Annotated in this window: 40 protein-coding genes; 23 read left to right on the top strand and 17 right to left on the bottom strand. The window is 74.0% G+C overall.

Annotated elements, in window-relative coordinates; translation table 11 throughout:
• Positions 1-289 precede the first annotated feature (289 nt).
• Positions 290-2,551, top strand: coding sequence for an MMPL family transporter (locus ACFV6D_RS27975; RefSeq protein WP_380561524.1), 2,262 nt, complete (start codon positions 290-292; stop codon positions 2,549-2,551).
• Here the strand turns inward: ACFV6D_RS27975 and ACFV6D_RS27970 are convergent.
• Positions 2,531-2,956 carry a MarR family winged helix-turn-helix transcriptional regulator gene (locus tag ACFV6D_RS27970; protein ID WP_380372530.1) on the bottom strand — a complete coding sequence of 142 codons (426 nt, stop codon included), beginning with the start codon at positions 2,954-2,956 and terminating at the stop codon, positions 2,531-2,533. The genes ACFV6D_RS27975 and ACFV6D_RS27970 overlap by 21 nt on opposite strands.
• A gap of 62 nt (positions 2,957-3,018) precedes the next feature.
• Here ACFV6D_RS27970 and ACFV6D_RS27965 point away from each other — a divergent pair, with 62 nt between their 5' ends.
• Complete coding sequence (locus tag ACFV6D_RS27965) at positions 3,019-3,660, top strand: MBL fold metallo-hydrolase (RefSeq protein ID WP_380561522.1); 642 nt, start codon at positions 3,019-3,021, stop codon at positions 3,658-3,660.
• 70 nt (positions 3,661-3,730) lie between these two features.
• Positions 3,731-4,333: a dephospho-CoA kinase gene (gene coaE, locus ACFV6D_RS27960; RefSeq protein ID WP_380372524.1), complete on the top strand. Its 603-nt coding sequence runs from the start codon at positions 3,731-3,733 to the stop codon at positions 4,331-4,333.
• A 3-nt stretch (positions 4,334-4,336) separates the two neighbouring features.
• Here the strand turns inward: coaE and ACFV6D_RS27955 are convergent, their stop codons facing one another.
• Entirely contained in the window at positions 4,337-5,623 is a 1,287-nt protein-coding gene (locus tag ACFV6D_RS27955) for a sensor histidine kinase (RefSeq protein ID WP_380561520.1), read from the bottom strand.
• A 101-nt stretch (positions 5,624-5,724) separates the two neighbouring features.
• On the opposite strand from ACFV6D_RS27955, the gene ACFV6D_RS27950 reads away from it, so the two are divergent.
• On the top strand, positions 5,725-6,264 hold the full coding sequence (locus ACFV6D_RS27950; RefSeq protein ID WP_380486528.1) for a GNAT family N-acetyltransferase: 540 nt from the start codon (positions 5,725-5,727) through the stop codon (positions 6,262-6,264).
• Positions 6,265-6,323: 59 nt separating this feature from the next.
• Here the strand turns inward: ACFV6D_RS27950 and ACFV6D_RS27945 are convergent, their stop codons facing one another.
• A complete protein-coding gene (locus ACFV6D_RS27945) occupies positions 6,324-6,965 on the bottom strand; it encodes an HD domain-containing protein (protein ID WP_380561518.1) in 642 nt (213 codons plus the stop codon).
• Positions 6,962-7,762, bottom strand: a complete 801-nt coding sequence (locus tag ACFV6D_RS27940; RefSeq protein ID WP_380561516.1) for a hypothetical protein — start codon at positions 7,760-7,762, stop codon at positions 6,962-6,964. The genes ACFV6D_RS27945 and ACFV6D_RS27940 overlap by 4 nt, the downstream gene beginning before the upstream one ends.
• Positions 7,763-7,832: 70 nt before the next feature.
• Here ACFV6D_RS27940 and ACFV6D_RS27935 point away from each other — a divergent pair, with 70 nt between their 5' ends.
• Together ACFV6D_RS27935 and ACFV6D_RS27930 are read left to right on the top strand one after the other, a co-directional pair.
• On the top strand, positions 7,833-8,729 hold the full coding sequence (locus ACFV6D_RS27935; protein WP_380561514.1) for a LysR family transcriptional regulator: 897 nt from the start codon (positions 7,833-7,835) through the stop codon (positions 8,727-8,729).
• Positions 8,730-8,885: 156 nt separating this feature from the next.
• Positions 8,886-9,440, top strand: coding sequence for a hypothetical protein (locus ACFV6D_RS27930; protein WP_380561512.1), 555 nt, complete (start codon positions 8,886-8,888; stop codon positions 9,438-9,440).
• Between the two features lie 722 nt (positions 9,441-10,162).
• Here the strand turns inward: ACFV6D_RS27930 and ACFV6D_RS27925 are convergent.
• From ACFV6D_RS27925 to ACFV6D_RS27915, 3 genes are all read right to left on the bottom strand, one after another.
• Entirely contained in the window at positions 10,163-11,422 is a 1,260-nt protein-coding gene (locus tag ACFV6D_RS27925) for an alpha/beta hydrolase (protein WP_380561511.1), read from the bottom strand.
• A 170-nt stretch (positions 11,423-11,592) separates the two neighbouring features.
• Positions 11,593-11,814, bottom strand: a complete 222-nt coding sequence (locus tag ACFV6D_RS27920) for a DUF397 domain-containing protein (RefSeq protein WP_380372504.1) — start codon at positions 11,812-11,814, stop codon at positions 11,593-11,595.
• Complete coding sequence (locus ACFV6D_RS27915; RefSeq protein ID WP_363368636.1) at positions 11,811-12,656, bottom strand: helix-turn-helix transcriptional regulator; 846 nt, start codon at positions 12,654-12,656, stop codon at positions 11,811-11,813. Before ACFV6D_RS27915 ends, ACFV6D_RS27920 begins: the two co-directional genes overlap by 4 nt.
• 319 nt (positions 12,657-12,975) lie before the next feature.
• On the opposite strand from ACFV6D_RS27915, the gene ACFV6D_RS27910 reads away from it, so the two are divergent.
• The 3 genes from ACFV6D_RS27910 (at position 12,976) to ACFV6D_RS27900 (ending at position 14,263) form a co-directional block, all read left to right on the top strand.
• Positions 12,976-13,425 carry an ATP-binding protein gene (locus ACFV6D_RS27910; protein WP_380561509.1) on the top strand — a complete coding sequence of 150 codons (450 nt, stop codon included), beginning with the start codon at positions 12,976-12,978 and terminating at the stop codon, positions 13,423-13,425.
• The gene (locus ACFV6D_RS27905; RefSeq protein ID WP_380561507.1) at positions 13,422-13,709 is read left to right on the top strand and encodes a hypothetical protein; all 288 of its coding nucleotides are present in this window, start codon (positions 13,422-13,424) and stop codon (positions 13,707-13,709) included. Before ACFV6D_RS27910 ends, ACFV6D_RS27905 begins: the two co-directional genes overlap by 4 nt.
• 92 nt (positions 13,710-13,801) lie before the next feature.
• Complete coding sequence (locus ACFV6D_RS27900) at positions 13,802-14,263, top strand: hypothetical protein (RefSeq protein ID WP_380372494.1); 462 nt, start codon at positions 13,802-13,804, stop codon at positions 14,261-14,263.
• A gap of 22 nt (positions 14,264-14,285) precedes the next feature.
• Here the strand turns inward: ACFV6D_RS27900 and ACFV6D_RS27895 are convergent, their stop codons facing one another.
• Together ACFV6D_RS27895 and ACFV6D_RS27890 are read right to left on the bottom strand one after the other, a co-directional pair.
• Entirely contained in the window at positions 14,286-14,717 is a 432-nt protein-coding gene (locus tag ACFV6D_RS27895) for an SRPBCC family protein (RefSeq protein WP_380424906.1), read from the bottom strand.
• 95 nt (positions 14,718-14,812) lie between these two features.
• On the bottom strand, positions 14,813-15,457 hold the full coding sequence (locus ACFV6D_RS27890; protein WP_063347118.1) for a CatB-related O-acetyltransferase: 645 nt from the start codon (positions 15,455-15,457) through the stop codon (positions 14,813-14,815).
• A 76-nt stretch (positions 15,458-15,533) separates the two neighbouring features.
• On the opposite strand from ACFV6D_RS27890, the gene ACFV6D_RS27885 reads away from it, so the two are divergent.
• Together ACFV6D_RS27885 and ACFV6D_RS27880 are read left to right on the top strand one after the other, a co-directional pair.
• Positions 15,534-16,178, top strand: coding sequence for a formylglycine-generating enzyme family protein (locus ACFV6D_RS27885; RefSeq protein ID WP_380561505.1), 645 nt, complete (start codon positions 15,534-15,536; stop codon positions 16,176-16,178).
• Between the two features lie 51 nt (positions 16,179-16,229).
• On the top strand, positions 16,230-16,763 hold the full coding sequence (locus tag ACFV6D_RS27880) for a GNAT family N-acetyltransferase (RefSeq protein ID WP_380561503.1): 534 nt from the start codon (positions 16,230-16,232) through the stop codon (positions 16,761-16,763).
• A gap of 106 nt (positions 16,764-16,869) precedes the next feature.
• On the opposite strand, the gene soxR is transcribed toward ACFV6D_RS27880, so the two are convergent.
• The gene (soxR, locus tag ACFV6D_RS27875; RefSeq protein WP_363368653.1) at positions 16,870-17,409 is read right to left on the bottom strand and encodes a redox-sensitive transcriptional activator SoxR; all 540 of its coding nucleotides are present in this window, start codon (positions 17,407-17,409) and stop codon (positions 16,870-16,872) included.
• A 57-nt stretch (positions 17,410-17,466) separates the two neighbouring features.
• On the opposite strand from soxR, the gene ACFV6D_RS27870 reads away from it, so the two are divergent.
• The gene (locus ACFV6D_RS27870; protein ID WP_363368655.1) at positions 17,467-18,180 is read left to right on the top strand and encodes a transketolase; all 714 of its coding nucleotides are present in this window, start codon (positions 17,467-17,469) and stop codon (positions 18,178-18,180) included.
• Positions 18,181-18,302: 122 nt separating this feature from the next.
• Positions 18,303-19,196: a transketolase family protein gene (locus ACFV6D_RS27865; protein WP_380480576.1), complete on the top strand. Its 894-nt coding sequence runs from the start codon at positions 18,303-18,305 to the stop codon at positions 19,194-19,196.
• Between the two features lie 13 nt (positions 19,197-19,209).
• Here ACFV6D_RS27865 and treZ read toward each other — a convergent pair whose 3' ends face one another.
• The 3 genes from treZ to glgX form a co-directional block, all read right to left on the bottom strand.
• Entirely contained in the window at positions 19,210-20,949 is a 1,740-nt protein-coding gene (gene treZ, locus ACFV6D_RS27860) for a malto-oligosyltrehalose trehalohydrolase (RefSeq protein WP_380561534.1), read from the bottom strand.
• Positions 20,950-20,957: 8 nt separating this feature from the next.
• Positions 20,958-23,483 carry a malto-oligosyltrehalose synthase gene (treY, locus tag ACFV6D_RS27855; RefSeq protein ID WP_380561501.1) on the bottom strand — a complete coding sequence of 842 codons (2,526 nt, stop codon included), beginning with the start codon at positions 23,481-23,483 and terminating at the stop codon, positions 20,958-20,960.
• 70 nt (positions 23,484-23,553) lie between these two features.
• Entirely contained in the window at positions 23,554-25,791 is a 2,238-nt protein-coding gene (gene glgX / locus ACFV6D_RS27850) for a glycogen debranching protein GlgX (RefSeq protein ID WP_380489586.1), read from the bottom strand.
• A 445-nt stretch (positions 25,792-26,236) separates the two neighbouring features.
• On the opposite strand from glgX, the gene ACFV6D_RS27845 reads away from it, so the two are divergent.
• From ACFV6D_RS27845 to efeB, 6 genes are all read left to right on the top strand, one after another.
• A complete protein-coding gene (locus ACFV6D_RS27845; protein WP_380424896.1) occupies positions 26,237-27,511 on the top strand; it encodes an SAV2148 family HEPN domain-containing protein in 1,275 nt (424 codons plus the stop codon).
• A gap of 334 nt (positions 27,512-27,845) precedes the next feature.
• A complete protein-coding gene (locus tag ACFV6D_RS27840; RefSeq protein WP_380561499.1) occupies positions 27,846-29,405 on the top strand; it encodes a carboxylesterase/lipase family protein in 1,560 nt (519 codons plus the stop codon).
• Between the two features lie 121 nt (positions 29,406-29,526).
• Positions 29,527-29,982, top strand: coding sequence for a GNAT family N-acetyltransferase (locus tag ACFV6D_RS27835; protein ID WP_063347110.1), 456 nt, complete (start codon positions 29,527-29,529; stop codon positions 29,980-29,982).
• Positions 29,983-30,073: 91 nt separating this feature from the next.
• Complete coding sequence (locus ACFV6D_RS27830) at positions 30,074-30,814, top strand: ABC transporter ATP-binding protein (protein ID WP_371516515.1); 741 nt, start codon at positions 30,074-30,076, stop codon at positions 30,812-30,814.
• A gap of 73 nt (positions 30,815-30,887) precedes the next feature.
• The gene (locus tag ACFV6D_RS27825) at positions 30,888-32,831 is read left to right on the top strand and encodes an FtsX-like permease family protein (RefSeq protein WP_380561497.1); all 1,944 of its coding nucleotides are present in this window, start codon (positions 30,888-30,890) and stop codon (positions 32,829-32,831) included.
• Positions 32,832-33,004: 173 nt separating this feature from the next.
• Positions 33,005-34,258: an iron uptake transporter deferrochelatase/peroxidase subunit gene (efeB, locus tag ACFV6D_RS27820; RefSeq protein WP_380424889.1), complete on the top strand. Its 1,254-nt coding sequence runs from the start codon at positions 33,005-33,007 to the stop codon at positions 34,256-34,258.
• 57 nt (positions 34,259-34,315) lie between these two features.
• Here efeB and ACFV6D_RS27815 read toward each other — a convergent pair whose 3' ends face one another.
• Together ACFV6D_RS27815 and ACFV6D_RS27810 are read right to left on the bottom strand one after the other, a co-directional pair.
• Positions 34,316-34,738 carry a type II toxin-antitoxin system VapC family toxin gene (locus ACFV6D_RS27815; protein ID WP_380337866.1) on the bottom strand — a complete coding sequence of 141 codons (423 nt, stop codon included), beginning with the start codon at positions 34,736-34,738 and terminating at the stop codon, positions 34,316-34,318.
• On the bottom strand, positions 34,735-35,010 hold the full coding sequence (locus ACFV6D_RS27810; protein WP_380337863.1) for a hypothetical protein: 276 nt from the start codon (positions 35,008-35,010) through the stop codon (positions 34,735-34,737). Before ACFV6D_RS27810 ends, ACFV6D_RS27815 begins: the two co-directional genes overlap by 4 nt.
• 138 nt (positions 35,011-35,148) lie before the next feature.
• On the opposite strand from ACFV6D_RS27810, the gene ACFV6D_RS27805 reads away from it, so the two are divergent.
• Entirely contained in the window at positions 35,149-35,850 is a 702-nt protein-coding gene (locus tag ACFV6D_RS27805) for an exonuclease domain-containing protein (protein ID WP_063347107.1), read from the top strand.
• A 27-nt stretch (positions 35,851-35,877) separates the two neighbouring features.
• Here ACFV6D_RS27805 and ACFV6D_RS27800 read toward each other — a convergent pair whose 3' ends face one another.
• Positions 35,878-36,894 carry a polysaccharide deacetylase family protein gene (locus ACFV6D_RS27800; RefSeq protein WP_380561495.1) on the bottom strand — a complete coding sequence of 339 codons (1,017 nt, stop codon included), beginning with the start codon at positions 36,892-36,894 and terminating at the stop codon, positions 35,878-35,880.
• 251 nt (positions 36,895-37,145) lie between these two features.
• The gene (locus ACFV6D_RS27795; RefSeq protein ID WP_063347106.1) at positions 37,146-38,039 is read right to left on the bottom strand and encodes a phosphotransferase enzyme family protein; all 894 of its coding nucleotides are present in this window, start codon (positions 38,037-38,039) and stop codon (positions 37,146-37,148) included.
• A 403-nt stretch (positions 38,040-38,442) separates the two neighbouring features.
• Here ACFV6D_RS27795 and ACFV6D_RS27790 point away from each other — a divergent pair, with 403 nt between their 5' ends.
• From ACFV6D_RS27790 to ACFV6D_RS27780, 3 genes are all read left to right on the top strand, one after another.
• On the top strand, positions 38,443-40,653 hold the full coding sequence (locus ACFV6D_RS27790) for an MMPL family transporter (RefSeq protein WP_380561493.1): 2,211 nt from the start codon (positions 38,443-38,445) through the stop codon (positions 40,651-40,653).
• A 323-nt stretch (positions 40,654-40,976) separates the two neighbouring features.
• Entirely contained in the window at positions 40,977-41,180 is a 204-nt protein-coding gene (locus ACFV6D_RS27785; protein ID WP_063347104.1) for a cold-shock protein, read from the top strand.
• A 157-nt stretch (positions 41,181-41,337) separates the two neighbouring features.
• Positions 41,338-43,104: a DEAD/DEAH box helicase gene (locus ACFV6D_RS27780; protein ID WP_380337854.1), complete on the top strand. Its 1,767-nt coding sequence runs from the start codon at positions 41,338-41,340 to the stop codon at positions 43,102-43,104.
• The last annotated feature ends 37 nt before the right edge of the window (positions 43,105-43,141 follow it).

The raw sequence follows: 43,141 nt of genomic DNA, 5'->3' as shown, positions 1-43,141 counted from the left end.
GGGCGGCCCCTGCGCGAACGGTGGGGGGGCGCCCACCGATCACCGAGCCCCCGTGGCCCTTAAGTGGCCCAAACTCGAAGGTCGCCCCCCCCCCTGGACAAACGGGGGTGGGGCCCATTTCGTTTTCCGCCTTTGGCCGGGGCCTTTTGCTTCACGTTCTTTCGTTTTTCGCCTTCACTTATTTGTGGTTTATGTGAAGGAATTATGTGAGATGTGGCTCATTGTCCGTCTATAGGTCGAACACCGGGTTGCACCTACATTGAGGGGAGCTGCCCGAAAGGCCTCCTTCATGCGCAACGCTCCCACCGCTGCCGGCGACCCCGCGGTCCCCGGGCGGCTCGCCGCCCTCGGCCGGTTCTGCTTCCGCCACCGCCGCTGGGTGCTCGGCCTCTGGGCCGTCGTCCTGGTCGTGGGCGTGCTGATCGGCGGCCGGGTCTTCGAAGGAACGGTGGCCGGCGCCTCCTCCGCCACCGCCGAAGCCGACCGGGGCAGCGCGGTGGTCGCCGCGACCGACCCGGCCCGCGGCACCGTCACCGCCGTCGTGGACGGGAAACCGGTCGACGACCCGGCCGTACGGGCCGCCGTCACCAAGGCCACCGCCGACCTCGCCGCCCTCCCCGGCGTCTCCTCCGCGCTCGACGCCTACGGCGCCGGCCCGGCGCCCGCCGCACTGCGCTCCGCCGACGGCACCGCGAGCCTGGTCACCGTACGGATGGCCGACACCAGCACCTCCGCCCAGACCGACGCCGTCACCCAGCGCCTCGCCGCCCTGAACGGCGAGGCCGGCGCCCACGTCACCGTCGGCGGGGACCTGGTGCTCCAGGACGAGGTCAAGAAGCAGACCGAACAGGACACCCGCTTCGGCGAGATGGTGACGCTGCCGCTCACCCTGGTCGTCATGGTGCTGGTCTTCGGCGGCCTCGCCGCGGCCAGCCTGCCGGTGATCGGCGCGGTCGCCTCGGTGGGCGGCGCGCTGCTGGCCATGTTCGGTTTCAGCCGGATCATGGACATCGACACCAGCGTGCTGCCGATCGCCACCGTGCTCGGGCTCGGACTCTCGATCGACTACGCGCTGCTCATGGTGAACCGCTTCCGGGAGGAACGCGGGCACGGCGCGGGCATCGCCGCCGCCGTCGAACGCACCGCCGCGACCGCCGGGCGCACCGTCGCCTTCTCCGGCCTCACCGTCGCCGTCGCGCTCTCCGGCCTGTTCGTCTTCACCAGCCCGGTGCTCGGCGCGGTCGCCGCCGCCGGGGTGAGCGTGGTGGTGATCGCGGTCGCCGCCGCGCTGACCCTGATCCCCGCGCTGCTCGGCTTCGCCGGCTCCCGGATCAAGGCGCCCGCCGCGCCCGTCCCCGACGAGGGCTTCTTCAGCCGGACCGTCCGCCGGGTCGGCAAGCGGGCGGTGCCGGTCGCGCTCGCCTGCGTCGCCCTGCTGATGGCCGCCGGCGCGCCCTTCCTGCACGCCGACATGCGCAACTCCGGCGCCGCCGTGCTGCCCGCCTCCTCGGCCGGGCGGCAGGTCGCCGACGCCGTCGACCAGCGCTTCCCGCAGGCCGCGGCCGCGCCGATCACCGTCGTCGTCGAGGGCGGCGCGCCCGTCGCCCAGGCGTACGCGGACGACGTCGTCGCCAAGCTGCCCGGGGTCGCCGGGGTGCGGGCGGTGAACCCGGTGAGCGACTCGGTGTCCACCGTCGACGTGCTCGTCCACGGTGACCCGCAGGGCCACCAGGCCAAGCAGGTCGTCCAGGAACTGCGGGACGACCGCGGCGGGCTGAAGACCTACGTCACCGGCGGCGCGGCCTCGGTCGTCGACTTCAAGGACGAGCTGATGTCGCGGGGCCCCTGGGCGCTCGGACTGGTCGCGGTCGGCACACTGGTGCTGCTCTTCCTGATGACCGGCTCGGTGGTGATGCCGGTCAAGGCGCTGCTGATGAACCTGCTGTCGCTGGGCGCCTCGCTCGGCGCGCTCACCCTGGTGTTCCAGGACGGCTACTTCAGCGGGCTGCTCGGCTTCAGCCCCACCGGCGGGCTGGAGACCTTCATCCCGGTGCTGGTCTTCGCCTTCGCGTTCGGGCTGTCCATGGACTACGAGGTGTTCCTGCTCGCCCGGATCAAGGAACTGCGGGACAAGGGGCACAGCTGCACCCGGGCGGTGGAGCTCGGGGTCCAGCGAAGTGGCCGGATCATCACCTCGGCGGCGCTGCTGATGGTGATCGTGTTCGCCGGGTTCGCCCTCGGGGACATGCTCATGGTCAAGCAGATGGGCATCGCGCTGGCCGTCGCCGTCGCCGTGGACGCCACCCTGGTGCGCTGCCTGCTGGTGCCCGCCGCGATGAGCCTGTTCGGCGAGTTCAACTGGTGGGCGCCCGCCCCGCTGCGGCGCCTGCACCGGCGCTTCGGGCTGAGCGAGCACGTCGAACTGCCGACCGTCGGCGAGGCGGCCGTGGGCGAGGCGGCTGTCGGCGAGGTGGCTGTCGGCGAGGTGGCCGTCCCGGTCCCGCGGCCGGAGGCCAGGGACCTGGTGGGTTCAGCGCAGTCGGCGCAGTAGGTCGACGCCCGCCCTCAGGGCCAGCCGCTCCTCGGGGGTGAGGCGGGCCTCGATGGCGGTGGCGATCCGCTCCTCCCGGCGGGCGCGCTGCTCCAGCAGGGCGGCGCGGCCCGCTCCGGTCGCGGTGACCAGCAGTTTCCGGCCGTCGGTGGGGTGGGGCTGCTGGGCGACGAGCCCGGCCTCGGTCAGCAGGGCGACGGTGCGGGCCATCGACTGGTGGCGGACGCGCTGGTGCTCGGCGAGTTCGGCGACGGTGCAGGCGCGTTCGTCGCGGACGAGGACGCCGAGGACGCCGGCCTGGTTCTGCGGCAGCTCGTCGCCCGGGCGCAGGGAGCGGACCAGGTCGCCGATGGCGGCGCGCAGCTCGGCGGCGAGTTCGAGGGTTTCGGGAGCCGGACTGTTCATGGGAGAAGCCTACCGGGAATCTCCATAGCAAAACTGTGCAGTCCTGCTGTATTGTCGGCCGCATGAGGATCACCAAGTTCGGACACGCCTGCGTACGCCTGGAGCACGACGGGACGACCGTCGTCGTCGACCCCGGGGCGTTCACCGACCCCGCCGCGCTGACCGGGGCCGACGCCGTCCTGGTCACCCACGAGCACATGGACCACTTCGAGGAGGCCCGGCTGCGCGCCGCCCTGGAGGCCGACCCGGCCCTGCGGGTGTGGACCAACAGCGCGGTGGCCGCCCAACTGGACGGCGTGGCGCAGCGCGTCGCCGTGGTCGGCGAGGGCGACGCCTTCGAGGTCGGCGGGGTCGGGGTGAGCGTGCACGGCGAGTGGCACGCGGTCATCCACCGGGACATCCCGCAGGTGAAGAACATCGGCTTCCTCTTCGACGGCCGGCTGTTCCACCCCGGCGACGCCTTCACCGTGCCGCCGCACGCGGTGGACACCCTGCTGCTGCCGCTCGCGGCGCCGTGGAGCAAGGCCGGTGAGGTCGTCGACTACGTCCGGGAGGCGGCCCCGCGCGTGGCGGTGCCGGTGCACGAGGCGACGCTCAGCCCGATCGGGCACATGATCGCCACCCGGCTGCTCGGGCCCGACGGGCCGGGCACCGGCGCGGAGCTGACCGTGCTGGGGGAGGGCGAGAGCCTGGAGCTCGGTTGACGGTGCCGGGGGGCGGGGTCGGGTGGCCGGTCCATGGCGTCGGCGGTCCGGGCGCCGGTAGCCTGACGCCATGCTGAAGATCGGACTGACGGGTGGCATCGGCGCCGGCAAGAGCGAGGTGTCCCGGCTCCTCGCCGCCCACGGCGCGGTGATCGTGGACTCCGACGTGATCGCCCGCGAGGTGGTCGCGCCCGGGACGGACGGTCTGGCGGCCGTGGCCGCCGAGTTCGGGCCGCAGGTGCTGCGCGAGGACGGCGCGCTCGACCGCCCGGCCCTCGGCGCGATCGTGTTCGCCGACCCGGCGCGGCTCCAGGCGCTGAACGCGATCGTCCACCCGCTGGTGCGCGCCCGGTCCGCCGAACTGGAGGCCGCGGCCGCGCCCGACGCGGTGGTGGTGCACGACGTGCCGCTGCTCGCGGAGAACGGCCTCGCCCCGCTGTACGACCTGGTCGTGGTGGTCGACGCGGCCGACGACGTGCGGGTGGAGCGGCTGGTGCGGCTGCGCGGGATGGCCGAGGAGGAGGCCCGGGCCCGGATGGCCGCGCAGGCCTCGCGGGCGGACCGGCTGGCGATCGCCGACGTGGTGATCGACAACGGTGGGCCGCTGGAGGCGCTCGCGCCCCGGGTCGACGAGGTGTGGGCGGAACTGGTGAAGCGCGCCGCCGCTGCCTGAGGTTCAGGCGGCGGTCAGCGGTAGGCGGGCCCGGACGGCGAACCCGCCCTCGGTGGTGGGGCCGGCGTGCAGCGTGCCGCCGAGGTCGTCGGCGCGGGTGCGCATGCCGTCCAGGCCGTGGCCGCCGGAGGGCAGTTGAGGCCCGTCCGGGTCGGCCGCCGTGGCGGGGGAGTTGACGATGTCCAGGCGCAGCCCGTCCGGGTGGACCTCGACGGTGACGGCGACCTCGGCGGCCGGGGCGTGCTTGTGGGCGTTGGTCAGGGCTTCCTGGACGATCCGGTAGGTGGCGTACTGCACGGCCGGTCCGGGGGCGGGCAGTCCTTCGGCGGGGCCGGTGAGGGTGAGGTCGACGGCGAGTCCGGCCTGGCGGGACTCCTCGACCAGGGCGGGCAGTCCGTGCAGTGAGGGGCCTTGGTCGGAGGCCGGGGTGAGGACGCCGAGCAGGCCGCGCAGCTCGGTGAGGGCCTGGAGGCCGAGGGCGCGGATCAGTCCGAGGGTCTCCCGGACGGCCGTCGGGTCGTCGGCGGCCGCGACCTGGCAGGCGCCGGCGTGCAGGGTGATGAGGGAGACGCGGTTGGAGACGACGTCGTGCATCTCCCGGGCGAGCCGGGCGCGTTCGGCGGCGGCGGCGCGCTCCTCGGCGTACCGGCGGGCTGCCTCCAGCAGCCGGTTGCGTTCGGCGAGCGCGGCGACGGCGCGGGCGCGCTGGTGGGCGGTGAGGCCGAGCGCGAGCGGGACGGCGCCGAAGACCAGCGGGTCCTCGGCCAGGTTGGCGAGGGCGGAGAGGCTGCTGACGTCCCCGAGGTCCATGGGGACGAGCAGGCGCACCCCGGCCAGCGCGGCCAGGACGGCCAGCACCCGGGTGGCGCCGCGCCGTGTGGCCAGCCCGTAGAGGGCGACGGCGAGTGGGAGTTGGCCGCCCAGCAGGGTGACGGCGGCGACGGCCGCCGGGTACCGACGGCGGACGGCGAGGGCGAGCGCGCCGGCCGCCACCAGGCCCGCGTTGACCGGTGCCGAGGTGGTCGGCCCGATGTCGGGGTCGCCCGCGGCGAGCGGGACGAGCACCAGCAGCACCAGGGCGGTCGGCCCGAGTGCGACGACCGGGCCGGGCAGGCGCAGCGGCGGGCCCGGCAGCGGTACCGCGGCGAGGGCGGAGTCCAACTGGTCGCCGGCGTCGGTGTGGTGGGCGGCGTGGGGCTGGTCGGTGGACGGGTGGTGCTGGTGGCGGGCGGGGTCCAACCGGCCGGTGGGGCGCCGGAGTCGGGGCCGCTGCTGGGTGGGCTGGCGCATGGGGGCATGCTCGCACACCCCGTCCGGCCCGGGGTGGCGAGCGGGCCGCAGTGGCCGGGAACAGCCTGGAATTCGCCTTCCCCGGAAGGGATCATGGTCGGATGGATGATCGTTTCTCTCCCGAGCCGCCGACCGTCGTCCGGCTGCCGCAGTACACCCGCGCCGACCAGGACGAGATCCTCGGCCCCGGCGACGACCCGTACGGCGTCGCCTACACCGGACTGGCCTGGCTGCCCAAGGACATCCACTTCGGCGTCCGGGCCGCCGACGGCCGGCTCGTCGCGCACACCGGGCTGCTGCCGCTCCCGCTCACCGTCGGCGGCACCGACCTGACGGCGGTCGGCGTCGGCGGCGTCGCCGTCGCCCCCGACCGGCGCGGCGCCGGCCTCGCGCAGGCCCTGGTCCGGGCCGCCCTCGGCCACGCCCGCACCCTCGGCCACCGGCACGCGCTGCTGTTCTGCCGCCCGCCGCTGGCCACGTTCTACCGGGGGCTCGGATTCCGCGAGGTCGCGGAGGAGGTGACGGTGGAGCAGCCCGAGGGGCGGCTGGCGGTGATGCCGCTGCGCACCATGTGGGCGCCGCTGGCGGAGGGCGCCGGATGGCCGGAGGGGCCGGTGCGGTTGCGCTCGCTGCCGATGTGACGTGCCCTGTGGGGGTGGGAGTGGGGGCGGGGGTTGGGCGGGCGCGGGGCCGGGCGGGGTCACTCCGGCCAGGCGGAGTTCTCGATCACGGCGACGAAGTCGGTCCGCTCGAAGTCCGGGTCGAAGTGGGCGAGGACGTCCGCCTTGACGTTGCCGAAGGCGGTCTCCGGCTTGGGCGCGACGCCGTCGTGGAAGGCGCGCAGGATGCCGCGCTTGAAGTCCGGGCGCGGATGGGCGGCGACCACTGCGTCCCGGTCGGCGGCGGCGAGGTCCGCGTACCCGATGCCGAGCACGTCCAGCTCCACCCCGGCGGTGGTCAGCGCGATCTCCGGCTCCAGGAACTCCGGGATGCCGGGCGTGGTGTGCAGGGCGATCGCCTCCCACACCAGGCGCACCCGCCGCTCGTCCACCCCGTGCCCGCGCAGGAACGCGGCGGCGGCCTCGGCGCCGTCCACCTCGAAGCGCCGACCGGAGGCGTGGTGCTCGGGGCCCAGGCCGAGATCGTGGAACATCGCGGCCAGGTACAGCAGTTCGAGATCGAAGTCGAGCCCCCGGCGGCGGCCCTGGAGGGCGCCGAACAGGTAGACCCGGCGGGAGTGGTGGTACAGCAGCTCGGTGGTGGCGTCCCGGACCAGCTCGGTGGCCTCGGTGGCGAGGTGGCTGTCGGGGATCCGGACTCCGGCGATCTCGGTGGCGGTCATGCGGTGGCCTCCAGAGTGGTGGTGCTCGGGTCGGTGCCCGGGTCGGTGGCGGTCGGGACGGTGGCGGTTCGGTCGGCAGCGGCCGGTGAGCCCGCCGCGTGGGCGACTGCGGCGCCGGCCAGCGCGCGGATCATGGCGTGCGCCCGGGTGCCGTCGCCGGACAGCTCCGGCTGGAACAGCGAGGCGAGGAAGAACGGGTGGTCCGGCAGTTCCAGGACGCGCACCTCGCCCGCGCCGTCCGCGCCGCTGAACCGCAGCCCGTGCGCGCGCAGCCGGTCCAGGTAGTCGGCGTTGAGGCCGTACGCGCAGTGGTAACGCTCCAGGGTGCGGGTGGTGCCGAGGACGCGCTCGGCGAGCGTGCCGGGGGTGATCGCGACCTCCCCCTCGTGGCCGACCAGGGAGCAGGCCAGCGGCACGATCACCTGCTCGTCCCGCTCCGGGTGCTCCTCGCCGTGGACGGCCCCGCCGAGGCCGCAGACGTTGCGGGCGTACTCCAGCACCGCGTGCTGGAACCCGGCGCAGGTGCCGAGGAAGGGGATGCCGCGCTCGCGGGCGGTCCGGACGGCGGCCAGCGCGCCCGCCTCGCTGCGGTAGGGGCTGCCGGGGAGCAGCCAGACGGCGTCGAAGCCGTCCAGGGCGCCGGGCGCCCCGGCGTCCTCGGTGGGGATCCAGTAGGCGTCCAGGACGAGCTGCTCGCGCTCGGCGAGGGCGTCGAGCAGGCCGGGGATGCGGGCGTGCGAGCGGACGGCGGGGGAGCGGTCGCCGACCAGGGCGATCCGCGGGGTGAGGTAGGTCATGGGACTATCCTGACCCCGCACCCGAGATCAGCGCCAACGATGATTTCTTACCCCTCGATCAGAAGAGTTGATGACTGCCGTGGATCCGCAGCAGCTGCGCACCTTCGTCACCGTCACCCGCCTCGGCTCCTTCTCCGAGGCCGCGCGGGAACTCGGCTACACCCAGTCCGCGGTCTCCCAGCAGATCGCCGCCCTGGAGGCCGACCTCGGGACCGGCCTGCTCAGCCGCCGCCCGGTCGGCCCGACCGAGGCCGGCCTGCGGCTGCTGGAGCACGCGGCGCCCCTGCTGGTCCGGCTGGAGGCGGCGCGCGCCGACGTCGCACGCCTGGCTGGCGCCCCGAGCGCCCGGCTGGTGCTCGGTGCCACCCCGCTGGCAGTCGGAGCGACCCTGGGGCGCGCACTCGGCGAGGTGCGCCGGGCCCACCCGGCGGCCGACCTCGTCGTCCGGGTCCTCGCCCAGGACGCGCTGCCCGCCCAGGTCGCCACCGGCGAGGTCGACCTCGCCCTGATCGACGGCCTCGCCGCCCCCAGCGACCCGCTGCCGCTGCCCGACGTCGGCCCGCTCACCACCGTCGCCGTCGACGAGCAGCCAGTCGCCGTCGCCCTCCCGGCCGGCCACCCCCTCGCGGGCCGCACCGGCGTCGCGCTCGCAGACCTCTCCGCCGCCCGCTGGCTCGACGCCCCCGACCTCACCCCGACCGCCGCCCGGCTGCGCGCCGCCGCCGGCGTCGACGGCTTCCGCCCCGCCACCCGCTACCGGGGCACCGACGTGCACGGGCTGCTCGCCCTGGTCGCCACCGGACACGGGCTCAGCCTCCTCCCGGCGTCCGTCCTCGCCGGGGCGCCCGGCGTCGCGTCCGTGTCGATCGCCGCCCCGCGGCTGGTGCACCGCACCGAACTGGTGCACGGCAGCCTGCCGGAGGGGCCGGCCGCGCTGCTGGCGCGGCTGCTGTCGGGCGCGCCCTGAGCCCGCTCCCCGGATCGCGCCGGGCGCCCGCGGTGTTTGTGGAGGCGCGATCACCGGCCGTTCACGTCCTGGGACTGACGGTGGTCGCATGGGTGGTGCTGTCATGGGCACAGTCGTCCGGCGAGAGGCCGGGCAAGGCCTAGGAGATCTCCCCACATGATGCTCCGTCAGCGTCTCACCGTCGTCGCCGCGGCGGCCGTCCTCGCCGCCGCCGGGCTCGCGGCCGGCACCGCGCAGGCCGCCCCCGCGAAGGGCTCACCCGTCAAGATCCGTCCGCTCGCGGCGAGTTGTTCGCAGGCCTACCTGCCGCTGCCCGACCCGTTCTGCACGCCGGGCGCCTACAACCCGGACGTCACCCAGGCCACCATCGGCCAGACCATCTGCGTCTCCGGCTGGACCTCCACCGTCCGCCCGCCGACCAGCTACACCAACGCGCTGAAGGCGCAGCAGATCGCGCAGTACGGCTACGCGGACACCAACCTGTCCGACTACGAGGAGGACCACTTCGTCCCGCTGGAGCTCGGCGGCGCCCCGCGCGACCCGCGCAACCTCTGGCCCGAGCCCCGCTACGGCAGCCAGACCGCGACCGGCAAGGACGGCGTCGAGACCAAGCTGAAGAACGCGGTCTGCAAGGGCACGGTCGGCCTCGACGACGCCCGCCGCGCCATCGTGACCGACTGGACCACCGCGCTCAGCAGCCTCGGCCTCTGACCCTTTGGTTTTTGTGCTGGTGCGGCGGTCGGCCCGTCCGGTCCCCTGTGCCGGACGGGCCGACCTGCCGTCCGCCCCGTGCGCCGCCTCGGCGGTGCGCGGGGCCGTCTGTGGTGGTTCTGTGGTGGTGGTCGGGGCGTGGCGCCGGGTCAGCGGCCCGAGCGGGCCGAGTGGCCCGGGGCCGGGCCCGCGGTGGTCCCGGGCCGTGTGTGCGCGGCGCCGTCCGCCCGTTCCCGTTGCCCGGTCGCCTCGCGGATGCGGGCACTCGGCATGGCTGTTCCCTTCCCCCGTACGTTCTGCCGCCCGGCCGCCGGCCCGCTGCGCTCCTCTGTTCCGAGGGGCGGTCGGGGTCGGCTGCGTCGACGGCGGTCGAAACTTATGCCACCGGGCCGCCGGGAGCAAAGCGGGATACCGGCGGGTAGGCCGCCTTCCCCGGCCGCTGCGGGGGCGTTGGTGGTGAACGTGTGTGCGGGCGTGTCGGAAGGTATGGCGGGCCCTCGGCGCCCGACCGGTCGGCGGGACGGCGCGCGGTCGCGGATTCCCCCTGTCGGGCGGGGGTTTGCGGGTCGGCCGCAGCCCCGGCCGACCCGCCCGTGCGGGCCCGCGGCCGGTCGCGGCGGACGGCCGATGCCAAGGCTTTCCCCCGACCGGATCCGCCGCCCTCCCGCCGGGCGGCCCGCCTGGCCCGGCCCGGCACGGCACGCCCCCGGACCGGTGGCGGATCAGGCGTGGGTGCCGGGGACGCCGAGCTGCTGGGCGAGCCAGGGGAGGGCCTGGGCGAAGGTGGCGGCGCCGGTCTGCCAGGTGTGCTTGCCGGAGCCGACGGCGGTGGTGGTGCGGATGCCGTCCTTCCGGGCGGCGTCGTTCAGGGCCCTGGCGGACTCGATCTGGCCGTGCTCCTCGTCGCCCTGCCCGAAGTAGCCGGAGACGCCCTGGTACTTGGGGTGGTGGGCGAGGACGGTCAGCGGGTCGTGGGCGGCCCAGGCGGCCGCGTCGCCGCCGTACAGCTCCTGGACGGTGTGGTCCTTGTCGCCGGTGGAGGGGCCCTTGTCGCCGGAGAAGTCGCCGAAGTGGGTGAAGACGTTGGGGTGTTCGACGGTGAGGTCGACGGCGCAGGTGCCGCCCATGGACCAGCCGGCCACGCCCCACTTGTGCGGGTCGGTGGCGGCGTTGAAGGTCTTCTGGACGAACGGCGGGACGTCCTTGAGCAGGTGGCTCTCGGAGTTGCCGTGCGGGCCGTCGACGCACTCGGTGTCGACCCGGAAGCCGCCGGTCGCGTCGACGAAGACGAGGATCGGCGCGAAGCCGTTGTGCTTCGCGGCGAAGTCGTCCGCGGTCCTCACGGCGTTGCCGGAGCGGATCCAGTTGTCGGGCGCGGCGAACTCGCCGCCGATCAGCTCCAGCGCCGGCAGCTTCGGCCGGTTCTGGCTGCGGAACCACGCGGGCGGCAGGTAGACGAGCTCCTGGCGGTGGGTGAAGCCGCTGGCCGTGCTCGGGATGTCCACCTGGACGATGCGGCCGGTCTTCGTCTTCCCGTGCAGGGAGCCGAGTTCGGCGAGCGTGATCTGCTCCGGCAGCGGCTGCCCGCTCAGTTCGCCGATCGCGTCGTCGAGGGTCGGGTAGTAGCCGGTGGCGATGTTCACGCTGTTGGCGGCGCAGAACAGGGCGAGCAGCGCGGCTGGCGGCGCGAGCGCCCGGCGCCACCAGCGGGCGCCCCGCCAGCCGAACCCGAGCGCGCTGACCGCCGCGACCGCGATCCCGCCCCACAGCCACACCCCGAACGGGATCGGATCGGTGATCCCGGCGAGCGTGAGCACCCCGACGGCGGCGAGGGCGGTGAGCAGCAGCGCCGTCCCGAGGGCGACCGGGCCCCACTTCAGCCGCCAGACCCGGTCCCGCCAGCCGAGCGCGGCCAGGAACAGGGCGAGGGCCACGGCCTGGACGGCCCAGGGGAACCAGCCGCCGAGCAGGGAGACGTTCATCTGGCGGAGGCTAGGGGTGCCGGATGAGAAGTCGATGAGAGGCTGGCAGGCCGCTGGAAGAAGGCTGGGAGCGCGAGTCGATGCACTTGGAACGGTGTCGTGGACCGGGTGTGGACGTCAATCCGGGGGCGGCCCCGTGCTCGGCATGGGGCCGCCCAGGACAGTTGAGGCTAGCGAGCTGCCGGGAGCTCGCCCGCCTGGACGGCGGCGATGAAGGACTGCCAGGCCTCGGGGCTGAAGCTGAGGGCCGGGCCGTGCGGGTCCTTGCTGTCGCGGACCGGGACGACGCCGGTGAAGCCGTCGGCGACTTCGACGCAGTCGTCGTTCGGGTTACTGGCGCTTGCCTTCCTCCACTGGACGGGGAGTGCGGAGGCGACAGGGAAGTGGGTCACTTGAGCATGTCTCTCTTCTGTGTGATGAGGCTACGCGACTCGTCGAGGGCCAAGGCGGTTGCCATGATTTCGTCGAACGCCGCTCGATAGACATCGACTTGGTCCGGGTCCTCGACCCAGTCGCTGCTGAGCATTCCGCTGAGCAGAACCAGGTCGAGATCGCGTTGCCGAAACTCCAGGAGTGCGAACGGCCCGGTCATGCCGGGGTGCGGCGGAGCCATGGCCGGCATGACCTGGATCCTGATGTTGGGGAGCCGGCTGAACTGCAGCAGCTTGTCCAGCTGGTCAGCCATCACGCCTGGTGCGGCGCTCATGGTCAGGGCCGACTCGTGGATCACGGCCCATAGCTTCAGCGGGTTCTCGGATCGAGTCAGGACGGACTGCCTGTTGATCCGGACTTCGACTCGCTCTTCGACGCTGGGCTTCTCTATGACGCCGCTGGAGATGATGGCGTGAGCGTACTGGCGCGTCTGGAGCAGGCCAGGGATGTAGGCAGACTGATATGACTTGTTACCCACTGCGGTTTCTTCGAGGCGGATCAGATCCGTGTAGAGCGGGTTCAACTGCTCGTAGCCCGCGATCCAGCCGGGACGCCGCTTGTCTCGAAGGATCTCGACGAGGACCTCTTTGAGCTCCTCGTCGCACTCGTAGAAGTCGAGCAGCGCGCGGACGACGTCCGGCTTGAGCTGGACGCGGGCGTTCTCGTATCTGCTGAGCTTCACCAGGTTGACGCCGTCGACCTGAGCCGCCACCTCTTCGGCCGACAGGTTCTTGAGCTCGCGAAGTCGCCTGAGCTCGGCTGCGATGCGCCGGTATCGCACGGCTGGTACTGCGACCGCCATCTATGTGACCCCTTCAAAGCTTCCAAGAACCAGTGTGCATGGCGTATGTGATGCTTCGCCACCACCTTCGGGGAGTCTAAGGGCGACGCCTTGCCACTCAAGGTGAAAGTTTTCATATTTGCTCGACTTGCCTTGCGCTTCCGATGTGGCGTGCATCATGCTTTGAGTAACGGAGTGCTAGCTGACTGTGAACGCCTGTGCAGGTCGGTGGGCGCGCATTCCGGTGCCTCGTGCTGGGTGCTGCGCTGGTCGCGGAAGCCCGCCGAGTCGGCAGCTCTGCCTTGGATCTTCTCCACTCGCTCCCGAAGGTGGCTTCGCCATGTTCGAATCGCCTGACAATCCCCCCGAGTTCGTGTCCAGCTGCTGGCTGCTGCGCAGTCGGCGGTCGCCGGCGAAGGCCCGGCAGGCGCTCTTGCGGCTCCTCGGCTCGACCCCCGCCGGTGAACTCTTCGCGGACTCCGGTCTGTTGGTGGTCTCCGAGCTCGTCACCAATGCCGTCGTGCATGGCACTCCGATCGGCAACCGGCTGTGGCTCTCCCTCTCCCTCATCCCCTCGCGACTGCGCATCGAGGTGCACGACGCGCGCCGTGACCGCGCGCCGCTCCTTCGCCCTGCGTCCGCCGAAGACGAGTCCGGGCGGGGCCTTCTCCTCGTCAAGCTCCTGTCCGAGCGCTGGGGTTGCTGCCCGCGCGTGCCCATCGGCAAGATCGTGTGGTCGGAGATCGGTTCCGCCGCCGCCTCCTCCGCCCCCGTGGAGCGTGTGGCGTGAACGAGGACCGCCTGGTCACCGCCGAGATCACCGGCGGTCTGATGCCGCCGACGATCTACGCCCTCCTCCCCAAGGCGCTCGACGCCCTCTGGCGCTCCCTCCAGTTCCAGCCCATGAGCCGCCCCCAGTGGCTCTGGTTCGAGCGCTACCTCACCGGCCCGTCCGCCGACTGCTTCGTCGCCGGTTACCTCGCCAGTGCGGGCCCGCTCGACCTCCCTGTCGTTCTCCCCGACTCCCTCCACCACCTGCGTCTCGGCTGGACGCCCCCCGGAGGCGAATGGTGAGCCGTCGCGCGACGGGCCGGCCCTGCCGCTCCTCCCGGCGTGGTGCGTGCTAGCTTTGAACGCGTTCAAATAAGTGGGCGCAAGGGGGAGCCGTGGCCGTGGTGCCGGGGAGTGCGAGGGTGCTGGCGGGGCTGGCGGCCGCGGTGTGTCTGCTCCCGCTGGCGCTCGTGGCGGTGGCGTTCGGCCTGGGCGGCCCGTTCTCGTTCCTGCACGTGATCGCGTTGGTCAGCGCTGCGGCCGCCGCCGTGCCGGTGTGCTACCGGGAGCTCGGCCCGTTCCGGATCGCCTGTGCGGCGGCGGGCGCGGTGGTGGCGGTCGCCTCGGTGCCGCTGCTGTTCGTGGGCATCTGGTTCGTGATCGGGTTCGGCGCGTGGCTCATGCTGGCGGCCTTCCTGTTCCTGCCGGTCGCCGCGATCCCCGCGCTGGTGGCCGCGTTCCAGCGCGCCCGCGGCCCCGAGTACGGCCAGACGGCGGCCGTCCTCGGGTGGACCGTGGGGGTGCTGTCGCTGCTGGGCTGGTCGCTGGTCGCGCTCTACGCGGTGATGGGGCGCTGAACTCCCGGACGGCCCGCCGTCGTCAGCCGGCGAACCGCTCGCGCAGGGCCGCCAGGCCGGCCGTGAACACCCCGTGGAGGCGGTCGGCGGAGTCCTTGCGGTGCTCGGCCTCGACGTCGTACGTGGCGCCCCACTCCACGAAGCTGGCGTCGAGCGCGGTGACCGGGGTGACCCGCAGCGTCGCCCGGTAGCCGTACAGCTCGAACGCCCCTTCGGGGAAGCTGTAGGTGTAGCTGCGGGCGTCCTCGTCGTAGGCGAGCAGCGTCTCGCGCAGCGCAGCGCCGTCGATCTCGAACACCCGGACCGACCCGATCGCGTTGCCCGTCAGCTCGTTGCCGAGGCTGCTGGCCGGCAGGCCCGGGTGCCAGCCGCCGAGGTTGTGGAAGTCCCCCAGCAGCTCCCACACCTGTTCGGCCGGAGCCTCCACGACCGTACTGACCTTCGTACCCGCCATCGTCGTCGCCTTTCGCCGGCCTTCGTACGGACGGACACCATCCTCGGGCCGGCGCGTGGCGGGCGCCAGGGGGCCCGGCGGCGAGCGCCAGGGCGTCACCGTCCCGGCGCGGCCGCTTCGAGGTCGTCGACGGTGCCGGACATGACGGTGCGCAGGTGGCGGGTGAGGTGGTCCGTCGGCCAGTCCCACCAGGCGAGGGCGAGCAGGCGGGCGATGTCCGCCTCGGCGTAGCGGGTGCGGATGAGCTTGGCCGGGTTGCCGCCGACGATCCCGTAGTCGGGGACGTCGTCGACGACGACGGCGCCGGAGGCGATGATCGCGCCGTGGCCGATGCGCACGCCGGGCATCACCATGGCGCCGTAGCCGATCCAGACGTCGTTGCCGACCACCGTGTCCCCGCGGCCGGCGAGGCCGGTGACCAGGTCGAAGTGCTCGGCCCAGCTTCCGCCCATGATGGGGAACGGGAAGGTCGAGGGGCCGTCCATGCGGTGGTTCGCCCCGTTCATGATGAACCGGACCCCCGTACCCAGCGCGCAGAACTTCCCGATGACCAGCCGCTCCGGGCCGTAGTGGTAGAGCACGTTGCGCGTCTCGAACGCGGTCGCGTCGTCCGGGTCGTCGTAGTAGGAGTAGTCGCCGACGTCGATCAGCGGGGACGTCACCAACGGCTTGAGGAGCACCACGCGCGGCTGCCCGGCCACCGGGTGGAGAGTCGAAGGGTCCGGCGGGACGGAACTCATGGCGGTGCCACTCCTGATCGTCAGGTGTGAAGAGCGGAAAGGACATTGATCATCCCACGGGCTAGGATCGCGGCCCATGGATGCGAGCACCCGAACCGACCTGATCGCCGTCCCGCCCGGCCGTGTCACGCTGTCGGACCGCCGTACGCAGCGGAGCTGGACCGTCGAGCTCGCCCCCTACGAGCTGGCGGCCTGTCCCGTCACCCGCGAGCAGTACGGCGCCGGGGCCGGCGACCGGCTCCCCGCCGACAGCGTCTCCTGGTACGACGCCGTCCGCTACTGCAACGACCTGTCCCGGCGGGACGGGCTGGCGCCGGCCTACCGGCTCGACGGCGAGTCCGTCACCTGGGACCGCGCCGCCGACGGCTACCGGCTGCCCACCGAGGCCGAGTGGGAGCACGCCTGCCGCGCCGGAACGGACGGCCCCCGCTACGGGCCGCTCGACGAGATCGCGTGGCACCGCGGCAACTCGGACGAGCGCCCGCACCCGGTGGGCGGCCTGCGCCCCAACGGCTTCGGCCTGTATGACCTGCTCGGCAACGTGTGGGAGTGGTGCTGGGACGTGTACGACGCCGAGGTGTACGGCGACTACCGCGTGCTGCGCGGCGGCGGCTGGTTCGACGAGCACTGGAGCTGCCGCGCCTCCGTCCGCCGCCGCAGCCACCCCACCCTGCGGATCGACGACGTCGGCTTCCGGCTCGCCCGGTCGATCACCGCCTGAAGGCGCGCGCCGCGGGGAACCCGGGCCTGGTCGCGGACCGTTGGGGTCTGCATGAACGACGCACCGGTGTCCCTCAGACCGATCGGCGAAGCCGACCTCGCCCCGCTCGAAGCACTGCTGAACGACCCCAGGGCGTCGGGCCCGTTCCAGTGGTTCGGGTGGCGCGACCCCGGGCGGACCCGGCGCCTCTGGGCGGAGAACGGCCTGCTGGCGCCCGAGCAGTCGATGCTCGCGGTGCTCGTGGGGGGCGAGTTCGCCGGGTTCGTCGCCTGGCGGCAGGTCGGCCGGCCGGACTTGGCGCCGTACTGGAACCTCGGCATCATGATCCGCCCGGAGGCGCGCGGCCGGGGCGTCGGCACGCGGGCCCAACAACTGCTGGTGGACTACCTGTTCGCCCACACCGTGGTGATGCGGCTGGAGGCGGACACCGAGGACGCCAACCTCGCCGAGCAGCGCGCGCTGGAGAAGTGCGGCTTCGTCCGTGAGGGCGTCCAGCGCAGCATGGGCTTCCGGGACGGCCAGTGGCGTGACGTGGTCCGCTACAGCCTGCTGCGCACCGACCCCCGGCCGCTTCCTGAGACCTAGGCGACCCCGAACCACTCCTCCGCGAGGGCGTCCAGCGTCCGCGCGGAGGGCTTCAACTCCCGCCGAGGTGGGTCGGGATGAGGGAAGCGCCCCGCGCCGGAGCGGTTCAGTGGGGCCCGCAGGCGTCGGTGGCGGCGGGGGAGAGGGGTTCCGGGCCGCCGGCCGGGTCGCGGGTGAGCAGGTAGCGGGCGCCGGGGCCGGTGTCGGCGGCGCGGTCGGCGGCGTTGTAGAGGGAGCAGCGGGAGAGGGAGAGGCAGCCGCAGCCGATGCAGCCGGTCAGCTTGGCCTTGAGGCGCTGGAGCTCGGCGATCTGCTCGTCGATGCGGCTCTGCCAGGATTCGGCGACCCGGTCCCACTCGGCGCCGCTGGGGGCGGGGCGCTCGGGGAGCCGGTCGAGGGCGACGCGGGCCTCGTCGAGGGAGAGGCCGACGCGCTGGGCGGCGCGGACGAAGGCGATCCGGCGCAGCGTGCCGCGGGGGTAGCGGCGCTGGCCGCCGGCGGTGCGGGTGGCGTGGATGAGGCCGAGGCTCTCGTAGTAGCGCAGGGCGGAGGCGGCGAGGCCGCTGCGGTGGCCGAGTTGGCCGATGGTGAGCAGGTCGTCGCGGTGCGGGCCGGGTGCTCGGCCGTGGTCCGGGGTCGCGGTCATGGGCACCCACTCTAGCCGCTTGACCTCAAGTCGACTTTAAGTTGCACCATCGTGGTCATGACGACGAACGCAACCGCGGACCTCGCGGAAACCACCCGTTTCGAGGACCTGTCGGCGCTGATGGGCCTGATGACCGGCGACGAGAAGCACGGCCCGGCCGCCACCTCCACCCTGGACGCGCTCTGGGTGCTCTACGACCGGGTCCTGCGGGTGAGCCCGGAGCGGGCCGGGGCGCAGGACCGGGACCGCTTCCTGCTCTCCAAGGGCCACGGCCCGATGGCGTACTACGCGGTGCTCGCGGCCAAGGGCTTCATCGACCCCGGGGTGCTGCCGAGCTTCGGCGGTTACGACTCTCCGCTCGGCCACCACCCGGACCGGATGCTCGTCCCCGGGGTGGAGATCGCCTCTGGCTCGCTCGGGCACGGCCTGCCGCTGGGCGTCGGCACGGCGCTCGGGCTGCGGGCGCAGGGCCTGACCGACCCGGCGGTGTGGGTGCTGGTCGGCGACGCCGAGTTCGACGAGGGCTCCAACCACGAGGCGGTGGCCTTCGCCGGTGCGTACGGGCTGGAGCGGCTGCACGTGGTGGTGATCGACAACTCCTCGGCCACGCACGGCTGGCACGGCGGCATCGCGGCCCGGTTCGCGGCCGAGGGCTGGTCCACCGCGACGGTGGACGGCCGCGACCACGAGGCGCTGTACCGCGCCTACACCGCCGAGCACCCGGGCCGCCCGCACGTGGTGGTCGCCCGGGTCGAGCCCAAGGACTCCTGAGCCCGAGGCCTCCTGGGCCCGAGGCCTCCTGAGCCCGAGGCCTCCTGGGCCCGCGAGCCCTCACGCAAGCGCCAAGCCGGCACGCACGCGCCAACCAGCACGAACCGAAAGGCACTTCACCGATGGACACCATGCGCGACCGCTTCATCGACGTCACCAGCCGCCTGCTGGACGAGGACCCCCGGCTGGCCGTGGTGCTCGCCGACATCACCGCGGCCGCTTTCGCCCCGGCCCAGCAGCGCCACCCGGACCGGGTGGTCAACGTCGGTATCCGCGAGCAGCTGCTGATCGGCGCGGCCGGCGGCCTGGCGCTGACCGGGATGCGTCCGATCGCCCACACCTTCGCCAGCTTCCTGATCGAACGGCCCTTTGAGCAGGTCAAGTTGGACCTCGTCCACCAGGGCGTCGGCGCCGTCCTGGTGAGCGCGGCCGGCTCCTACGACTGGCCGGCCGGCGGCCGCACCCACATGTCCCCGGGTGACGTCGCCCTGCTGGACACCCTGCCGGACTGGACGGTCCACGTGCCGGGCCACCCGGACGAGGCCGAGCAGCTGCTGCGCCACGCCGTCGCGGACGGCGACCGCAACGTCTACGTCCGCCTCTCGGCGCACCAGAACGCGCAGGCCCTGCCGGTCGAGGCGGGCCGGTTCACCACTGTGCGGCAGGGCTCGCGCGGCGTGGTCCTCGCGGTCGGGCCGATGCTGGACGCGGTGCTCGCGGCCACCGAGGGCCTGGACGCCACCGTGCTGTACGCGGCGACGGTGCGCCCCTTCGACGCGGCCGGGCTGCGGGCGGCGGTGGGGGAGCGGGCGGACGTGGTGCTGGTGGAGCCGTACCTGGCGGGCACCTCGGCGAACGAGGCGCACGCCGCCCTGGCCGACCGCCCGCACCGGGTGCTGGGCCTGGGCGTGCCGCGCGAGGAGCACCGGCACTACGGCTCGATCCCGGAGCACCTGAGCGCCTACGGCTTGGACGCGGCCTCGCTGCGGGAGCGGATCGGCACCTTCCTCTGGTGACGCGCGTGGTGGGTCAGGCCGCGCCGACCGCCACCGCGACGATGGCCACCGCGTCCGCCCCCAGCCGTACCGCCGTCCCGTCCAGTGCCGCCGCCCCGAAGGCCGCGACCAGTTCGCGCCCGGTCCCGTCCAGTGGCAGGGCGGCCTCGGTGGGGCCGAGGTTGACGGCGATCCGGTACGGGCCCCGGTGCACCACCAGCCAGCGCGCCGCCTCGTCGTACGCCACCCGCACCGCGCCGAGGCCGGGGTCGGACAGCTCCGGCCGGTCGCGGTGCAGCCGGATCAACGTCCGGTGCCAGGTGAGGAGTTCGGCGTGCGGGGCGCGCCGGGGTTCGGTCCAGTCGAGGACGGAGCGCAGGACGGTGGCGGGCTCCTGCGGGTCGGGGACGGACTCGGCGGCCCAGCCGTGGTCGGTGAACTCCCGGCGCCTGCCCTGCCGGACGGCCTCGGCGAGCTGCGGGTCGGTGTGGTCGGTGAAGTACTGCCAGGGGGTGGCCGCGCCCCACTCCTCGCCCATGAACAGCATCGGGGTGAACGGCGAGGTGAGCACCAGCGCGGCGCCGCAGGCGAGCCGGCCGGTGGTGAGGCAGGTGGAGATGCGGTCCCCGAGGGCCCGGTTGCCGATCTGGTCGTGGGTCTGGAGGTAGCCGAGCAGCCGGTGTCCGCCGTCCGGCGGGAAGGGGCGGCCGTGGCCGCGGCCACGGAAGCCGGACCAGGTGCCGTCGTGGAAGAAGCCGCGGGTGAGCGTCTTGGCGAGGGCGGCGAGCGGGTGGCGGGCGAAGTCGCCGTAGTAGCCCTGGGATTCGCCGGTGAGCGCGCAGTGCAGGGCGTGGTGGAAGTCGTCGCTCCACTGCGCGGTGAGGCCCTGGCCGCCGGCCGCGCGCGGGGCGGTGGTGTGCGGGGTGTTGAGGTCGGATTCGGCGATCAGGAACAGCGGGCGGTTGGTCGCGACGGCCAACTTCTCGACCTGGTGGGACAGTTCCTCCAGGAAGTGGACGGCCCGGTCGTCCGCGAGGGCGTGCACGGCGTCCAGCCGCAGGCCGTCGATCCGGTAGTCGCGCAGCCAGCCGAGCACGCTGCCGATCAGGTAGCGGCGCACCTCGTCGGAGCCGGGGGCGTCCAGGTTGACCGCCGCCCCCCACGGCGTGTGGTGCCGGTCGGTGAAGTACGGGCCGTACGCGGGAAGGTGGTTGCCGGAGGGGCCGAGGTGGTTGTGGACGACGTCCAGCACCACGCCGAGGCCCTTGCGGTGGGCGGCGTCGACGAAGCGCTTCAGCCCTTCGGGCCCGCCGTACGGCTCGTGCACGGCCCACGGCGAGACCCCGTCGTAGCCCCAGCCGTGCCGGCCGGGGAACGGGCAGACCGGCATCAGTTCGACGAAGTCGACGCCCAACTCGACGAGGTGGTCGAGGTGTTCGGCGGCGGCGTCGAAGGTGCCGCGGGGGGTGAAGGTGCCGATGTGCAGCTCGTACAGCACGGCGCCGGGCAGCGCGCGGCCGCGCCAGCCGGTTTGCGACCAGCGGAACGCGGCGTGGTCGACCGGGCGGCTGGGGCCGTCGGGCCCGTGCGGCTGCCAGGGGGAGCGCGGGTCGGGCAGCGGCGGCCCGCCGTCGAGGCGGAAGGCGTAGTCGCCGGTCGGAGCGCCGCCGGTCCACCAGCCCGGGCGCTGCGGGCACCGGGCCAGTGGATGGGCGGAGCCGTCGACCTCGACCTCGACCCGGTCGGTGGCCAGGGGCGCCCACACCTCGTAGATCCGCACGCTCAGCTCCTCCTCGTCAGCAGCGCCACCGGCCGGTCCGCCAGCAGCCGCGCGACGGGCACCGGGCCCGCCGGGTGGGTCCGCAGCGTCAGCTGGTCCGTCCAGGGCCCGCCCTCGGGCAGCTCCAGGACGGTGCCGCGCCAGCCGCCGGCGCGGTCCAGCCCGTACGGGAGTCGGGTGACGGCGGTGACCACGTCGGCGCCGCGGGCGAAGGCCAGCAGGTGGTCGGCGGCGGGGCCGGCGGCGGCCAGCGGCCGGTAGGGCCCGAGCGGGCGGTCGCGCCGCAGGTGCAGCGCCGCCCTGGTGAGGTGCAGCTTCTCGCGGGCGAGGTCGCCGGGGCGCGGGGCGGCCGCGTCGGTGAGCCGGACGGCGAGCGCGCCGAGGTCCACCACGCCCCGGTTGTCCGGGTCGACGAGGGTGTACAGCGGCTCCTCGCTGCCCTGGTAGAGGTCGGGCACGCCGGGGACGGTGAGGTGCAGCAGCGCGGCGGCGAGGGTGTTGGCGCGGGCGTACGGGGCGAGGGCGTGCACCAGGCCCTCGATCCGGGGCAGCAGTCCGGGGTTGGTGTGGACGGCGCGGGCACGCGCGGTGAGCGCCTGCTCGAAGCGCGCGTCGGGGGTGGTCCAGGAGGTGTGCAGCTTGGCCTCGCGGGCGGCCTTGAGGAGGGCGGCGACGAGCCGGTCGGGGTCGATCGGCCAGGCGGCGACGAGGGTGTGCCAGAGCAGCCAGTCGCCGTCGCGGGTACCGGGGTCGGGGCCGCTTTCGCCGTCGTGGCGGCCTTCGCGGTCGTGATCGCCGCGGGGGCCGGGCCCGGCGGCGGTGGACCAGGCGGCGGCCTCGGCGGCCCAGGCCTCGGGCTGCTCGGCGAGGACGGCGAGCCGGGCGCGGGCGTCGGCGCTGCGCTTGGTGTCGTGGGTGGACAGCACGGTCATGCTGTGCGGCCAGGCGCGCTCCAGGTAGCGGCACCAGTCGTGGAACCGGGCCGGGGGCAGCCCCGGCCGGCCGGGCTCGCCGCCGACCTCGTTGAGGCCGGGCAGCGCGTTCCACCGGTAGAAGGCGGTGTCCTCGACGCCCTTGGCGGCGACGGCGGCGGCGGTCTGCGCGAAGCGCTCGCAGAACTCGTCCTTCTGCGGCCCGCTCCCCAGCTCCCCGAGGGCCAGGGCGGCGACCAGCCGGTCCGTCGGGTCGGCCGAGCCGCCCAGCGCCGCGCGCAGCTGCTCGGCGGAGGCCGGCGGCACCGGCTCCCCGGGCCGGGCGTACGGCCGGTACGCCGGGTAGCCGGTGAACAGCCGGCGCAGCGCCGCGCGCAGCTGCCAGGGCGCGTGGTCGGAGTGCGCGGGCTCGGCGGCGCCGATCCGCAGCGCGATCCGCACCAGCCGGTCGACCTCGGCGGCCAGCTCGCCGTGCGGCGCGGTCATGTCGGCCCGCCCGCGCCGGGCGGCGGCGACCGCCGGGTGGGGGTCGGCGCAGGGTTGGCCGTCCGGCGCGGAGCCGGCCAGGAACGCCGCGTACGCCCCGGCCAGCCGGCAGGCGCCCGCGTGGTCGGTGAGCACGCCGTCGATGCGGCGCAGCGCGTCGTAGCCGGTCGTCCCGGCGACCGGCCAGTCCGCGGGCAGCCGCTCGTCGCCGGTGAGGATCTTCTCGACGACGGTGTACGCCCCGCCGGTGGCGCCGGCGAGGCGGCGCAGGTAGCCGCGCGGGTCGGCGAGCCCGTCGGGGTGGTCGATCCGGAAGCCGTCGACGACGCCGTCGGCGTGCAGCCGCAGCAGGGTGGCGTGGGTGGCGGCGAACACCTCGGGCTCCTCGACCCGGACGGCGATCAGCTCGTTGACGGTGAAGAAGCGCCGGTAGTTCAGTTCGGTGCGGGCCAGCCGCCACCAGGCGAGCCGGTACCACTGGCGGGCGAGCAGCTCGTCGAGCGGCAGCCCCGAGGTGCCGGGCCGCAGCGGCAGCTCGTGGTCGTGGTAGCGCAGCACCTCGCCGTCCACCACCAGCTGGTCCAGCACGGTGCCGAGCCGGTCGCCGAGCAGCGGCAGCAGCACCCGGCCGCGCGCGGGGGCGTCGACGGGGCCGGGCTGGGCCGCCCAGTCGATGTCGAACCAGCGCGCGTACGGCGAGTCGGGTCCGTCGCGCAGCACCTGCCACAGCGGCTGGTTGAGCCGCTCGGGGACGGGCACCGCCATGTGGTTGGGCACCACGTCGACGAGCAGCCGCAGGCCGTGCCGGTGGGCGGCGGCGGCCAGCGCGCGCAGGGCGCCCTCGCCGCCGAGCTGCTCGCTGACCCGGCCGTGGTCGACGGTGTCGTAGCCGTGGGTGGAGCCGGGGGCGGCCTCCAGCAGCGGGGACAGGTGCAGGTGGGAGACGCCGAGGGCGGCGAGGTAGGGGACGGCGGCGGCGGCGTCGTGGAGGGTGAAGCCGGGTTGCAGCTGGAGGCGGTAGCTGGCCGTGGGGGCCGTGGCGGTAGCGGTGGCGGATGAGGGGGAGGCGGCGGCCGGGCGGGGCGGTGCGGGCTCGGCGGCGGAGGTCATAGGTCCATGAGTACCCGGGGGAGCCCGCCGCCAAGACCCGCTGCTGGTCCGAACAGGTGAGCGCGGGGTGTCAGGCCGGCCGCTGGAGCACCATCAGCGAGCGGTCGGTGAGCCACAGCGCGTCCCCGGCCTTGACCCGCGCGCCCGCGCCCGGGGCGGGCAGCCGGGCCTGTGCGGTGTCGACCACGACCTGCCATTCCTGCCCGTGGTCGGCGGGCAGGGTGAACTCCAGCGGCTCGAAGTGCGCGTTGAACATCAGCAGGAAGGAGTCGTCGACGATCCGCCCGCCGCGCCGGTCCGGCTCGGAGATGGCGTAGCCGTTGAGGAAGACGGTCAGCGACTTGGCGTAGCTGGCGCCCCAGTTGCGCTTGGTCATCTCCTCCCCGCCGGGGGTGAACCAGGCGATGTCGGTGAGGTCGTCGTAGCCGCCGGAGTCGTAGCCGCCCGAGGGATGGTTGTTTGAGGGGTGACCGCCCGAGGGGTGACGGCCGGAGGCGTGACCGCCGGAGGGGCGGCCGCCGGCGGCGAGCGTCCCCGGCCCGGGGCGCCCGGGGACCGGCCGCCCGTGGAAGAAGCGCCGCCGCCGGAACACCGGGTGGTCGCGGCGCAGCCAGATCATCCCCTGGGTGAACTCCAGCAGCCGCGCCTCGGGCCCGTCGCCGTCCGGCCAGTGCACCCAGGTGAGTTCGTTGTCCTGGCAGTAGGCGTTGTTGTTGCCCTGCTGGGTGCGGCCGAGTTCGTCGCCGTGGGAGAGCATCGGCACGCCCTGGGAGAGCATCAGGGTGGCGATGAGGTTGCGCTGCTGGCGGGCTCTGAGCTCCTCGACGGCCGGGTCGGTGCAAGGGCCCTCGACGCCGCAGTTCCAGGAGCGGTTGAAGGACTCGCCGTCGCGGTTGTCCTCGCCGTTGGCCTCGTTGTGCTTGTCGTTGTAGGAGACGAGGTCGCGCAGGGTGAAACCGTCGTGGCAGGTCACGAAGTTGATGGAGGCGATGGGGCGGCGGCCGTCGTCCTGGTAGAGGTCGGAGGAGCCGGTGAGCCGGGAGCCGAACTCGGCGAGGGCGGCGGTCTCGCCGCGCCACAGGTCGCGCACGGTGTCCCGGTACATGCCGTTCCACTCGGTCCACAGCGGCGGGAAGTTGCCGACCTGGTAGCCGCCCTCGCCGAGGTCCCAGGGTTCGGCGATCAGCTTGGCCTGGGAGACCACCGGGTCCTGCTGGACGAGGTCGAAGAAGGAGGAGAGCCGGTCGACCTCGTGGAACTGCCGGGCCAGGGTGGCGGCGAGGTCGAAGCGGAAGCCGTCGACGTGCATCTCGGTGACCCAGTAGCGCAGCGAGTCCATGATCAGCTGGAGCACGTGCGGGCTGCGCATCAGCAGGCTGTTGCCGGTGCCGGTGGTGTCCTCGTAGAAGCGCTGGTCCCGGGCGAGGCGGTAGTAGGAGACGTTGTCCAGCCCGCGCAGGGACAGCGTCGGCCCGAGGTGGTTGCCCTCGGCGGTGTGGTTGTAGACGACGTCCAGGATCACCTCGATCCCGGCCGCGTGCAGCGCCTTGACCATCGACTTGAACTCCTGCACCTGCTGGCCCCGGTCGCCGCTGGAGGCGTAGGAGGAGTGCGGGGCGAAGAAGCCGATGGTGTTGTAGCCCCAGTAGTTGGACAGGCCCAGGTCGCGCAGCCGGTGGTCGCGGACGAACTGGTGCACCGGCATCAGCTCGATCGCGGTGACGCCGAGCTTGGCCAGGTGCTCGATCACCGCCGGGTGGGCCAGGCCCGCGTAGGTGCCGCGGATCTCCTCGGGGATGCCCGGGTGCAGCCGGGTGAGGCCCTTGACGTGCGCCTCGTAGATGACGGTGCGGTGGTAGTCGGTGCGCGGCGGGTGGTCGGTGCCCCAGTCGAAGTACGGGTTGATCACGACCGAGTGCATGGTGTGCGGGGCGGAGTCGAGGTCGTTGCGGCGCTCGGGCGCGCCGAAGTGGTAGCCGTAGACGGCCTCGTCCCAGTCGATGTGCCCGCTCATCGCCTTGGCGTACGGGTCCAGCAGCAGTTTGGCGCTGTTGTGGCGCTGGCCGAGGCCGGGGTTGTACGGGCCGTGGACGCGGAAGCCGTAGCGCTGGCCGGGCTGGACGCCGGGGAGGTAGGCGTGCCGGACGAAGGCGTCCGTCTCGCGCAGTTCGACGGCCGTCTCCGAGCCGTCCTCGTCGATCAGGCACAGCTCGATCCGGTCGGCACTCTCGGAGAACACCGCGAAGTTGGTGCCGGCCCCGTCGTAGGTGGCGCCGAGGGGGTAGGGCTTACCGGGCCAGACCTGCATGAGTCCTCAACTTCCTTGCACTCAACGGAAACTGACGTGTAGTCCGATAACGTGCCCAGACCCGGACGCTCTCTTCCCGGCCGGGCGGCCGGGCATGTGCGGCGCTCGCGCGCCGTGACGCACGGCACAGTGCGCATACTCCCCGAGCCTTCCCCCGGCGGCTGGGACATGTGCGGCCGGTTCGCCCGAACGGGTGTCCAGCCGGGATTCCTGTGATAAGCGGGGCCGGGCTCGCGGCGGGCGGGGCCGGCGATGGGCGGGGCTTGCGATGGGCGCGGGTCTGTGAAGGGTGGGCCTGGTGGTGGTGCCGGGCCCCGGGGGCCATCCGGCTGCGCACCGCTCGCGGCGGGCAGTACCCTTGATCGTCCGGCCGCCCCCGGGCCGGTGGCGCTCCATCAGCCGCGCAGGGGCGGAGCGTAGAACAGCAGACCAGGTGAGGTGGCGCATGGTGTTCCCCGCCGGCGGCCGCGGCCCGGGGCCCGACGGCCCCGACCGGGGCGGCGCCCGCAGCGAGGCGCCCACGGTCGTCATGCGCCCCACCCTGTCCGGCCGCCCCCTGGTGCCCGCCCAGGGCGGCCCGGTCGAGATCCCCGCCCTCGCCTGGTCCGCCGCCGAATGGGAGGACGCCTACCAGCGGGTCCGCATGTCCGGCCGCGCCTACGTCTGGCTCAACCTCGTCGAGCAGCGGCTGCGCTCCCTCGTCGACGAGGTGCTGCACCCCATCTACGCCCCCGCCCACGGCGAGGACTGGGTCACCGCCGCCGCCGGCCCCGCCGGCGAGGAGTGGGCGCACCGGGCCGGAGCCGTCCGCGAGGTCAGCCGCCGCAAGGGCTACCTGCTCGACCCGGCCGACGACGACCCGCTGGTCTTCCTCACCCTGCCCCAGCTGCGCGAGCTGATGGTCCAGCACTGGCCCTGCTTCGAGCCCTACCTGTCCGACCGGCGCGAGATCGAACTCGCCCTGGACGAACTGGAGGTGGCCCGGCACGTGGTCTCCCGCAACCGGGTGCTCACCCAGACCGTCCTCGCCCAGACCGAACGCGCCGCCGCCCGCCTGCTCGCCGTCCTGGACGGCGGCGCCGGCGGCGTGCCCGCCGACGTCGTCGAGTCGCTGGTGGCCGGCCGGTACGCGGACGTCGTCGCCGTGCACGCCGACCGCGTCCGCCTCCAGCGCGACCTGCCCGTCGAGGACCTGCTGGACGGCGCCCGGCGCCTGGACGCGCTCGGCATCGGCCTCGGCATGCTCTGCCAGAACTACACCGGCAAGCGGCTGGTGCGCCTGGCCGGCGACGGCTGCCGGGTCCGCCTGCTCTTCCTCAACCCGGCGAGCAGCGCCGTCCGCCGCCGCGAACGCGAACTCGGCCTCGGGCGCGGCGAGTTGTCGCGCTCCATCGAGATGAACATCATGCACGTGCGCCGGGTGCGGGCCCGGCTGCGCGACCAGGGCGGCTTCGAGATCCGGGTCTTCGACGAGACCCCGCGCTTCACCGCCTACCTCGTCGAGGGCCCCCGCCCGACCGGCCAGGTCGGCGGCCGCCGCCAGAGCCGCGACCTCGGCGTCATCCAGCCCTACCTGCGCCGCGCCCGGGGCATGGAGTCCCCGGCCCTGGTGCTGCGCGGCGGCGCCGGCCAGCAGCCCGGCGGCAGCGAGCAGGGCTTGCTGGAGGTCTACCGCGAGGAGTTCGAGGGCGCCTGGGGCGACTCCCGGCCGGTGTCCTGAACCCGCACCCCCCGTTCCTGATGGACCGTCAATTTCCCTTCTCCACCCCCGGGTGGAGGCCCGGAAATCCATCCGTGCGGCGGCGACACCCCCGGGCCGGGCCGCGCAAGCTGGAGGCGGGGTCGCGGCCGCACGAGCGGCGCGACGATGCCGAGGGGAGTGCGCCGTGGTGTACGGGACGAAGCGCGGGACAAAGCGCGGGACAGTGCGCGGAACAGCATGGGGGGCCGCGCGCGGAAGGCTGCGCGAAGGGCCCGGGGCGGGGTTGCGCGCAAGGCGGCCGGGGAAGGCCCGCCGAACCGTCCCCCCGCGCTGGCCGCTCGCACTGGCCGGTGTGGCGGCGGCCCTGCTGGGCCTGCTGCCGGCCGTCCCCGCCGAGGCCCGGGAGACGGGCGGCTGCCGTACGGCGACCTCCGTCGGCCGCCTCCAGGGGGTGTCCCAGGACGGCCGGTGCGCCTACCTGGGCGTCCCGTACGCGGCGCCGCCCACCGGCGAGCGCCGGTTCCGCCCGCCGCAGCCGGCCGCGCCCTGGCCCGCAACGCTGCGCGCCACCCGGGCCCGCCCCGGCTGCCCGCAGGACCTGAGCGCGGGCGGCGGCGGCACCGAGGACTGCCTGTACCTCAACGTGTGGTCGGCGCACGGCGGCGGCGCCCGCAAACCCGTCATGGTCTTCCTGCACGGCGGCGCGGACGAACTCGGCGCCGCCGGCCAGCCCGTCTTCGACGGCGGCCTGCTGGCCGAACGCGGCGACGCCGTCGTGGTGAACCTGGACTACCGGCTCGGCATCCTGGGCTGGACGGAACTCGGCGGGCTCGACCCGTCCTACGCCGGCTCGGGCAACAACGGGCTGCGCGACGAGAGCGCCGCGCTGGCCTGGGTGCGCCGGCACATCGGCGCCTTCGGCGGCGACCCGGGCAACGTCACCGTCTTCGGCCAGTCGGCCGGCGCGATCTCGATCAGCGCCCTGCTGGCCGGCGACCACCCCGAGCAGCTCTTCCAGCGCGCCATCGTCGAGAGCGGGCCCGGCTACCTGGTGCACACCGCGGCCGCCGCGCAGGCCACCGCCGCAAAGGTCTTCGCCACCGGCGGCATCCACACCGTCGCGGACCTCGACCGGCTGAGCACCCCACAGGTCCTCGAACTCCAGGAACAGGTCCAGCACGGGCTCTCCGGGCTGTCCTCCGCGGTCTTCTTCGGCCCCTCCATCGACGGGGCGCTGGTGCCTGGCCCGGTCGTCGAACGGATCGCCGCCGGCAGCGCCCGCGACGTCGACGTGATGACCGGCACCACCGAAAACGAGACCGACTACTGGGCGCTGTTCGACCCCACGCTGCCGGACCTCCCGCTGAGCGCCTACCGCAACCTGCCCCCGGTGCTCGCCGACCGCAAACAGCAGCTGTACGACCGGTACGCCGCCGACCGCCCCGGGGCCACCGAGGGCCGGGTGGTGAACGCGATGCTCACCGACCAGACCGAGCGGATCCCCACCCTGCGCCTGGCCGAGGCCCAGTCCCGCTGGCGGCCCACCTACGTCTACCAGTTCGACTGGCACGTGCCCTACGTCCCCGGCCTGCCCGCCGCCCAGAACCTGGGCGCCATGCACACCCTGGAACTGCCCTTCGTCTTCGGCGGCCTGGACCTCGGCGCGATCCCGCGCGGCGCGCAGACCGTCGCCGCCCAGCGGCCCGAACTCACCCGGCTGTCCGCGCGGATGGCCGACGCCTGGGCCTCCTTCGCCCGCCAGGGCGACCCGGGCTGGCCGTCCTACACCGCCGACGCGCGGGCCACCCGGATCTGGGACCTGAACCCCGGCGTCCAGTACGCCCCGCACGACGACGAACGCGCCCTCTGGGACGACTACTCCTTCCCCGCCCTGGACCTCGGCACCCGCTAGCCGAACCGCCGTCGGAAGAGGGGGCCGGGCCACCGCCCGGCCCCTCGGCGCGCCCCGCCCCGGCGTCCGGCCCCCGAAACCCGCTGGCCAGGCCGGTGCGGCCGCTGCCACACTGCGGGCCGTGAACAGCCTCGCCGCCTGGACCCTGCGCCCCGCCACCGCCGCTGACGTCGAACCCGTCGCCGAACTCAAGGCCGTCGTGCTGCGCGCCGACCTCGAACGCCTCGGCCGCTACGACGACGACCGGGTCCGCCGGCGCCTGCGGGCGGGCTTCTCCAGCCGCCACAGCTCCGTCATCCTCGTCGACGGCGCCTTCGCCGGCTCCGTCACCGTCCGCCCCGCCGAGCAGGGCGGCCGCTGGATCGAGCACTTCTACCTCGCCCCCGCCCACCAGGGCCGCGGCCTCGGCAGCGCCGTCCTGCGCCACCTCCTCGCCCAGGCCGACGCCGCCGGCGAGCCCGTGCGCCTCGACGTCCTCCAGGGCAGCCCCGCCCGCCGCCTCTACGAACGCCACGGCTTCGTCCTCGACCACGAGGACCCGATCGACGTCTACCTGGTCCGCGAGCCCGCCGCCTGAACCGGGCCCGCCGCCCGAACCGGGGCCGCCCCGGCGGTCAGGGCTGGTCGGAGCAGGGGCGGCCGTGGTAGTCATAGCCCCCGTGATGATCATGGGGGATGACGGGGCCGTACTGCGCCTCGAACAACTGCACCGCACCTACGGGACCGGGCCGGAGGCCGTCCACGCGCTCAGGGGAGTGGACGTCGACTTCGCCCGCGGCACCTTCACCGCCGTCATGGGCCCCTCCGGCTCCGGCAAGAGCACCCTGCTCCAGTGCGCCGCCGGGCTCGACCGGCCCGACGGCGGCCGGGTCGTCCTCGACGGGGCCGACCTCGCCGCACTCACCGAGAACCGGCTGACCGTCCTGCGGCGCGAGAAGCTCGGCTTCGTCTTCCAGGCCTTCAACCTGGTCGGCTCGCTGACCGCCGAACAGAACGTCGGCCTGCCGCTGCGCCTGGCCGGGCGCCGCCCCGACCGCGCCGACGTCCACCGCGCCCTCGCCCAGGTCGGCCTCGGCGAACGCACCGGACACCTGCCCTCCCAGCTCTCCGGCGGCCAGCAGCAGCGCGTCGCCATCGCCCGCGCCCTGATCACCCGCCCGCAGGTGCTCTTCGCCGACGAGCCCACCGGCGCCCTCGACAGCGCCAGCAGCCGCGACGTCCTCGCCCTGCTGCGCGAACTCGTCGACCGCGACGGCCAGAGCACCGTCATGGTCACCCACGACCCGGTCGCCGCCTCCTACGCCGACCGCGTGCTCTTCCTCGCCGACGGCCGCCTCGTCGCCGACCTCGACCACCCCACCGCCCCGCAGATCGCCGAGCGGATGACCGCCCTGGAGACGGCGGCATGAACGAGCGGAGCGAGTTCATCATCGAGAGGTGCGCGTGGGCGAACGCCCCCGCCGAGCGCAGCGAGGTGGGCGCATGAGTTCCCTCGTTACTTTGCTGCCCGTAGCCGCCGCCGCACTGCGCCGCCGCAAGGCCGCCTTCGCCGGCTCCTACCTCGCCCTGACCCTCGGCGTCACCCTGGTCGCCACCACCGGCACCCTGCTCGACAACACCGCCGGCGACGACTCCCCGCTCGGCGCGCCCTCCCTCCACAAGGTGCTCCTGTTCAGCGCCGCGATGGCCGCCTTCGTCGCCGTCTTCGTCGTCGCCGGCACCTTCGCCTTCGCCGTCGCCCAGCGCCGCCAGGAGATCGCGATGCTGCGCGCCGTCGGCGCCACCCCCCGCCAGGTCGTCGGGCTGATCACCGGCGAGGCCGCCGTCGTCGCCCTCGCCGCCGCCGTCACCGGCTGCCTGCTCGCCCTGCCCGGCGCGCCCGCCCTCGCCGCCTGGCTGGTCGCCCGCGGCGCCGCCCCGGACGGCTTCGCGGCGCACCCGGCCCCCGCCCCGCTGCTCACCGCCGCCGCCGTCGGCCTGCTCGTCGCCCTGCTCGGCGCCGTCACCGCCGCCCTGCGCGCCGGCCGCGTCCGGGCCGTCGAGGCACTCGGCGACGCCGCCGTCGACCGCACGGTCATGACGCCCGTGCGCTGGGCCTGCGCCCTCGCCGGACTGCTCGCCCTGGCCGGCACCGTCGGCTACTACCTGGCCGCCCCGACCATGCCCGCCGCCCCCGGCGACCAGCCGGCCGACCCGCAGCTCGCCTCCCAGTGGGTCCTCGGCGCCGACCTGCTGACGATCACCGCCCTCGCCCTGTTCGCCCCGCTGATCGTCCCGCCCCTGGTCCGGGCGCTCAGCGCGCCACTGGCCCGCGCCGTCGGCGCCGCACCCCTGCTCGCCCGGCAGAACGCGCTCACCGCCGTCCGCCGCACCGTCTCCACCGCCACCCCCGCCTTCCTCACCATCGCCCTCACCGGCACCGTCATCGGCTCCACCGCCGCCTTCGCCGACGCCATGACCGCCCAGAACCGGGCCACCACCGCCGCCCGGTACGTGCTGCGCCCCGGCGCCACCCCGCTGCCCGACGACGCCGCACACCGGCTCACCGCCGACCGGCCCGGCCTGCGCGCCACCGCCACCACCCCCACCGTGGTCACCGGCCTCGGCGCCGCCCCCGCCGACTTCGCCGACCCCGGCGAGGACTCACCCGCCTCCGCCCCCTCCGCCGCCACCGTCGTCGACGGCGACCTCGCCACCGCCTGGACCCTGCCCGTCGTCCAGGGCGCCGCCGCCGACCTGCACGGCGCCACCCTCGCCGCCTCCACCGACCAGGCCCGCGGCCACGGCTGGACCCTCGGCGACCAGGTCCACCTGCGCCTCGCCGACGGCACCGTCACCACCCTGCGCCTCGCCCTCGTCTACCGCACCCAGCTGGGCCTCGACGAGATCCTGCTCAGCGGCGACGCCACCACCGCCCACCTGGCCGGCGCCCACCCCGGCGCCGTCCACCTCTCCGCCGAACCCCCGGCCGCCGACCGGCTCGGCGGCGAACTCACCGACGCCCGCGCCCCCGGCCCCGACCCCGGCGCCCACTACGCGTGGATCGCCACCACGACCATCCTCGGCCCCGCCCTGCTGTACGCGCTCATCGCGATCGCCAACACCATGGTGATGTCCGCCGCCGACCGCCGACGCGACTTCACCGTCCTGCGGCTGGCCGGCACCCTGCGCCGCCAGGTGCTGCACATGGTCGCCCTGGAAGCCGTCCTGGTCGTCGCCACCGCCGCCGTCCTGGCCCTCGCCGTCACCGCCCTCACCCAGTACGGCACCACCGCCCTGCTCAACCACCGCATCCTGGCCGGCCAGGCCGCCATCGACCCGCAGCTGCCCTGGCTCCCGCTCGGCGCCGCCGCGGCCGTCTGCCTCGCCCTGGCCGTCGCCGCCAGCGTGCTGCCCAGCCGGATCGCCCTCGCCCGCGCCCGGTGACGTTCGCCCGGTGACCTTCGCCCGGTGGCGGTCTCCTGGTGACGTTCGCTCAGCGGCCCTCACCCGGGTGACCCTCGCCCGGGTGAGGGGAGTAGGCCGGACGGATGGTGACCGGCGGTCGGGCGCGGCGCTCACCCGAGCACCGGGCCCGACCGCTTGTTAGCGTCCCGTCCATGATCGACAGCCCGCACTCCACCGGCTCCGAACACCCCCGCGCCACCCGCCGCGGCCTCCTGCGCACCGCCCTCGGCGCCACCACCGCCGGAGCCCTCACCCTCACCGGCGCCCACCCAGCCCAGGCCGAGCCCCGCCCCGCCACCCGGCGCATCGACTTCCACGGCCGCCACCAGGCCGGCATCACCAACCCGCCCCCCGGCTACGGCACCTTCCTCGCCCTCGACGTCAAGGCCCGCGACCGTAAGGCCCTCGAAACCCTCCTGCGCACCCTCACCGACCGCATCCGCTTCCTCACCACCGGCGGCACCCCGCCCGACCTCGGCCCCGCCACCGCCCCCTCCGACAGCGGCACCCTCGGCCCCGACCTGCCCACCGACGACCTCACCGTCACCGTCGCCGTCGGCGCCTCCCTCTTCGACACCCGCTACGGCCTCACCCGCCACCGCCCCCGCCGGCTCACCGCCATGCGCCCCTTCCCCGTCGACGCGCTGCGCCCCGCCGAATGCCACGGCGACCTCTCGCTCCAGATCTGCGCCGAGAACCGCGACACCGTCCAGCACACCATCCGCGACCTGCTGCGCAGCACCCACGGCCTGATCCGCCCGCGCTGGCAGCTCGACGGCTTCCAGAACCGCTCCCGCCCCACCGGCGCCGCCCGCAACCTGCTCGGCTTCAAGGACGGCATCGAGAACCCCGACACCGCGAACGCCCGCGAACTGGACGCCCTCGTCTGGGTCGGCGAGGGCGGCGACGAACCACGCTGGGCCGCCGGCGGCAGCTACCAGGTCATCCGCGCCATCCGCACCCTCGTCGCCGGCTGGGACGAGGTGCCGCTCCAGCAGCAGGAACGCCTGATCGGCCGGCGCAAGAACGACGGCGCCCCGCTCGGCGCCGCCGGCGAGACCGACACCCCCGACTACCGCAACGACCCCGACGGCGCCGTCATCCCCCTCGACTCCCACATCCGCCTCGCCAACCCCCGCACCGACGGCACCCGCGACAGCCGCATCCTGCGCCGCGCCTTCAACTACGACCGCGGCCTCGACCCCGACGGCGAACCCGACCTCGGCCTCGCCTTCTGCTGCTACCAGCAGGACGTGGCCCGCCAGTTCGAAGCCGTCCAGACCCGCCTCAACGCCGAACCCCTCGCCCGCCACCTCCGCCCCACCGGCGGCGGCTACTTCTACGTCCTCCCCGGCGCCCACGACACCACCGACTGGCTCGGCCGCACCCTCCTCACCACCACCTGAACGCCCGTGTTCGCCCCGGTCCGCCCGAGCGGACCGGGGCGAACACGTGACGCACCCTCAGTACTCCCACGGGTTCAGCACGATCGCACCGGTCCGGGCGAGATGCTTGACGTTCCGGCTGGCCAGCGTCCAACCGTTCGCGATGGCAGTGGCCGCGATCAGCGCGTCGGGCGGATCGATGTTCGTCCCGGCGCTCTTGAGCCGGCGGTGGACAGCGAGGTACGCGGCGGCCTCCCGTTCACCGATGGCCGCGATCCGGCCCCGGTACTCCACCCGCATGCCCTCCAGGACATGCTCGAACACGGCTCGGCGTAGCGGATCGGACGTGGCCGCGACCCCAGCCTCGACTTCCGCGACGGTGATGACGCTGAGGCAGAGCGCCGTCGCAGGGACGGAGCGGGCCCATTCGACGACGGCGGGGGCCGGCTTCGGCCGCGTGGTGAGCTCGGCGACCACGTTGGTGTCCAGCAGATAGATCACTCGGTGCCCGCCGCGTCGTCGTAGGAGCGGGACCCGAACTCCAGCCCTTCGAAGGGCGTCGACAGGAGTTGGTCGAGGAAACCGTCGTTCCCCAGCGTCGCCCAGCGGTGCAGTATCGCCGGCAGCGCGTCGATGTCGGTGTCGGCGAGCTCGGCGTCGAAGTGCTTGACCTGCTCCTCGGGGAGGGACCCGCGGATCTCTCTGATCGTCCGCAACGGGTGGGGCTCGTCGGGCCGGTGAGGGGGCACGGGCAGATCCGGGGAGGTACTCATGGTCGGCTCCTTCGCTCAGGTCCGAGGACCAGACTAGGGCGCCGAGCAGCGGGATCAGCTCCCCCAGCGGCCGGGTTGTCGGTGGGGCGGGTGATGATGGGGGCTGTTTCGAGAGGCAGGACGGAAGGACACCCCCTTATGAGCTGGTGGCAGCAGCCACTGGTCGGCTTCGACCTGGAGACCACGGGCACCGACCCGGCCGTGGACCGCATCGTCACGGCCGCGCTCGTGGACACCGTCGGGGCCCGCCGGGTGGGGGCCGTGCACTGGCTGCTCGACCCCGGGGTCCCGATCCCGGCCGAGGCGGAGGCGATCCACGGCATCGGCGACGACCTGGCCCGCGGCAAGGGCCGGCCGGCCAAGGAGGCGGTGGAGGAGATAGCCGGCGCGCTCTGCGAGCGGCTCGCCGCAGGGCGCCCGGTGGTCGCGTTCAACGCGCCGTTCGACCTGTCGCTGCTCGACGCCGAGCTGCGCCGGTACGGGCTGGTGCCGCTCGCCGAGCGCCTCGGCGCCCCGGTCGGGCCGGTGCTGGACGCGCTGGTCGTCGACCGGGCGGTGGACAAGTACCGCAAGGGCTCGCGCACCCTGCAGCGGGTCTGCGAGGTGTACGGCGTCGAGCTGACGGACGCGCACGAGGCGGGCAGCGACGCGCTGGCGGCCGTCCGGGTCGCCGTCGCGCTCGCCGAGCGCTACCGGGCCGAGGTCGGCGACGTCGCGCCGGCCGAGCTGCACGGGCGCCAGATCGGCTGGTACCGGGAGTGGGCGGAGGGCTTGCAGGCGTGGCTGCGCCGCGGCAAGGACCCGCAGGCCGTGGTCGACCCGCGGTGGCCGATGAGGTAGCCGCCCCCGGGGTGGCCGGTGAGTCGGCTATTCGGCGGGCCAGTCGAAGGTGTAGCCCTGGGCGACCAGCCAGGGCAGCAGCTGCTTGAGCGCGGCCACGGTCTGGGTGCGGTCGCCGCCGCCGTCGTGCATCAGGATCACGCCGCCGGGCTTGAGCTGCTTCTGCACGGTGGAGACGATGGCGGGCACGCCCGGGCGGGACCAGTCGCGCGGGTCGACGGACCAGCCGAGCGAGGACATGCCGAGGCTCGCGGTGATCTGCTCGTTGTCGGCGTTGAAGCCGCCGCCGGGGGCGCGGAACCAGTCGACCCGGGTGCCGGGGCCGCCGGCCTTGACGATCATGTCCCTGGCGGCGGAGATCTCGTAGACGGCCTTGTCGTGGGGGAGCTTCGCGAACGGCTGCGGGTGGTGGACGCTGTGGTCGCAGAGCCGGTGGCCGGCCGCGAGGACGCGCTTGACCAGGGCCGGGTTGGCGGCGGCGTTCTGGCCGATCTCGCAGAACGTGGCCTTGGCGTGGTACTGGGCGAGCAGGTCGAGGATCTGGCCGGTGGCGGGGCCGGGGCCGTCGTCGAAGGTGAGCGCCACGGTGCGGCCGCCGGAGGCGGTGGAGCCGATGACGGTGCCCGGCTTGACCGGCGCGGGCGGCGGCGCGGGCGTGGTCGAGGGCGTGGTCGCGACGGCCGTGGTGGTGACCGGGGTGCTCGGCGTGCCGCCGTGGGGCGCGGCGCTCGTCCCGGCCGGCGCCTGGGGCGTGTGCGGCTTCGGGACGGCCGGCGGGGCGGCGGAGGCGGGTGCGCCGTCGGAGTCGGGGGTGGGCGCGACGGTGGCGACGGGCCCGTCGGTCGGCCGGCCGTCGGTCGGTGCGAGGGTGATCGGGGGCTGGGTGCTGACGCCGGCCGTCGGCTGGAGGGCTCCGCTGGCGGTGCCGCACGCGGCCAGTCCCAGGGCGGCGGCCGCCACGACGCAGCCTGCGACCAGCCGGCGGCGGGCCGTGAGCGCGGTACGGGTCGGGGGGGAGGGCCGGCGGGTGGCGGAGTGGGGCATGGCGGCGGCTCCTGTGGTGCAGAGGGGTGCAGAGGACGGGCGCCGATCCCTCGGTCAGGATGACTGTCCGATAGGACGCCGAGCGTACGTGCCCCGGTTGCGGAGCGGACCGCAGCGCCGTAGGAGTCTTCTCACACGCGCCCGGTTGGCGCCCCCGCGGCCCGCCGGGTATCCCGGGGGCCGTGCCGGGGGCGGCCCGGTATTTCAGGAGCCGTCACTTCGGAAGCTCGACGCCCCAGGAGCCCGACGCCTCAGAACGGGTACCAGCGCACCTCGGTGGCGCCCTCCCGCAGCGAGGCGACCCGGCGCCGGAACTCCGCCAGCGCGGCCGGGTTGCCGGGTACCTGCTGGGCGACCCAGGAGGCACTGGCGGTCTCCCGGGCCCCGCGCAGCACCGCGAAGCCGGGCCAGGCGCGCACGTCCCAGCCGTACGCCTCGACGAAGGCCCGGTACTCCTCGCCGGGTACGCCGTACCGGTCGTGGCTGAGCGCGAGGACCACCAGGTCGTGTTCGCGCAGGTCGTGCGAGACGTTCTCCAGGTCGAGCAGGACGGGCCCGTCCGGGCCGACGTGGACGTTGCGGGGCAGCGCGTCGCCGTGGATCACGCCGGGGTGCAGGTGCGGGGCGAGGTCGGGCAGGGCGGCGGCGAAGCCGTCGCGGCGGTGGCGCAGGAAGGCGACGTCGGCCGGGTCGACGTGGCCCTCGGCGGAGGCCAGCCAGCGTTCGACGGGGGCCAGCAGGTCGCGGTGGGCGAGCGGGAAGGGCGGCAGCGGCAGCCGGTGCAGGGTGCGCAGCAGCGGGGCGAGGTCGGCGGGGCGGGCGGGGCGGACGGCGGGGGCGAGCCGGTGCCAGAAGGTGACGGGGTGCCCGTGGGCGAGCTGGGGCTCGGCTTCCACCGCGTCGTACGGGCGGACCACCGGGACGTCCTGGGCGGCGAGCCAGTGGGCGACGGCGAGTTCGTGCCGCGCCCGTTCGTACAGTTCGGGGCCGCGGCCGACCTTGGCGACGACGGCAGGGTCGCCGAGGTCGAAGACGGCGTTCTCGCCGAGTGCGAGCAGCCGGGCGTCGCCGGGGCCGGGCAGTCCGGCGGACTCGCAGGCGTGGGCGAGCAGCAGCCGGGCGCGGCCTTCGTCGAAGGGGATCATGGCGGTGCTCCGTTGGGGCGGCGTTCATCCGGAGGCCTCCGGACGGTGATCATCATGACGGACCGGGGTGGGGTTTTCCCTACCTTCCTACCCTGACATCTCCTCCTAGGGGGTAGGGGGAGAGATCCACCCTGAGGGGGAGCTGTCTCCACCCGGAGCACGAGGTCAAGGGTGGTGCGCCCGGGGGAAACTGGGTCGGGGCCGCTGAGCGGCGGCCCCGACGGGGGTTGGACCACGGGGGCTCCTTGCCGGTCGGCAAGCAAGTGCTCGTAGGATGACGCCCAGACCTACTTACCTGCCGACCGGCTAGGGAGCGCCGCCGCGCGTCTCCCACCGGTCCAGCCGTCGCCCGGCGTCCCGTCCCCCAAGGGCTGCGGTGAACCATGCCCAGGAGGCATCGAGCATGTTCCACCGACTAGGACAATTCGTCGTACGCCGCGCGTGGTGGGTGATCATCGCGTGGGTGATCGGAATGATCGCCGTCATCATGACCGCGCCGAAGGTCAGCTCGCAGACCGACGAAGCCGCGTTCCTCCCCAAGCACTACGAGTCCATCCAGGCCGCACAGGTGCAGGAGCGGGCCTTCCCGGCCGCCTTCACCCCGGGCGCGCTCGCACTCTTCGAGCGCAACGACGGCGCCGCGTTCACCGACGCGGACAAGGCCGCGATGGGCAAGCTCGTCCAGGACCTGACGGCCAAGAAGATCGACGGCGTCGAGAAGATCATCCCGCCGTCCGACCAGCTGGGCATATCCCCGGACCACAAGTACGCGATGGCCATGATCGCCGTCGACAAGTCGAAGCAGCAGGACCAGAACAAGACCGCGGACATCGCCAAGGCCATCCGTGACGACGGCAAGGCGCTGGCCTCCGGCACCGACCTGAAGTTCCAGCTCGGCGGCCCCGCCGCCCAGGCGCTCGACCAGAAGGAAGCCTCCGGCTCGGCCGAGGGCATCATCACCATGGCCACGGTGCTGCTGGTCATCGTGATCGTCGGCATCATCTTCCGCGGCATCCTGGCCGGCCTGCTGCCGGTCCTGGTCTCGCTGATGATCGCGCTGCCCGCCTCCATCGGCCTGATCAACTACGCGACCGACATCTTCGACCTCAAGAGCACACCCATCCTGATGGCGATCCTGATCGTCGTCGTGCTCGGCGTCGGCACCGACTACTTCCTGTTCCTCGCCTTCCGCTACCGCGAGCGGCTGCGGGCCGGCGACGACCGCAACGCCGCCGTGGCCAACGCGGTCGGCCGGGTCGGCGAGGCGATCGCCTCCGCCGCCGGCGCCGTCACCATCGCCTTCGCCGCGCTGATCCTCTCCAGCCTCGGCATGTTCCAGGCGCTCGGCCCCGCGCTGGCGATCGCGGTCGTGGTCACCGCCCTGGCCTCGATCACCCTGGCCCCCGCACTGCTCGCGGTCATCCCCGCCCGCGCCGTCTTCTGGCCCGGCAAGAAGTGGACGAACGAGCCGAGCACCGCGCGCTTCACCGCGCTCGGCCGGATCGTCCAGAAGCGCCCGGCACTGGCCGCCGTCGCCTCCGGCGGCGTACTGGTCGCCCTGTCCGTGGGCGCGCTCGGCTACAACGGCAACTTCGACATGGCCGGCAGCTCCATGCCCAAGGACAAGGAGTCGATGGTCGTCCAGGACACGATGGCCAAGGGCTTCTCCGCCGGCGCCGCCGACCCGAGCCAGGTCTACCTGAGCAGCACCGACGGCAAGAAGCTCGACCCGGCCTCCTTCCCGGCCTACGCCGACAAGCTGCAGGGCGTCGTCGGGGTCTCCAAGGTCTACCTGCCGAGCGCCGACGCCAAGAGCATCAGCGCCGACGGCGCCACCGCCCAGTTCACCGTCATGCTCAAGGACGCCCCGGCCAGCAACGAGGCGATCGACGCGGTGACCGAGCTGCGCACCGTCGCCCACGCGCAGGCCCCGGCCGGCAGCGAGGCCAAGGTCGGCGGCCTCACCTCGGTGTTCAAGGACATCAACCTGGCGATGACCCACGACTACAAGCTGGTCTTCCCGATCGCCGGGCTGCTGATCCTGCTCATCCTGGCCCTCCAGCTGCGCAGCGTGGTCGCCCCCTGGTACCTGATGGCCTCGGTCGGCCTCGGCTTCAGCGCCACGCTGGGCGCCACCACGCTGATCTTCCAGAAGATCGGCAACGAGACCGGCCTGATGTTCATGATGCCGATCCTCATCTACCTCTTCGTGGTGGCGATCGGGACGGACTACAACATCCTGATCATCGCCCGTCTGCGCGAGGAGGCCCGCGCGGGCCGCAGCCCGCGCGAGGCGGCCCGCGAGGCGCTGCGCCACGCAGGCCCGACCGTCGCCGCGGCCGGCTTCATCCTGGCGGCCTCGTTCGGGACGTTCATGCTCGCCGGCAACACCTTCATGATGGAGTTCGGCTTCGCCATGGCCTTCGGCATCGTGCTGGCGGCCTTCGTGATGGCGATGTTCTTCACCCCGGCGCTCACCGCGCTGATCGGCAACCGGGCCTGGTGGCCCGGCCACGGCGCCGACCCCGAGCATGGCCACGGCGGGGGCCACGGTGCCGGCCCGGCGCCGGCGGCGGACGCGTACGGCGTGCCGGAGCCGGCCGGACGGCGCTGATCGCTTCGTTCGGACACGGGCGACGCCCGACCGACGCGCCAAACAGGCGGCGTCCCGCTTCGGCGGGGCGCCGCTTGCCCCCTTTTCCTGGCCGCCAAACGTGATCTGTCGAGCACAAAAGTCCCCGGTCAATCGGGGTGTCGCCGTGCTACAGTCGACCCAGTTGCAGTTTTGGTTCCCATGAACGTATGTGTGCGCCTGCTGGTTCCAACCAACAGGCGCATTTGTTTTGTCCGGTGTTTCAGTCTCCGGATGGGGATCGCGGCTACTCCGGGGTTCACGCGGTGTGAATCCCTGATGCCCCAGTTTTTGAGGAGACGGTTATGGCTACCGGCACCGTGAAGTGGTTCAACAGCGAAAAGGGCTTCGGCTTCATCGAGCAGGCCGAGGGCGGCCCGGACGTGTTCGCCCACTACTCGAACATCGTGGCGAACGGCTTCCGTGAGCTCGTCGAGGGCCAGCAGGTCGAGTTCGACGTCACCCAGGGCCAGAAGGGCCCGCAGGCCGAGAACATCCGCGTCATCTGACGTCAGCCTCCACGCTGACTCGCGATCTCGCGAAGCGGGGGCCCGTACCACACGGTGCGGGCCCCCGCGCATGCCGCCGTACGGCCGGGGCGGCGAATTTCCTACCGACGGCCGACCAGCCCCTACCCGGGGCTGCCGACCGACGTATGGAGACTTCGTGACCACCCCTGCCCGCCCGCCGCGTGACCGCGCCGCCCGCACCACCGACCAGGCCCGCCGCGGCGAGAACCCGCGCCGCAGCGCCGGCGCCGGCCGCGCCGAGAACACCGGCCGTGGCGAGAACGCCGGCCGCACCGGCGCCGGCGACCGCGCCCGCCGCGGCGAGAACCCGCGCGCCACCGGCGACGCCGAGCGCGCTCGCAAGCCGCGCGGCCGCACCGGCGCCCCCAAGAACACCCGCGCCGCCGCCGTGCCCGAGGCCGCCGAATTCACCGTCGTCGAGGGCACCCCGGCCCGGCCCCCGGCGGACACCTTCGCCGAGCTGGACCTGCCCAAGGGCATCCTCAGCACGCTCACCCGCGAAGGCGTCATCGCGCCGTTCCCGATCCAGGGCGCCACCCTGCCCGACTCGATCGCCGGCCGCGACGTGCTCGGCCGCGGCCGCACCGGCTCCGGAAAGACCCTCGCCTTCGGCCTGCCGCTGCTCGCCCGCACCGCCGGGCGCCGCGCCGTCGCCCGCTACCCGCTGGCGCTCGTCCTGGTGCCCACCCGCGAGCTCGCCCAGCAGGTCACCGACGCGCTCACCCCCTACGCGACCGCCGTCAACCTGCGGATCACCACCGTCGTCGGCGGCATGTCGATCAACCGCCAGGCCAACGCCGTCCGCCGTGGCACCGAGGTCCTGGTCGCCACCCCCGGCCGGCTCGACGACCTGATCGGCCGTGGTGACGTCAACCTGTCCGACGTCGCCATCACCGTCCTCGACGAGGCCGACCAGATGGCCGACATGGGCTTCCTCCCGCAGGTCAGCAAGCTGCTGGAGCAGGTCGCCGAGGGCGGGCAGCGGATGCTGTTCTCCGCGACCCTGGACCGCAACGTCGACCGCCTGGTCAAGCGCTTCCTCACCGACCCGGTCACCCACTCGGTCGACCCGTCGGCCGGCGCGGTCACCACCATGGACCATCACGTCCTCCAGCTGGACCAGGCCGACAAGGCGTCCACCACCGCGCACATCGCCTCCCGCGACGGGCGCGTGATCATGTTCGTGCACACCAAGCACGGCGCCGACCGCCTCGCCAAGCAGCTGCTCGCCACCGGCGTCCGGGCCGCGGCCCTGCACGGCGGCAAGTCCCAGCCGCAGCGCAACCGGGTCCTCGACCAGTTCCGCGACGGCCACGTCACCGCGCTGATCGCCACCAACGTCGCCGCCCGCGGCATCCACATCGAAGGCCTCGACCTGGTCGTCAACGTCGACCCGCCGGTCGACCACAAGGACTACCTGCACCGCGGCGGCCGCACCGCCCGGGCCGGCGAGTCCGGCACCGTCGTCACCCTCGTCCTGCCCGAGCAGCGCCGCGAGGTCAACCGGCTGATGACGGTCGCGGGCATCCGCCCCACCGTCACCAAGGTCCGCCCCGGCGACGCCGACCTCGCCAAGATCACCGGCGCCCGCACCCCCAGCGGCGTCGCGGTCGCCGTCGCCGTCCCCGCGCCCGCCGAGGCCCCCGCCGCCAAGGCCGACGCCAAGTCCGGCAACCCGCGCCGCCGCCCCGGCAAGCGCTCTGCGCTGCCCGCCGACGTCGACATGAACGGCAACCCGCGCCGCCCCCGCCCCAAGCAGCGCATGGGCGGCGCCGCCGCCCAGGGCGACCGCCCCCAGGCGGCCGGCTTCATCGGCCGCTCCTCCGGCCGCGCCAAGCCCGGCAGCGGCGCCAAGTCCGGCTCCAACTACGGCACCGGCCGCCAGCGCCGCGCCTTCGACTAACCCCCGGCGAACCACCGACGGCCCGGCCCCCTCGCAC

Origin of the sequence: Kitasatospora sp. NPDC059812 (assembly GCF_042732075.1) — a bacterium.
Lineage (GTDB): Bacteria > Actinomycetota > Actinomycetes > Streptomycetales > Streptomycetaceae > Kitasatospora.
Note: the sequence above shows the minus strand (reverse complement) of the source record. Positions and strands in the feature narration are given on the sequence as shown.

Excerpts from the sequence above, each read along its gene's own strand:
- ACFV6D_RS27975 (WP_380561524.1), top strand. The coding sequence starts at position 290 with ATGCGCAACGCTCCCACCGCTGCCGGCGACCCCGCGGTCCCCGGGCGG.
- ACFV6D_RS27970 (WP_380372530.1), bottom strand. The coding sequence starts at position 2,956 with ATGAACAGTCCGGCTCCCGAAACCCTCGAACTCGCCGCCGAGCTGCGC.
- ACFV6D_RS27965 (WP_380561522.1), top strand. The coding sequence starts at position 3,019 with ATGAGGATCACCAAGTTCGGACACGCCTGCGTACGCCTGGAGCACGAC.
- coaE (WP_380372524.1), top strand. The coding sequence starts at position 3,731 with ATGCTGAAGATCGGACTGACGGGTGGCATCGGCGCCGGCAAGAGCGAG.
- ACFV6D_RS27955 (WP_380561520.1), bottom strand. The coding sequence starts at position 5,623 with ATGCGCCAGCCCACCCAGCAGCGGCCCCGACTCCGGCGCCCCACCGGC.
- ACFV6D_RS27950 (WP_380486528.1), top strand. The coding sequence starts at position 5,725 with ATGGATGATCGTTTCTCTCCCGAGCCGCCGACCGTCGTCCGGCTGCCG.
- ACFV6D_RS27945 (WP_380561518.1), bottom strand. The coding sequence starts at position 6,965 with ATGACCGCCACCGAGATCGCCGGAGTCCGGATCCCCGACAGCCACCTC.
- ACFV6D_RS27940 (WP_380561516.1), bottom strand. The coding sequence starts at position 7,762 with ATGACCTACCTCACCCCGCGGATCGCCCTGGTCGGCGACCGCTCCCCC.
- ACFV6D_RS27935 (WP_380561514.1), top strand. The coding sequence starts at position 7,833 with ATGACTGCCGTGGATCCGCAGCAGCTGCGCACCTTCGTCACCGTCACC.
- ACFV6D_RS27930 (WP_380561512.1), top strand. The coding sequence starts at position 8,886 with ATGATGCTCCGTCAGCGTCTCACCGTCGTCGCCGCGGCGGCCGTCCTC.
- ACFV6D_RS27925 (WP_380561511.1), bottom strand. The coding sequence starts at position 11,422 with ATGAACGTCTCCCTGCTCGGCGGCTGGTTCCCCTGGGCCGTCCAGGCC.
- ACFV6D_RS27915 (WP_363368636.1), bottom strand. The coding sequence starts at position 12,656 with ATGGCGGTCGCAGTACCAGCCGTGCGATACCGGCGCATCGCAGCCGAG.
- ACFV6D_RS27910 (WP_380561509.1), top strand. The coding sequence starts at position 12,976 with ATGTTCGAATCGCCTGACAATCCCCCCGAGTTCGTGTCCAGCTGCTGG.
- ACFV6D_RS27895 (WP_380424906.1), bottom strand. The coding sequence starts at position 14,717 with ATGGCGGGTACGAAGGTCAGTACGGTCGTGGAGGCTCCGGCCGAACAG.
- ACFV6D_RS27890 (WP_063347118.1), bottom strand. The coding sequence starts at position 15,457 with ATGAGTTCCGTCCCGCCGGACCCTTCGACTCTCCACCCGGTGGCCGGG.
- ACFV6D_RS27885 (WP_380561505.1), top strand. The coding sequence starts at position 15,534 with ATGGATGCGAGCACCCGAACCGACCTGATCGCCGTCCCGCCCGGCCGT.
- ACFV6D_RS27880 (WP_380561503.1), top strand. The coding sequence starts at position 16,230 with ATGAACGACGCACCGGTGTCCCTCAGACCGATCGGCGAAGCCGACCTC.
- soxR (WP_363368653.1), bottom strand. The coding sequence starts at position 17,409 with ATGACCGCGACCCCGGACCACGGCCGAGCACCCGGCCCGCACCGCGAC.
- ACFV6D_RS27870 (WP_363368655.1), top strand. The coding sequence starts at position 17,467 with ATGACGACGAACGCAACCGCGGACCTCGCGGAAACCACCCGTTTCGAG.
- ACFV6D_RS27865 (WP_380480576.1), top strand. The coding sequence starts at position 18,303 with ATGGACACCATGCGCGACCGCTTCATCGACGTCACCAGCCGCCTGCTG.
- treY (WP_380561501.1), bottom strand. The coding sequence starts at position 23,483 with ATGACCTCCGCCGCCGAGCCCGCACCGCCCCGCCCGGCCGCCGCCTCC.
- glgX (WP_380489586.1), bottom strand. The coding sequence starts at position 25,791 with ATGCAGGTCTGGCCCGGTAAGCCCTACCCCCTCGGCGCCACCTACGAC.
- ACFV6D_RS27845 (WP_380424896.1), top strand. The coding sequence starts at position 26,237 with ATGGTGTTCCCCGCCGGCGGCCGCGGCCCGGGGCCCGACGGCCCCGAC.
- ACFV6D_RS27830 (WP_371516515.1), top strand. The coding sequence starts at position 30,074 with ATGGGGGATGACGGGGCCGTACTGCGCCTCGAACAACTGCACCGCACC.
- ACFV6D_RS27825 (WP_380561497.1), top strand. The coding sequence starts at position 30,888 with ATGAGTTCCCTCGTTACTTTGCTGCCCGTAGCCGCCGCCGCACTGCGC.
- efeB (WP_380424889.1), top strand. The coding sequence starts at position 33,005 with ATGATCGACAGCCCGCACTCCACCGGCTCCGAACACCCCCGCGCCACC.
- ACFV6D_RS27810 (WP_380337863.1), bottom strand. The coding sequence starts at position 35,010 with ATGAGTACCTCCCCGGATCTGCCCGTGCCCCCTCACCGGCCCGACGAG.
- ACFV6D_RS27805 (WP_063347107.1), top strand. The coding sequence starts at position 35,149 with ATGAGCTGGTGGCAGCAGCCACTGGTCGGCTTCGACCTGGAGACCACG.
- ACFV6D_RS27800 (WP_380561495.1), bottom strand. The coding sequence starts at position 36,894 with ATGCCCCACTCCGCCACCCGCCGGCCCTCCCCCCCGACCCGTACCGCG.
- ACFV6D_RS27795 (WP_063347106.1), bottom strand. The coding sequence starts at position 38,039 with ATGATCCCCTTCGACGAAGGCCGCGCCCGGCTGCTGCTCGCCCACGCC.
- ACFV6D_RS27790 (WP_380561493.1), top strand. The coding sequence starts at position 38,443 with ATGTTCCACCGACTAGGACAATTCGTCGTACGCCGCGCGTGGTGGGTG.
- ACFV6D_RS27785 (WP_063347104.1), top strand. The coding sequence starts at position 40,977 with ATGGCTACCGGCACCGTGAAGTGGTTCAACAGCGAAAAGGGCTTCGGC.